Genomic DNA, 57,671 nt, shown 5'->3' on the forward strand with positions numbered 1-57,671 from the left:
CAATAAAATTGACTAATTATTTAATATAATTATTTAATATAAACTAAATACAAATAAAATTTAGAGATTGATAATATGCAAAAATTACCTATAGGTATCCAAACATTTTCCAAAATTCGCGAAAAAAACTATTTATATGTAGATAAAACAGAAGATATATCTAATTTAATAGAAAATGGAGAAATTTACTTTCTTTCTAGACCAAGAAGATTTGGAAAATCACTTCTAGTCAGCACATTAAAAGAACTGTTCTCTGGAAACAAAGACTTATTTGAAGGTTTATATATTTACAACAAATGGAATTGGGATAAAAAATACCCAGTTATTATATTGGACTTTGGAAAACTAAGTTATAAAAATCCAGAACTTCTTGAATCTTCTCTAAATAAATTTATCGACCGTCTAGCTCGAAAATACTCAATTTCTTTAATAAGTACAGAATTACCAGATAAATTCGGCGAACTAATTGAAGAAATCTATGAATCACTTAAACAAGAAATTGTAATTTTAATTGATGAATATGATAAACCCATAATCGACAATATAACAAATTTAGAAATAGCAGAAGACAATCGTAAAATTTTAAATAGATTTTACCAAGTATTAAAAGCTAGCGATGAATTTTTAAAATTTGTTTTCATAACAGGAATATCAAAATTCTCATCAACATCAATATTTTCAGGACTAAACAACCCCATAGACCTTACTTTAAATAATAATTATAGTACTATTTGTGGTTATAGTCACACAGAATTAGAGTTATACTTTAAAGAGCATATTAAAAGATTAGGAGAAAAAGAATCCCTTAACTACAAAGAAACATTAAATAAAATTGAGCTATGGTATGATGGATATAGTTGGGATGGAAAAAACAAAGTATACAACCCATTTTCAACATTACAATTATTTTTTAAAAGAGAGTTCTCCAACTACTGGTTTAAAAGTGGAACACCAACATTTCTAATGGAACTACTTAAAAAAGAAAACAACCTAAAACCAATAATTGAACCAATACTTGCAACAGAAAATGATTTAGACACATTTGAAATTGAAAACATAGACCCCACAACATTACTATTTCAAACAGGATACTTGACAATAAAAGAAAAAAACTTAAAATATGGAGATATTGAATATATATTAGATATCCCCAATTATGAAGTTAGAGATTCATTAATCAGTAGAATTGTAATGGCTTACACAAATTTAAGTGATGGTCATTTAAAAAAACTTAAAAATAAAATATATATAAGTATTTTAAATAAAGACTCTAAAGGATTTCTAGAAGTCCTAGAAAACATATACCACAGACTATCATATCCAATTAAAGGAGATGATGAAAAATATTATCATGGTATTTTTTTAGTAGCATTATACTTATTAGGTATTGACTCACAAGGAGAAGTAACAACATATTCAGGAAGAGCAGACACAATCTTTAAAATAAAAGACAAAACAATAATCACAGAAATCAAATACTCCTCAACAAAATCCACAAAAACAATAATAAAAGAAGCCTTTAAACAAATTAAAGAAAAAAAATATTATACAAGATACAAAGATGAAAACCCAACTTATTTAGCACTAGCTTTCTCAAAGGATGATATTGATTGTGAATTTAAAGAAAGATTAGAATAATATAAAATAAACAATCAGAAATAGAGTAAAACAGCTTTTCTCAAAGGTTTAAAGTTTGTAGAAATTTAACCAAAAAAATCAAAGAGTTTCAAACATGCTATTACATATAAACATTAAATTAAATAAATATCATTAAATCCTATAAATTCTTTATTTCTTGTCCATCCTAAGGCAATATTAGGTATTCCTCCTTCACTTTCTTTGTTTTCATAGCCATCAAGTGATGGTGTTAAACCAACTAAAAGTAGAACATCTTGTGCTCTTGAAAATGCTACAAAATACAGTCTGGTTAAATCATCAAATATTCTATCAATAGCATTTCTATCACTTATTCCTAAGGGTGAAAACTCCCTTAAACTGTCTTCTAAAATGGAAGATCTGTCTTTTTTTCGTGGAAATCTTAAATGAGCAGTATTTATATTGTTTTTTTTGAATTTAGATCCAATATCTACCATGACAAATGGAAATTCTAAACCTTTTGATTGGTGGATAGACATTATATTAAATCTCTCCTCAGGTAAATTAGATAAAAGATTTTCATCAATTTGGACTCCACCTGTAGCTATTGGTAAGAATATATTCCAAATAGCTTCTTCAATTGATTTTGTTTCTAAAACTTTATTATCAAAGTGTATCTTAGCTTTATATTCATTTAAAAAGCCATTTTGTTTTATTGTTTGTGTAATGGCTTCAAGATAAATTAATGATTCAGGGTCTTCTTGAAAATCTTTTATCCAATAAATAAGTTTGTATGTTAAATCTAAAATTTCAACGCTTTCACTCCATTTGTCTCTATTTTTAGGCGATCTTAGTTGCCAATGATTCATAAACTCTTCTAAAGATAATGGCTGAACTGGTGATGGATTAGTTTGAATATAACTTAAAGCTATTTTTCTCCATTTTTTCATATTTTGATTGGCTAATATTGGTAAATTTTCAATTTTCTTTTGAATATTAGCATTTGGATCAATGGCTTCTAGTATTAATCCACATAATATCTGGACAATTTCAATTGATTGAATGTCTTGACCCCGTGGATTGAAAACTTTTATAGGGTTTTTTAATTCAGATAATCTTTTTCTTAAAAAGAAAGGTAATAATCTATTGCCTCCACTTGTCACTTCCTTTGGAGAATAAGTTAAATATGCAATATCTTTTAATGAGCCATTTTTTTCATCTAATTTTAAGGTAATATATTGACTTTCATTATTTTTATTAAATTCATTGTTTTCATTAAAATTATTATTTTCACTATCATTATTTTCACTATCATTATTTTCATTACCATTATTTTTATTATCCTTATTTCTTTCATCAATCTCTGTTTTCTTTAAAATTTTTTTTACTTTGATTTTATGCTCTTTTTTTTCATTTAAATTTTTAATTAGAATTGTTAAATCTTTGGATAATGTTTTTTCATCATTTCTAAACATTCCAAGTATTGGAATATTTCCCCCTCGCCCATAAGCTTTAATTTCATCTTTATTACTAACTCTGACATTTTGATAGTCTTCATCTAGGTTAACAAAATGATTGCATAAATTTATTATATTATCATTTGACCTGTAGTTTATTGAAAGATTTATTTTAATAACCTCTTGATTCAATTTTTCATGAATTCTTTTCTTAAAATCTGTAAAAAGATTTACTGTTGCTCCTCTAAATCTATAAAGAGATTGATCATCATCACCTACAACATTAATATTTCCACCATTTTTAATAGCTATTTCAGCTAATTTAAAGTAGATATTTTCTTGTAGAAGATTTGTGTCTTGATATTCATCTACTAAAATTATTTTAATTTTTTTCATAAATTCTTTCAATTTGCCTTTTTCTAAGCTTTCTAAGAATAATCTTTCTAAGGTAGAAAAATCCATTACATTGTTATTTTTAAGTGTTTCTTGATAGTTTAAAATTGATTCAATGGCTAAGTTATGTCCAATATCTCCTGTTTTTTTTGATCTATTGTAAATATCTTCTATATTTACTCTGTCAAATGCAAATCTATCTTTCATTTCTAATAATACATCACTCATTTTTGAGGGATTGGAAATTATTGGGGCTTTATCTGGTTCATTTCTATTTTCAATACCAGCTAAACTGGCTAAGTATTCTTGTAATGCTTTATTTCTAAATCTATTATTTTTTAATAATGAAGCATTTAACATCGTGGTTTGGCATACAAAATTTTCAATTAATACTCCTAAACTACTTCCAGCTTCACTGTATATCTGTAGTAATTCATAAGCCATTCCATCTAATGTTCCTGTGTTTAGTAAGCTAAAATCAATTTTAACAATTTGTCTTAAATCATTACTGGATATATAGTCTTTTTTATCCTTAGCACTTTTTATTATTTCCTCTTTTATTAATGTTCCCCATTCTAATATTCTGCTGTTTAATTCATTTGAAGCTTTTACTGTAAATGTTGTTGCTATAATTTCATCTGGCCATAAGCCATCCACAAATATGTATTTTAAAATCTTCAAAACCATGACGGTAGTTTTTCCAGAACCTGGACCTGCAACAATAAACATTGCTTGATTTAATTCTCCTTTAATTGCTAAATCTTGATTTTCATTTGATTTAATGTCTTTGCCTAATATTTTAACAACTAGTTTTTTAAATTCCTCGTAGTTTATCATTTTTATCAATTTTTATCATTATTTTTTTATTGTTTATTTCTATTTAATTTTTTATGTATTTAATTTAGTATTTAATTAAATTTTATGCTATATCAGATTCATTTATATAAATCTTAATAAGTTTTATCTAAAATTTATCTAAATTTTATCTAAATTTTAAATAAATTAATATAAGCTTTAATTAATTTTTATTATGTTTTTATTATTTATTATAGTTTTTGTATTGTTTTTCTTAAAAGTTATTATTTACATATATTATTAATTAAAAATCTTTATAAACTAAAAAAAACATAATTATACTAAATATATTATTTAATACTTCATAAATTATTAAATATTTAATATATATTACTCCTAAGTATATTGTTAATAATTTTATTTATTTATTATGTTTATTTATTTATAATACTCTATTAAACAAATTATAATTTATATAATAAAAAAATAATCTAATAAGAATACTAATTACTAATGCTAATAATAATTTTTAAAAAATATTCTTATTTTTTAATAATATATAAAATAATATAAAATAATAATATAAAATAAAATTTTATACATAAAATAAAATCCTAAAATAAGCAAACTACCTTTAATGATAATATGGAAGATTTAGCTATTGATAAGTTTAAAAATGATATTCGATTTAAAAAAAAGATCGTTCATGTAGAAACTATTCCTCCAAGAAAAGCTAAATATAAAAATATAGATTTAAAAAGTGAGAAAATTAAAAACTACCTTAAAAATAAGAATATTAAATTGTATAAACATCAAGCTATTTCTTATAAGAAAATTAAAAATAAAGAAAACATTATTATAACCACTCCAACGGCTTCAGGAAAAACTTTAGCATTTAACATCCCAATAATTGAAGATTTAATTGAAGATGAAACAGCCACAGCACTGTATATTTATCCATCAAAGGCATTAAGTAATGATCAATTAAATGTTTTAAAAAAGATGGAAGAAGATTTAGAAGCTGATTTAAAACCAGAACGTTATGATGGAGACACTCCTAAAAATTTAAGACATGAAATCCGTTCAATTTCACGATTGGTTATAACGAACCCTTATCAAATTCACCATATTCTTTCATGGCATCATCAATGGGAACGATTTTATTCTAATTTAAAATATATTGTTATTGATGAATCTCATCAATATAGAGGTATTTATGGTTCTAATGTTGCATTGCTTATTCGTAGATTAAAAAGGATATTCAAACATTACAATTCTAATCCTCAATTTATTTTATCTTCTGCAACATTAGCAAACCCAATAGAGCTTGCTAATAAACTAACTGGAGAAGAATTTTCCATTGTTTGTGATGAAGATGATGGTTCACCTTCAGGTGAAAAAGATTTTATTTTATATAATCCATATCACGAAGCAAATAATTTTAAAAATATTGATTCTCAAGACTTTGATTCTCAAAATAAAAGTTATATTAATGACTCTGAAAATAACAGGTATATTGAGAACCCTAAAAATAATAATCTAACTAATGATTCTAAAAATAATAACTCTGTTAATAATCCTAAAGAGAATTATTTAGACAAATATTTAAAAAATAAACCTAGAAATAACAACAAAGTAATATCTGTCAATAGAGAAACTGAAAGAATATTTAATTATCTTATAATGAAAAATATTCAGACATTATGCTTTACAACTAGTAGAAAAAATGCTGAATTAATAGCTCGTTGGTCAAAAAATGACATTGTAAACTATAAAAGAAAATTAAAAGACATGATTACCCCATATAGATCAGGATATTTAGCTAAAGAACGACAGGAAATTGAATTAGGATTAAAAAACCGTGAGTATTTAGGAGTAACTTCTACCAATGCTTTAGAGCTGGGAGTAGACATTGGTTCCCTTGATGCTGTTTTAATATCTGGTTTTCCAGGCACAATAATTTCTACTTGGCAACAAGCAGGTAGGGCTGGAAGAGAAAAACAAAAGGCATTGGTTATTTTAATAGCTTACTCCAATCAACTTGATCAATATTACATGATGAACCCAAAGTTTTTTTTTGACAAAGCTCATGAAAATGCTATAATAGACTTAAACAATGAAATACTAAATATTGCTCATAGTATATGTGCTGCATATGAGCTTCCATTAGAAAATGAAGAATTAGAATATTTTAACATAAAAGAAGATTTAATTGAAACAATTAAAATAAATCAAGAGAATAATAAAAAATACCTAAGATCTAGTAAAAATAGAGATGCTGATACAATTATAAAGAAAGAAGATCAGTACTTCTACAACTTAGAGGATAATCCAAGTTTTAAATTTGGACTTCATCAAATAACTTCAGATATTTTTTCCATTGTAATAAAAAATATGAAATCAAGAGTTTTAGAAACATTAGAACGCTCTCAAGCATATAGGGAAGCCCATGAAGGTGCAGTTGTTTTAAATAAAGGTGAAACATATATAGTTGAAAAGTTTAATATTAAAACAAAAACTATTGAAGTTGTAAAAAAAAATGTGAAATTTTACACTCACCCATTAAAATTAACAAATATTAAGATTATTAAAACATTGAAAACAAACAAAATAGGAAAATTCAAAATACACTTTGCAGAGTTAGAAGTAACTGAGAAGTATTATAAATATAAAAAAATAGCTTTAGGTGAAGTTATTGGGACATATATAATTGATTTACCTCCTATAATATTTAAAACAAAAGGAATTTACTTTACTTTTGAAGATGGAATCCAAGATAAAATATTAGATTTTATTAAAACCACAAAAATAGAACCAAAATATGAAAATCAACTAAAAGAACAAATAAAAATCCACCTAAAAAATCATTTAAAATCTGGCGAAAATTTAGAAAATGAGAATAAATTTGAATTTGAAGAAAAATTAGAAAAAGATAATAAATTAAATGAAATTTTTAAAAATTTATTAGAGAAGGAAATAAATAAAAAATTAGGAAAACATCTAATAAAATCTGGGATAAAAGATGGTGAAGATGTTTTTAATGATGAAGACATTTTAAGTGGAAGTATTCATGGATTGGAACATAGTTTAATATCTTTATACCCAATTCACTTAATGTGTGATAGGAATGATATTGGAGGACTTTCAACCAACTATCATAAAGACACAGAAAAAGCAACAGTTTTTATTTATGATGGTTATGAAGGAGGAATTGGAATAAATGAAAAAGCCATTAATATTTTTGATAATATAATATCTTCAACAAAGTCTTTAATTGAAAATTGTAGTTGTTATATAGGTTGTCCTTCATGTATTTACTCACCTAAATGTGGAAATGATAACAAGCCATTAAATAAAGATGGGACTCTGTTTTTACTTGAATTTTTAGAAAATTTAATGAAATAGGATTATTTAAAATAATAATTTAAACAAAATTAACAGATTAAAATAAATTAACATGTTCAAGTAAATTAATAGATTTAAGATATATTCAAAACATTAATATGCTCTTAAATTAGTTACTAAAAAGGATATTTAAATGTAATTTTAACGAAAATACTAATTTCCGAAGGTTATGGGCAAATTAAAGAAATCATGCACTTTACAAATTTTAAATAATTCAGACACCTGTTATTTAATTAAATGGTTTATCAATTTTATTAAGTTAGGTTTAATGTAATTAGTTAGGATAACTATATAAAGTAAGAAATATATATTGTACTTTGGTGATTTAATGCTTAACAACATAGCTACAACAAAGATTTATGATAAATTTCAAACTGTTATTCCTATTGAAGTAAGAAGAAAATATGATATTAAAGGAAAAGATTACTTTATTGAATGGAATATCAATGAAAAAGGGAAAATTGAATTAGAATTTGTTAAAAAATTAAATTTTGAAGATATGATTGGAAGATACAAAGCTAAAAAACCTATAAACAGCTTAAAATTAAAAGAAAAAATAAAAAAGGGAGAACTTTAATGATTTTTTTAGATGCAAGTTTTTTAGTAGCTTTATTTGTTGAAAATGATGATTATCATGAAATGGCAGTAAAATATGTCCCAGAAATAATAAATGAAGAAAAAGTTATTTCTAAATTAACCATCGCTGAGACAATAACCATGTTGTCTACATCTCTTGAAACTAAAGAAATAAGAGAAATATACAATAATTTGTATGAAAATTTCACTGTAATAGAAGATACTGATTATTTCAATGATGCAATGAAAGTTTTTGTTAGATATGATGCTACATTATCTTTTTTTGATTCAATGTATATGTATATAATGTTAATGAGAGATATTTATAAAATTGCTTCATTTGACAGCCATTTTGAAAACAAAGATAAAATTATAAGAGTTCCTAACTTACCTAAAAACATGAAATTAAGAAAAAGATAAGAAATCATTATTAATATCTTAAAAATAATTATTATAAAAAGTAAAATAGTTTATTTATATTTTAATCGAAAAGTTTAAAAGTAATGTTGATTATTTGAATATGCAGTTTTACCAGTGCTAAACTAATTTTCTTGTAATCCATTTATTTTTTAAAAATGAATAGCTAATTTTTTTATCTTTGTTTTTTAAGCTTCTTTTTTGAATCGAGTTTATGATAATTTTTTTGAATTTTTTCTTGCATCTTTGAATTTTATTTTTTATTTTTACCTTTTATTTTTCAATTAAATAATTTTATATTTCTTTTTTTAAATTTTAGATCATTAAATATTTATATTAGAATAATTAAAGATCTATTAATAATTAAATAGTAAAATAGGATCTAATTTTCTCATTATTAGAGAATTTTTTAAAAGAGTTTTTTTAAAAGAATAGCTTAAAAAAACTTTTTTATTTTTAAAGGAACAATTTTTATGCAAGTAGATTTATATGGAAAAGAAGCAAAAGATGCTAAACCATTTCTTAAGTGGGCAGGTGGTAAAAGACAACTTATTGAGAAAATTGAAAATATATTACCCTCTAATATAAGAAAATCAAAAAAGATAGATCAATACTTTGAACCCTTCCTGGGGGGGGGGGCGATTTTTTTTCACCTCTCTACAAATTATAAAATCAAAGAATCATTTATTTATGATATTAATAAAGAACTAATTTTAGTTTACAACACAATTAAAAATGACTCTGATGAGTTAATTAATGAATTATCATACATTGAAGAAAACTTTTCTAAATTAAATGATGAAAAAAGGAAAGAATTTTATTTAAACACTCGAAAATCATTTAATCATGATTTAATTGATTTTGACTTTAATACTTTTTCTAAAAAACACATTAAAAGAGCATCACAGACAATATTTTTAAATAAAACTGGATTTAATGGACTTTTTCGTCTTAATAAAAAAGGTGAGTTTAATGTTCCAATGGGAAGATATAAAAATCCAAAAATATGTGATTTTAAAAATATATCTAATGTCTCAAAGATTTTGAAAAATGTTAAAATATTTAATAAAAGTTTTTTAGATTCTGAAAGATTTATAAGTGAAAAATCTCTTGTTTACTTAGACCCACCTTACAGACCTTTAAATAAAACATCAAGTTTTACAAGTTACAGCCAAAATGAATTCAATGATAAAGAACAGCGAGAGCTAGCTGATTATTTCAAGAGGATAAGTAAGAAAGGAGCTTATGCTATTTTAAGTAATTCTGATCCTAAAAATGAAGACCCTAATGATGAATTTTTTGATGATATTTATAAGGAATTTAATATTACAAGGGTTAAAGCTAAACGATTCATTAACCGTAACCCTAAAAAAAGAGGAGATATTAATGAAATCATTGTAACAAATTATCCAAAAAAAGGTGTTAACAATGGTTAATTATAAAAAATTAGGATATGGGAATATAGATGAGTATAACCTTGATTTTTTAGACACATTACTAAAAACTAATCGTACTTATGATTTTTTCGTAGATTGGAATAAAATTTTTGATAAGTTAGAAAAAAATGTTGTAGAAATAAATATTTTGAATAGCTTAAGTAAAATATCACCAAATAATATAGAAGACAAATTTAGAGAAATATTAACAAAATATCCTGAATGTGTTCCATTGTTACCCTTAATTTTAGCTATTAGAGATAAAAATATTGAAGTTTTTGATGCTGAAAAAAAGACAAGTAAAAATATTAACTTTTCTATAGGAAGATTTGAAATAGATGAAGTTATAACTTTTTCTAAAAATACAGGATTATTAAATCTTTTTACAGAAATAGACGATTTATATTCTTATTTAACAGGAACAGAAGTAGGTTTAGATACAAATGCCAGGAAAAACAGAAGTGGACATATTTTTGAAGGTATTGTTAAAGAATTTTTAGAAGAAACAATTAAATCCAAACCAGATTATATTTTAAAAGTTGAAGATAGCTCTATTAGCCTTGGAAGAGTTAAACGATTTGATTTTGTATTGTACAAAGATAAAAAACCAAAGTTCTTATTTGAATGCAATTTTTACAATTCAACTGGAAGCAAGCCAATTGAAACGGCCAATGCATACATAGATTTACAACACAAAATAGAAACCACAGACATGACTTTTATTTGGATCACTGATGGTATAGGGTGGAAGAAGATGTTTTCCACATTGAAATCAGCATCAAAAAGTATTGAATATGTATTAAATTTTAATATGCTGAAAAATAAGATTGATTCAATTTTATAATACTTTTATTGAAAAAATTCGGACTTCTTTCTCTAAATTTTCTAAGAGGAACAGAGTTTTGTTTTTCCTCTAATTCATTGAATTTACTTATTTTCCAAAAAAACCCACAATTTTTTACACTCTCCTTTAATAGAAAGTTATAAATATTATCAAAAAGATATTATGAAACTTATCAGTAACAGATGAAATGAGAACTTTGGCAAATAGATGTATGGCAGAAAAAATTGCGACACCTAAACATTATGCTGACGCATTACATATAGCTATTGTTATGGTTATAGGTGTAGATGTGCTTGTTAGTTGGAATTTCAAGCATATTATTAATTTTAGTAAGATAAAACTTTTTAGTGCTGTGAATATTCGAGAAGGATATAATATATTAAAATTGAGAATATCACAGGAGCTGATTAATAATGATTAATACAAATCAACATAATATCAAAAAATCAAGCAATGAAAAAACTTTCGATTGTATAGAATTTAAAAGACAATTACAAGAAAATGTCTTAAAAGCTAGTAAAGCTAAAAATTCTAAAGAATTCATTGATTTTATAAATAAAGTAGGTATAAAATCTTCATTATATAAAAAAAACAATTTTAATCTTATTTACTCAAACAATGTTACTTACAGGCGAATCATACACTTCCGAGTGGAATAACCTCAAAAAAAACATAGAAAACTTAAAAATATCCAAAAAATCTTTGATTCAATATGATATATGAATATGCATTTTTATGGGTAAAACTAAATTATAATTACTTAACATTTTATTTTTAAACTTTCCAATATAAACGATAATTTCAAATTTTTAAATTTTTACCTATTTTTTCAATGAAAATAGTGATTGCTGATAAGTGTTTTATACTAATTAAATCATGAAAAATAGATATATTTTTTAGAGATGAAAATAAAAAAGAGATAAATATATACTATTCAAAAATAATATATTAATAGGTGATACAATGACAACTACAAAAATATATAAAAATAATCAAACTGTAATTCCTTCAGAAATAAGACAAAAATTCAACATTAAAAAAAATGATTTAATGGATTGGAAAATAACTAAAGATAACAAAATAGAAATAGAAATCATAAAACCATTATCATTAAAAGATATGGTAGGTAGATATACTACTGATGAATCTTTTGATGCTGTAAAAGATATTAGGCGAATGAGAATAGGAGATTATAAATGATATTAGTAGATAGTAATTATATAATATCCTTATTCATTGATTCTGAAAAGAACCACAAAAGAGCAAAAAAACTATTTGAAAGATTATCGGATAATAAATTAGTAATTACTAATACAATACTAATCGAAACTATGAATCTTGTAATTGATAGGTTAAACCATAATATTAAAGCATTAACTGAAATATACAATATTATAAAAAGGGATTTTAAAATTATTTATGAAGATAAAAATCTAATTGAAAAATCAATGAAAACAGTTATTAAATATAATGGTACAATTGGATTAGCTGATGCCATATCTATTGAAGTAATGAAAGAGTTAAATATATATGAAATTTTCAGCTTTGATAAACACTTCGATAATAAAGAAAAAATAGTAAGAATACATTAAAATGGTTATAAATAATGACAAGGGATTAAATCAAAAATAAATAATAATCAAAGATATTATAGCATTATACTTATTTTTTAACACATTTTTTTCTTAAAGCAGTAGGGATAACTATTAAAAACACATTAGATAAAAATTCTATTTCTCATATTAAATTTTTTAAAATGAATTAATTAATTTATAATATAAATTAGTTGATTAAAAACATTTTACCAAAAATTGGATAGATAAATATATGCTAAAAAATAGGTATCTAATTATATATTGTTTTTCTATTATAGTGTTAGACAAAATTTTTATAAGTAATAAGTTTTATATATTTATATAATATATGGAGCTGTTTTTTTATGGTTAATATGGTTCAAAAGAAAGTTGCGGATTTTTTGTCTGATGATGAGTTAGAAGAAATTATAAAGAATAATAAAAAGAATTGTAAATTGTTTCAAAAGCTAATTTTTATTAGAGCTGTTAAGAAAGGTTATAAGGTTTCTGATGCTTGTGATTTTTTACAAATAAGTGAACCTACAGGACATAGATGGTTAGATAACTACAATGAAAAAGGTTTAGCTGGATTAAGTCCTAATTATGAAAAGGTCGGTAGACCTTCCAAGATGTCAGAGGAAGATAAAGAAGAATTTTTTAAAATAATTGAAAATGAGGATAATTTAACACCTCAAAGAGCTCATTCAATCATTAAAAATAGATACAACATCGATTACTCCATAAGACATGTTTGTAGGATTGTTGAAAGCGGAGGATATAACTATGGTAAAGCTTATCAAATATTTTCACAAAAGCCTGATAATGCTGATAAAGAGCTAAAAAAAACTTAGAAGACATAGATTCTGAAAAAGACATATTAGGTTACTTAGATGAAGTAGGATATTCAAATAAATGCTATTCAAGGAAAACATACTATAAAAAAAGGAACAAAAAATATTACTATAAGAAATGGTGAATATCTCCCATTAAATGGCTTTGGATTTCAAACTAAAATCGGAAACTCCATAATAAAATTCAAATCCACTTCAAAAACATTTGATATAATAACATTCCTTTGTGAAATCCGCATTTATAATATGGAAAAAAAAGAAACAGCTGCCCAATTACAACTTTTAGTAAACTATCATGAAGAAATTCTTAAAAATATTAGAAATAAAAAAATTAGAAAACAAGATATTAAAAAAGCAGATGTTAAAAAACAAATAATAGAACAAAAAAGACAAACATTAAACCACACAATCAATAACTTAGCTAACGAAGAAATCACTAATTTATTTGAAGAATACGAAAAAGCAGGAAAACTCGATGAATTAATAGATTTAAACAACACAGAAAAAGAAATTGATGACAGAAAACTACTTAAATATCAAAAAAATGAAAGAAAAAAAGAAACAGAGCGAAAAATCTAATTTACATAACTTTGTTTCTAACTTAACAAAAGAAGACTGGGTTAAAAATTTCAAAGAAGAAAAAAGAATAGTGATAGTTTTAGACAATGCAAAAATTCATAGAGCCATTCTCACTAAAAAAGTTGCAAAAATACTAAACATTAAATTAGTATTTTTAGAAAAATACTCTTCAGATATAAACCCCATAGAAAGAGTATGGTACTCTGTAAAGCATAAATTATCCACAAAATATATCGAAAATGATACTTACTTAAAAGAACTATTTAGACATTATTTCCACATTTACACGACAAAAAACTCGTAAAATTAAAAATACAAATATAAATCACATTATTTAAAAAATTTTTGTCTTTCACTATAATTTTTTCAAAATTAATTCATTATTTTAAATTACAATAATTTGGATCTCTTTTTACAAAATATTTCTTAAACAAGATCAGTTTTTTATTTAAAACATATACTTTTTTTAATTTTTTTAGATCTAAATAAATATTCTTTAAATAGTAAAAAAACACTTAAAATAGCTATTTAATTAACTTAGATATTTTTTTTATAATAAACATTTAAATAAACATTTAAATAGAATATTAAGCATATATATTTATTATAAAGAGAAAATAACTTATTTATATGATTTTAAAAAACTTTTCTTACAAATGATCAGAGGATAATATGACTTTAAAAGATCTTAATTTAAAAATTAAATATGACTCGTCATATGATAATATGATCAAAGATTTTTACATTCCCACTCTTTCAAATTCAACTAAATACTATCGTTTATCAGGTTTTTTCTCTTCATCAGTTTTAAAAGCTGTAGCAAGAGGAATGGAAGAATTCATTAAAAATAATGGAAAAATGCAGTTGATTTGTTCTGTCAAACTTCAAAAAGAAGATATTAAAAAAATAGAAGAATTTAATGAAGATCCAGAACAAATTTTAGAAAGCTATTTAATAGATTCTTTAGATGATATTGAAGATAAATTTACTAAAGACCATGTAGGTGCCTTAGGTTGGATGCTAGTTAAAGGAAACCTTGAAATAAAATTAGCTATTGTTGATAGCAAAGCAGGAATGTTTCATCAAAAAACTGGAATATTAGAAGATAATGATGGAAATGGAATAGCTTTCTCAGGATCTAATAATGAAACTGAAACTGGATTAATCCACAATGTTGAAGAATTCAAAGTTTTTAAAAACTGGGATAATGGCAAAGATTGGTTTCAACAAGATAAAAATGATTTTTTAGATTACTGGAACAATGAAAATAAAAAAACTAAGGTAATAAATCTTCCAAAAGCTATTAAAAATAAAATAATAGAAATAGCTCCAAAAAATTTTGAAGGATTTAATTTACCAGGATCAGATGAGGATATGGGATATGAAGAAATAGGTACATTAATTGAAAGACCAAAAGAACCAGAAATTAAATTACGTGACTATCAGGAAGAAGCTATTGAAAAATGGTTTGAAAATGGTAAAAGAGGCATATTTGAAATGGCTACTGGAACTGGTAAAACTATAACTGCTTTAAGTTGTTTTAAAAAAGTCTATGATGAAGAAGATGATTTGCTTACTATAATAGCTGTTCCACAATTACATTTATCTGATCAATGGATTAAAGATTTAAATAAATTTTATCATGGAAAAATAATAGTTGCTTCAAGTAAAAATCATAAATGGAAAAAGGAAATTAAAAATACCTTAAGTAACTTTATTTTAGGGATTGAAAAAAAATTAGTTATAGTAACTTCCCATGACTCATTATCATTAGATACATTTATTGATTCAATTTTAAAATTCAAAGCTAAAAAACTCTTAATTGTTGATGAAGTTCATGGAATTGGTTCACAATCAAGATTGAAATCTCTTTTAGAAGATTATGATTATAGATTAGGTTTAAGTGCTACACCTGAAAGATGGTTTGATGATGAAGGCACCAATGCTTTAATGAATTATTTTAGTGGTGTTGTTTTCACATTTGACATTGGTGATGCGTTAAACATAATCAATCCTGATACTGGTGAGTTTTATTTAACTCCTTATGTTTATCATCCTGTTGTTGTTGATTTAAATCAAGAAGAACTGGAATCATATAATTATTATAGTGCAAAAATAGCTAATCTTCTTAATTCAAAGAAGAAAAAAGACAAAGATAAATTAACTACACTTTGTATGAAAAGAAAAAATATTATAAATAATGCAGAAGCTAAATATGATAAATTAATTGAAATTTTAGATGAAAATCCAGATATTAAAGATTTAATTGTCTTTTCATCCCCACAGCAGCTTGAAACTGTTCAAAAAATACTAAATGATAAAAATATTTCACAGCATAAATTTACATTTATGGAAAAAGTTACTAAGCAAGAAAAATATGGAGGACTAACTGAAAGAGAATATTTAATTAAAAACTTTGAAAATGGAAATTATAGAGCTCTTGTAGCTATGAAATGTTTAGATGAAGGAGTAGACATTCCTTCAGCAAGGACAGCTATTATAATGTCAAGTACTTCTAACCCAAGAGAACATGTCCAAAGAAGAGGAAGAATCCTAAGACATTTTCCAGGAAAAAAAGAAGCAAATATCTATGACATGTTAGTTTTTCCTAATAATTACAACGAATCTACTAAAAAAAGAGTAGAAAGAGAAGCACGAAGATACAGAGAATTTGCTGTAAATGCAAAGAATTCTATGGAGTGTTTAAATACATTAAAAAGATATATGGGTGATTAGATGGTTTTAAAATTAAACCCTGAACTAATAGGATACATAAGAAATAGCGATTTTGATGAAGATTTAAAACAGTATTTAATTGCTTGTGTGATTTTAGAAGCACAAAGATATAAAACTAAATATCCTTTTTTTATTAAAGATTATGATAATATTATAGAAAGGTTTGTTAAGTGATTTGAGTGAAATTAAAAACAGTAAAAATATATAATTTTCGACAATATAGGGATGTAGAAATCGATTTTGCTAGAGAAAAAGATCGAAGTTTCACTGTAATAAGGGGAAATAATGGAACTGGAAAGACTACTCTTCTCAATGCATTAAGTTGGTGTTTATATGGTAATGAGATTCATGATTATGGAGATAAATCTACACTAAATATTTGTAATAATAAATCGGCTTTTTTAGCTGAAAATAATCAAACAATCACAGTATCGGTTGAGATGGAGTTTGATGATGATAATAAAATTTTAATATTCAAACGAAGTCAAAACTTCCATAAATATCAAGGAGAATTAAGAAAAGATTCGGGCTTAGAATTCGAAGTTTTTGAACAAGATGAAAATGATGTAAAAATAAGTGCTCAAGATGCATATATTATAGAAAGAAAAATTCCAAAAGAAATTGAAGAATATTTCTTTTTTGATGGAGCATTATTAACCAAATATTTTTCAGATAGTTCTTCTAAAAAAATTAAAGATTCTATTTTTGAGCTTTCACAACTTAATTTAATTTTAGAAATGGGTAATCATTTGGATAAATTAATAGCACACTATAACAAAACTTTAAAAAAAATTGCTCCGACTTTAGGTGAAGCAAGCACAAAATTATCTGAGAAGCAAAAGTTAAAAAATAATAAATTAATTGAATTAGAAGAAGCTAATCGAACTGTAAGTGAAGTAGATAAAAGGCTTAAAAAAATTGACAATGAGTTATTGGATATAAATTCGGGTAAAGTTTTAAATTTAGTTAAAGAAGATTTAAATTTACAAGAAGATATAGAAAAGTTGGGTAAAGAAATTAATGAATTAGAATCTGAAAGAAAAAAGCTTATACTTGAAACTTATCCTCTTTTGTTTTCTTATGACTTATTACAAAATTTTTTAGAAATATCTAAAGATGCAAATACAAAAAAATTTATTCCTGCAAAGTATAAAAAGAGTTTTTTAGAAGATTTACTAACTGATGGAAAATGTATTTGTGGAGTGGATTTGGAAAAACATCAAAACCTTAAAGAAAATTTAGAAATATTATATAATAAAACACCTAGATATACAAATGAATCAGAAAAGTTAGCTATAGCTACAAATGAAATTAAAAATTTGATTTTAGAAGTTAAAAAATTTAAACCTAAAATAAAAAAGATTAAAATGGAGGTTAATGAGAAAAATGAAACTTTAGATAAAAAACTTAAAAGAAGTCAGAATATTCAATCCAAATTGAAATCTAATCCAATTGAAAAAATCCAAAAACTTCAAGAAGAAAAAGAATCATTATACAATATCCGAAAAAATAACAATATAAAAATTGGTTCTGTAGATAAAGAAATAGAAAGGATTAATGAAGATATAAAATTTTGGAATCAAAAGAAAAATCAGGAAGCTAAAGATAGAATTGAAGTCCAAAAGCTTGATGAGAAAATTAATTTCGTTGAAAATTCTAAAAATGCAGTTAATAATATACATAACCAATTATCCGAACATATTCATAATAAAGTTGAATCCTTCACTAAAGAAAAATTCATCAAAATTCAATGGAAAAAAGATGAATTTATTGATATTAAAATAGATGATAATTATAATGTGTCAATTATTAATAAAATTGGAGAAATAGAAAACCCTTCTGATCTATCTGATGGAGAAAAATTATGTTTGGGTTTATGTTTTATGTCAGCACTTCATAATATTGCTGGTTTTGATTTGCCTATTATTATGGATACACCATTAGGAACTCTTGATAAGGACATAAGACAAAATATTGCTAAATTTTTACCTGAATTTGTCCAAAACAACCAAACTGTTCTATTAGTTACAGGAACTGAATATACTGACGATTTTAGGGATATTTTATATGATCATGTTGGAAAGGAATATATTATAGAATGGAATAATTCTGAAGAAGGTAAAGAATCTAAGGTGATTCAATATGGCGGAAAGTAGAAGAATAATGTATGATGATGAAGATAATGAAATTTATAATAAGTTAAAGACTCAAAAAGTTTTTGATAAAAATAAACAGAATATTGATTTATTTTCTTTATCTGTAATTTATGGTAAAAAAAATAATATTCAAGGAAATTTTGGACAAGGCAATGTTGGAAGAATAAGAGAATCTACAATAAATTCTAAACCCCTAAAATATATAATGATGGCGATTGCAGTTGAAGATACTGGATCAATGGAGATTTTAGTTGATGAAAATGAGTATTTTCCAATTTCAGAAAAATATGCTAAAGGTGGGCTAGGAATTTTACAATCTGAAATTATCTCTAAAGGGAATGATATTTTAGAGGATATGGAAATAGAAATGATTGAATATTATGATTCTAAAAAACTTGATGAATAAATGCAAAGTTAAAAAAGCTCTTCTTGTAGAACCTAACTTTCCAATTGCTAATAAAAGCAGGAACCATCAGGACTTTTTACCCATAGGTTTACTAAAAATAGCTTCCTATTTAAAAACTTTAGATATTGAAGTAAAGTTGATTCGTTACGATGAAGATTTAATTACCGAAACTCAAAATTTCAAACCAGATATTACTTTTGTAACTTCATTATTCACTTATTGGTCAAGTTTTGTTAAAGAAACTGTTGAATATTGCAAACATAATTTTGATGTTCCTATAGTTGTAGGAGGAATTTATGCTTCTTTAATGCCTGAAGATTGTAAGCAAAATACTGGATGTGATTATGTTCAATGTGGAGTTATTGATGAAGCTGAAAAATTAATTCCAGACTACGATTTAGTTAATGTAGATTATCAAATCATCCACACTACTCGAGGTTGTATTCGTAGATGTGAGGCTTGTGGAGTTTACGAAATAGAGCCTAAGTTTACTTCTAAAAAATCAATAAAAGATGAAATAATAAAAAAGAAGATAATATTCTATGATAATAATTTATTAGCTAATAGATATATTAAAAATGTGTTAAATGAATTAATAGAGCTTAAAAAGTCACGAACTATTAGCTATTGTGAATCCCAATCAGGTTTTGACGGTAGAATTCTTGAAAAAAAACCATTTTTAGGAAAATTACTTAAAGAAGCAGGATTTAAAAACCCAAAAATAGCTTGGGATGGCCCATTGTCTGATAAGAATGAAATAAAAAAACAGTTAGATATTTTAGTAGCATCAGGATATAAAGAAAGTGAAATTTCTGTCTTTGTTTTATATAATTTTGATATTAATTATGAAGAAATGGAGAAAAAGAGAGTCGAGGCATGGAAGTTCGGAGTTCAAATTTCTGATTGCAGATATCGTCCTTTAGATAGTATTTTAGATAACTATAATTCTCATAAAAGAAAAAGTCAGTCCAATAAGGATTATTATATTCACCCTAAATGGAGTGATGAAGAAATAAGATTGTATAGAAGAAATATCCGCTCACATAATATTTGTATTCGATTAGGTACAAAATATTACTCAAGAAAATCAGAAAATAAAAAGATTCCTTTGGATATAGCTAAAAAATATAGATCCAGTGATTATGAATCTGCAAAAAAGTATATTAAAGATGCATGGAATCCTGCTGAATTTCATAAAATCATCAAAACTGTTTAAGTTAGGCGTTTTAATGAATGAAAAAGAAAATATTGAAAATTTAACAATTTTGGTGAAAAATGTCGGATAAAGAGGATTGTGAAAAATTAATCGAATTAATGAAACTTTCTGATGATTCTAAAGAGTATGAATGTGTTTTTGAAAATGGTCATTATTTTATTCGAGAACTTTCATTTTCTGAAGTTCAATCTAAAATTAAGGAAAAAGAACCTAAAATCGATCTTTCGTTAAAAACTAAATTTTGTATTTGGTATGAAAAAATAGCACCTTTAAATCATAAAAATTGGTTTAAAAATGATGCTGAATTTAAGATTACTGAAGTAAATAACAAATACAAATCTTCTTTTTATCATGACCTTTTTGAATTTGATTTAAATAATATAAACAACGAAATAGACATTATAAATCAAAATTTACGAAACAGAATAGCTACTATAGATAAATCTTTCTTGAATTATACTAGAATGACAGGAGGAATAGCTAAAGAAATAATTATTTATTATTTGGATTTCTTAAAAAATAAAAAATATGAAGAACTAGATGAAATTAACAATACATCTGATGATGAAATAGCTAATATAGATAAAAAAGATGAAGAAAAGTATTATTCCATTAATGATCACAATAAAATTCAAATCAATATCAACTCTGAAATTTCTCAAATCAAAAAGGCTTTTTATAATAACAAATCATTAAATGAGCCATTTTATATTTTTTTAGAAGAATTTTTTGATTCTATAACAATAATTCATGACGAAAACTCTATTCCTCAGGCAAACGATTTTGATAAAATTGTTAAACTTTGTGAAAATATAAAAGAAAGATCAATGACTGACGAAACAATTAAAGAAGCTTTTTCTTTTGGTTTTAGACAAGTAAAATATTATGTGGGTGCAGCTATTTATTTAAATTTGATTAAAATTTCAAATAATTATTTATCTAAAAGTGAAAAATATGTATTGAGTGAAAACGGAAAGGAAATTTTTAATTTAGAAAAAAATATCCGTGATTTATATTTATCAAAATTAATTTTACAACACCCTATTTTTAATAAAACAATGGAATACTATGTCAAACATAATACTATTCCTAAAAATTATATTATTATGAATTTTATGAAAGAATTGAATATAATATTGTCTGAAATTACATTATTAAGACGATCATCTACTGTTTCTCAATGGATAAATTGGATTTTAGAAACTAATAAATTAAATTATTCTTTTGACGAAAAAGAAGATATACAAAATGATGCTCAAATAATATTAACTGATTTTGATAAAGATGTTGATAAGATTGAACCAAAAGAAAATGATATTAACTTACACTTACACTTAAAAACTAAAGAAAACAGTCTCTATGGTTGGAAAAAGACAATTTTTAGAAAAATTAATGAATTAAATCAAGAAACATTCACTTTAAATGATTTATATGAAAGTAAATCAGACTTCCAAAATAAATATCCAAATAATTCAAAAATAGAACCAAAAATAAGACAAACTCTACAACAACTTAGAGATTTAGGACTAATTGAGTTCATTGGTAATGGCAACTATAAATTAACTTTTTATGAAAACAATATCTTAGAAAAAGAAGAATCTATAGAAAAGGATTTAAATAAAACATTAATAGAAGAAAAGAATTATAATCAATTGAATTTAACTAAAATCAAAAATAGATTTAATTATATTGAACTCTCTGATAAAATAGCTTTTAAGATATATAATTTAAAAAAAGAAAATATATTAACTCCAGCAAGAGTAAGAAGTATAAAAACATTTTTATCAGAATTAAAGGAAATTTCTCAAAATTTAAATTTAAAAACAGAATACAATGACTTAATTTTATCTTTTTATTTAGAATTAATTGAATTAGAATCAACAAGGGGAAGAAGTATTCAAGAAATTTTAATTGCTTTAATAAATATAGTAAATAAATTAAATTCAGACCCTGTTTATTTAAATGAATTATCTGATGTCTCTCAAATTGATAAAAATTTAATTTCAAAAACATCAAAAGAATTAGCTAAAATTTTAAATATAAACATACCATTAACTAAAAGCACAGATTACTTGCCAAGAATAATTAAAAAATTAGAATTATCAGAAGAAATAAAAATTAAAACTGAAAATCTTATTAATAGTTTAGATAAAAATGAAATTTCAGGTAAAAATCCATATGTTTTGGCTATGGTTTGTTTATTTTATGCATTAAAAGAATCTAATATTAATATAACTCAAGAAGAATTTTCTAAATTAGTAAATATTAGTGTAATTACTATAAGAAAAAATTATAATGACTTAAAGATTAGACTTAATCAATTATCGGATTTTTATTCTAACAATGAAGTTTATGATAATAATTTTAGAGAAAGTGATAATGAATTACTTCAAAATAAAAATATTGAATCAATTAATAAGGATACAGATTTAAAAGAAAATCATAACTATAATGTAGATAAAAAAATCCAAAAAGTTGATGATTCGCTAATAGAAGATAAAAAATTATCTAAAATACCTACAGATAATCTTATAACTGGTGAAAAAGAAGAAAAAATAGCTAAAACATATAAATTTATTGAAGAAAAACATACTGTTTCTAAATCTAATAAAATAGTTTCATTTAAATTTTTAGATGAAGAATATAATACTAGTCATTCAAAAAAATTACTAACTATTTTATTAGCTATTTTATATGAAAAACATAGTGTTGATTTTTATAAAATATCTAATTTACATGGAAGAAATAAACCTTATTTTAGCAGAAGTCCTCAGGAATTAATAGCTGGGAAGTTAATTCTTGGAACGGATATTTATGTAGAAACAAACAGAGGAACTAATGATATTATTAGATTTTCATATAAAATAATAAATTTATTTGGATATTCTAAAGAGGATTTAGAAATTTTTCAAGAAGATGATATAAACTTAGTACAAAATGAAAATATTTCTATAGAAACTAATAACAACTCTATAAATTCTAATAATGAAAGAACAGATAACTTAAAAAATGAAGAAAAATTAAACAAAAACCATGAAGATTTTAATGTTATAAGAAAACCTAAAGAATCTGTTTATGGATTTAAATTTTTAAATGATATATATAAAACAAGGTTTTCTAGAGATTTATTTATTAAACTGTCAACTATTCTATATGAAAAACATGAACCTGAATTCAATAAAGTATTAGAATTTCATGGTAGATCAAATCCATATTTTTCTAAAGACCCTGAGCCATTAAGAAGCCCAAAGTTAATTTCAGGAACAGATATTTACCTTGATTCACATGGTTCAACAAAATATCTAATTAACAAATCTTATAAGCTTTTAGATTTATTTGGTTATTCTAAAAATGATTTAGAAATCTATAGAGAAAGTGATAAAGATTTATTTGAAGAGGATTTAAATAATAAGGGAAATTCATTAAAAATAAATAATGAAAAACATTTAAATGATTTTGAAGATGATTTTAATTTATTCCAAATCAATAGAGAGAATATAGGTGAAATTTCAGATGAAGAAATTCTAAGAAAAATAGCTGAAAATCATGTGGAAGTACTTATTCGCATTTTAGCTCTTGAAAAAATATCTAATCAAACATTCTTAAAAGAAATTGCAGAAAATAATAACAATAATATTCTTGGTTTAATGGCTAAAAGAAAACTTATAAATTAATGCTCATGCACATTAGATAGCTCTTTTATATTTACATATTTAGTTTTTTCTTTCCCAAGATTTTATTTTACATTTTACATCTGTTATTGTTCCATTTTTAATTGGTCTATCTTTAAATGCTAGGGCAATTAATGAAACATTGCTGTCTTCAAAGGGTAAATAATATTCTTTATCATATATTTGTTTGAAACTCTCATTAATTAAAGAATCTAATGATTTATTTTCATTTTCTGTGTATTTAATTTCAATTATGGCTACATGATCATCATTTTCTACTAAAACCCCATCAATTATTCCATGGCTTATAGTTTTTTCTCCATTCATTTCCATGCCCATTTCATCTAACCATGCTAAGAAAATTGCAGAATATAATTTCCACTTTTCAGGATTCTGTTCACTTAATTTAAGGTTAAGAGGTAATCGTGCAAATTTTATTCTTAATTTTTTAGCTAGTTTGTCACATTCTTTGTTTTTAATCCAATCCCACATATCTTTTTCAAGGATATTAAATTCCTCTTTAAGTTCATCTATATACATATTTGTAAGATTATCTTTGTAAGCTTGTTCTACCTCAAAGTTAGGTATTTTAAGAGAAAAATAAACAAGATCATTTTTAATAAATTCTTTATCTATTGTTAAATAACCAGTTTGAAAAAGTAAAGCTGTTTCTTTAATGTTTAATAAATCAATAGCATCTAAATCTGTTGCTTTTAAAGATGTTTTTGAGGTATAATCTGTTGAAATTTTTTTATGTTTAAATATTTCAGCTAAAAATGATGGTGTTCCAGTGCCATACCAAAAACTTGAAAATTCCTTTTGAGATAAAGCCCTAAGAGTGGAATAAGGATTAAAAAGTCTATTTATCCCGTCCCAACTATAACCATCATAGAAATGATTAACTTTATCTAATACATTTTCATATGATTCATTATTTTCATTTGAAATGGCTTGAATATGGTTATGATAATAAGTTTCTAATTCTTGATGAGTTATACCACAAATAGTTGAATAATCATTATCTAAAGTAAGTTCTGTTAGGTTATTTATTGTTGAAAATATTGAGGTTTTTGTAAACTTAGTAATACCTGTGAAAAAAACAAATTCTAAATATTTTTCACTTATCTTTAAAACATTATAAAATTCTTGAAGTATTTCCCTATTTTTATCAGCTATTTTTAAACTACTAATATTTTTAATTATAGGTGCATCATATTCATCAATTAAAACAACAACCTTGTTTTTATTCTTTTTAGATAATTTTTCAATTAATTGGGAGAATTTAAGCACATAAGAAGCATCTTCAATTAAATCTAAATTGTTATCTGCACCAATCTTTTCAATCAACCTTAAAAGATCCTTTTTGAAGTCATCGGGACTTTCATTTGACACTTGTTTCATGGATATTCTTATAACTGGATATTTCTTCCACTCCCAAGTATTAAATTTATTATAAATATAAGTATCTTTAAATAATTCTTTCTTTCCTTTAAAAAAATTTTCTAATGTTGAAACAAATAATGTTTTACCAAATCGTCTTGGGCGAGAAAGAAAATAATAAGTCTCACCATAATCTATCATCTTTGCTATAAACTTTGTTTTATCAACATAAATCTTATTTTTTTCTATTAAGGTATCGAATTCAGCTATTCCTAAAGAGAGTCTTCCCCTAATATCTTCCACCAAATCACCTCCTAAAAATTATAAGACTATAATGTTTAAATTGCTTTTGATCAAACTTTTTTTAAAAGTTTGTATTTATTATAACTATGCCATTTATATTATAATTATGATATTTATACTATATATAAATTACTAATTAAATTAAATTTTTTTAAAAAATCTTTGAATGCAAAGATATTTAAAGTCTTTTTGAGCTTTCAAAAGAGCACACTTTTATATAATCAGTAGTTCGTAAAGTATTTTTGCATTTAAATGGTTTTTTGTTTTTATTCTTTTTTTTATCAATTAATTTTTTCATGTTCTGTTTGAATTTGTTTTAATTTAGTGTAACTTTAAAAGAAATTTCATGAGCTTTTTATTATACTCTATAATTATTTTATTCATATTTTCCTCATAATATTTATATTTTGGTATTTTCTTATTATGTTTCTATTTTTCATGCTTCAAATGAGGATTAATTTTGTAAAAATCATTATAAATTTTATGATAATGTCAAGAATTTTACTGTTTTATAATGCCCTATTTTCTTTAAAAAATTGAGTTCTTGAATTTTTTCCAGCAAGTATGGTAAATTTTTGGACTTAATAAAAAAAATTTTATTTTGATATAAAATTTAAAATCATTTAAACTTTCCATTTTAAATTTTGAAAGTTTTGAAAATAAATTTAATTTATTCATATATCTTATCAAATCATCATAAGGATAATTTATAAAAAATAGATACATAAGATTACCAAAAATACTTTTAGGAATCCTAGATGTAATTATTAAATTAGAAAGTTCTTCTAAATTAAGAAGAGAATAGTAATCAGATACTTTTTCTAAAATATTAACAAAATTAAATCGTTCAATAGAAAGATTTGAGGTGGTTGAGGTGGTTGATTGTGTGTAAAAATAGCTAAATTCATCAACTAAAGCGAAATTTCCATGAACAGATGCTTTCAAGAAAAATTCTGTGTCTTCTCCATAAACTTCATTTTCATTAAATATTATCTCATTATTTTTTAAAATCTCGTGATTATACATTATTTGAGAAAAACTAAAAGGAATTTTCATTAAAAGTTCTAATTTAAGAAATTCACAAGAAGACATTTGTGAAATACCTAATATATTTTTGTATTCATTACCTTTCATTAAATAATTACCTTTCTCATCTACTTTCATCATTTTTGTAAAAGAGAAATCAGAATTAGTATGAATAATAGAATCATGGAGTTTTTTAAGATGATTTTCAGAAATGTAATCGTCAGCGTCCACAAAACATATATATTTGCCTTTAGCTATTTTTAATCCATTATTTCTAGCAGAGCTAACACCTAAATTTTTTTGATTAATTATTTCATGCTTAATTTTTGAAAAAGTAAGTAGCTTATTGGCTATTTTAAGAGTATTATCTGTAGATCCATCATTGATAAAAATTATCTCAAATGATGAGAAATTTTGATCGATAATAGAACTTAAACACCTTTCAATAGAATTTTCATTATTGTATGAAGGCACAATAACACTTACTTCAATGTCTTCCAAGCTTATCATCTCATTTTAATCTAAATCAAATCGTTTGTATTAAGACCATAATTATTATTAATTACTATAATTATTATTAAGATCATTAGTTTATTATTAATATTATTATTTTATATTAAGGTTATTATTTTATCATTATATTTTCCTATATACTAATAATTTCTTATTCTTACTTATTATATATTCCATGATAGGATTGTTTTACCAAAACTAGAATGGTAATCTTCCTCAAAAGCATGATTTAAATCTTCAAGAGCATTAATATCTATTTTTAATGATATGATATTTTCTAAGTAAGAAATAATTTTAGGGTATTTCTTTAAAATAGCTATTGTATTTTTAAAGTCATCATATTCACTTCGACTAATCCCATATAAAACTAATCCTTTTTCTAAAACTTTTCTTGTTTCAATATTAATAGAATACTCTGAAACTCCCAATAAAGCTAAGCTACCTTCAGGATTTGTATAGTTGATAATTTGTGATATGGCAGATTGAGATTTTTCTCCACCAACACACTCAAACCCATGATCCACCTTTAAATTTTTAGGGATTTCGTGAATTAAATAAAATTTGTCAATAAAAGAAAAAAAACTAGATTTTTCTTTATCTTTTCCAAAGACATAAATAGAAGAATCTGGGAAGGAGAATCTTAAAAACAATGAAACAATATACCCCATATTTCCATCACCCCATACTCCAATCGATTCTTTTTTTGTTTTTGAAAATTGCTTAAATTTAGAAATTGCATGGACAGCAACACTTAAAAGTTCTATAAAAGATGAAACCTCTAAATTAAATGTTTTAGGAATTTTTAATATTCTATTTTCATTTAAAACTACATATTCTTTTAAAAACCCATCTGTATCACTAGACATGAATTTACTAGAATATAAATAATTGCCTGCAATTATATTGTCCTCTTCATATAAAATGTTAGGAATCATGACTACAATATCACCATTTTTAAAATCATTACTTTTAGAATAGATAACTTCTCCAATACCTTCATGTACAAGAGCCAAAGGTAGTTTTTCATTTAAAATAGCATTTTCCCGTTCCCCCCTATAATATCTTTGATCCGCTTTACAAATAGAAAGGTAATAAGGTCTAATTAAAACTTCATTCTTAGAGACATTTATTTCTTCAAAACTTTCCTCAAATATTTTAGGTGATTTGAGGCGATAAATAGTATTTATCACAGTAAATCCTCTTTTAATATCGCATTTGCTAGTTTTAAATCATGTGTATAAGTAATTTTAATATTTAAAGGCTCTCCATTAATTAAAAATACTTTTTCTCCCTTTTTAATAAATATATTGGCAGCATCAGTCAAAGTTTCCTTTTCATCATCTGAAAGTTCATTATATAACTTTTTTAGTTTTTTCAATGAAAAAGATTGAGGAGTTTGACCTTGGAATAACTTGTTTCTATTAGGAATTGAATCAATAAATTCGCCATTTGAGCTATTTACAATAGTGTCTGTTGCAGGAATTACAGTGTCACAGGCATCATGTATTTTACTATATTTAATATTTTCTTCTAAAATCCTATGACTTATAAAAGGACGAACCGCATCATGAGTTATAATCTTGTTATTATCATCAATACTGTAGTTAGTTTCTAGATAATCAACTGCTCGCATAATAGATTCATTTCGAGTATTTCCTCCTTTAATTACTACAATTTTTTCAGTTTCTCCAATATACTGTCTTATTAAATCATTGGTATGATTTACCCAATTATTACTACAAGGAACTACAATTTTTTCAATTTTGTTATTTACAAAAAATTTTTCAATGGTATGGATAATAATTGGTTTTTCACCTAGGAGTAAATATTGTTTTGGTTTTTTAGTATTACCCATTCTATTACCAATTCCTCCTGCTAAAATAGCTGCAAAAATCACTACATCTCCTCCATACAGATTGTTAATGAATATATGATTTATTATAAAAATTAGATTTTTATTGATTAATAAGTATTTATTAATGTTTAATTTGATATTCTATTTATAATATATCTACTAATGAATTTAATATTAATTAAATACTAAATTTACTAATGAATTTAATATCATTTTAATATTATATTTAATAATGTATTTAATTCAGATCCCTAATTTATGTAAATTTTTAATGGCTAGCTCTAAATCATTTTTTGTATCTATTTCATAAGCATCAACAATATGACACTTTAAGGGCAAATATTTTTTCAATGCTTCAAAAATATATCCATCATTTTCAGAAATTAAAATGTCTTTAAGGTATAAAATTCCTCCAAACTCATAATTTGATTTAATATTTCTTTGAAAATCTTGAACCATATTTTTAGACTCATCTATCGTTGCAAAAATAGTATCTTCCGTTTTAGCTTTTGTCACTCCAATAAGAGATTCATTATTGCATTTTTCAATGAATTTCTCAAAATCATTTTTATTGAAAATAATATCTCCAAGAATTAATAAATAAGGTTCTTTAAGATCTTTAACAGCTAAATATACGCTATATGCTGTAGAAGTAGTTCTAAAATCAGGATTTCTTATAAATGTTATATCCTCTCTAACTTTTTTCACATGTTCTATTACTTTTTCTTCTTGAAATCCAACTACTATTCTAATGTCTTGAATGTCTTTTAAACGATCTAAATGATAATCAATTATTCTTTTATCGCCTACTTTTACTAATCCTTTTGTAGTATTAAATCCTAGTCTTGACCCAACGCCTGCCATGATTATAACTGCATGTTTAATACTTTGCATGAATTTTCCTCATAAATTATAATATTCACTTAAATTATATTTATTTATCCACTTAAATTCAATATTAGATTAAGTATCTAGTTAAATATATATAAATTTTTCTAAATTTGAACATTATGTAAAGTTAAAAATTTTTATAATAATGATTTTTATAAAAATCATGAAATAATCTTTTGTATTCTGTATATCAATAAACTTTTTTCAATACAAAATTTATACTTTTTCTTAATTTGACACTAATTATTAATAAATATTTATAAATAATATTTATAAATAATATTATGAATAAGAAATAATAAATTATAATCTATAATATAATCTATAATATAATAAGTTATACTATACTATAATAAATATAATAAATTTATAATAAAGAATGATAAAAAAATGAAAATATTTGGAGTTATATTGTGAAGATTAAATATGAATACGATAAATTATTAGGAATTGGATTATCAATTATTAGTATAATAGCTTTTATATCAGTATTTTTTTATCTTAATAAAACAATGGGAATGGATTCGCATTTTACACTATATAAAGTTGTTACATTACCATTTAATCAAATGATAAATCAGATTGTTATTGATGTTCATCCTCCATTGTACTATTTTATAGTTTATTCAATATTTCAGGTTTTAACTTTTCTTAAAATTTCTTTTGATCCAATAATTGTAGGAAAAATATCTTCAATGATTCCTATTGGATTATTAGTAATATTTAGTTTAACTAAATTAAAAAAAGAATTTGGATGGTTATTTGCAGGTATTTTTTCAATATGTATGGCAACCTTACCTAATTTCATGTTTTATGGAACAGAAATTAGAATGTACACATGGGGACTCTTATTTATAACATTATCATTCTTTTATGCTTACAAGATTACAAAAAATTCAAATTGGAAAAATTGGGCTTTACTAATAATATTTTCAAGCTTAAGTCTTTATACACAATATACTACTGTAGAAATATTATTTGCTATATTTTTAGTACTGTTAATTTGGTTAAGCATTTATAATAGAAAAGGAATTAAAAAATGGTTTTTATCTTTAATTATCATAGCTGCTAGCTTTATACCATGGATTCCTACTTTAATATTCCAAATACAACATGGTGCTGCAAGTTGGATTGATCCCCCTTCATTACACTATTTAAAATATACACTAGCATTTATTTTTTCATCTAGTCATGAATTTTCTAAATCATCAATTTTACTGATAATTGCTTTTCTAGTTTTAATAGTGTACTACATTTACACTACAAATAAGAATAATGAAACTAAAAAGTCCAAGACAAAAAAATTTTCAATAAAAAATTTAATAAAAAAAGAAGATTTTCTCGCTATGGGGATCTTAGTTTTCATTTTATTCTTGATTATTGGAATTGTAGTTTCATATCTTATTGTTCCAAACTTTTTAGCAAGATACACTTTTTTATGTTTTGGTGTATTATGGTTATCTTTCACATATCTTTTAAGCAAAACATATAGCAAAAAAATAATTTTTATCCCAATAATAGTAATTTTACTCTTATCCTCTGCTTGTGCTACAACATATTACATAGATAACCAAAAAAATAACCTAATTGCTTCAGAGGATTATGATTCATTTATTAAATCTATAGACCACAATAATACTATAATAATTACAACTGTTAAAGATAGACAAAAAATCATCAATAGATATGGACCAGAACACCTAAGAGGAAATGCATACTTATATCTTACAGAAAAATCGAAAGGGGCAAGTGAAAAAGCTATTTTAAGTAAGCAAATGCTACTGAAAAAAATTGGAGATGGATTAGATAATGATAAAACTATTTTTCTACTTACTACTAAAAAATATTCCAAAAAAGTTAGAAAAATATTGGAAAAGAATGGTTATAAACTAGTAAAATTTAAAAATATTCATAAAACTGGAGATATACAGAAAAAATACCCTAAGATCATTTATAAAGTTGAAAAAAATAGTTGATTTTCCATTACAACTATTTTTTTATGTTAATTTTCTAAATTCAACTTTTAAATTCAACTGAATAAACTAATACATATGTTTATTAATTATTACTTATAATAATATTTTTATGGTTAATTATAATAAAAGAGAATGGTGGATAGATTATTCTAAGTTTATTGCTATTTTTCTTATAGTGGTTATTCATTTAATATATACATTTACAACTTTTGGAATAAAAACAGGATATGAAACACAGATGATATTAAAATTTGGATATTTATTCCATGTCCCTATATTTTACTTTGTTTCAGGATATCTTTATAAAGACATTCTTCCTAAAATAGCTATAAAAAAATATTTCAAACGATTAATTGTTCCTTTTTTCTTTTTTGGCTTAATTGGGATTATTTTAACATTATTAACTTATATTAATTATCTTAATAATAAAAATATTATTTTTTATTTCTTTAAACTCTTATTCACATTGATCTTACAAAAATCTTCTATATACAATCCTAATGGAACAATATGGTTTTTATTGGCATTGTTTGAAGTCATAATTTTCTTTTCTTTAATTAATTCTAAGATTAAAAATAGCTACTCTGTAAAATTAAAAGAATTTTTTTCAATAAAAATTAAAAAAGAAATTTTAATTATTTTCATTATAATTCTTTTAAATTTGATTCTATTTATCCTAAATTATTTTCATATAACCATATTTTTTTGTGTTGATGCAGCAATAATTGGATTGAGTTTTTTTTATACTGGTTACCTATTTAAAGCTAAAGGAATGATTGACTATTTTAAAAATAAAAAGAAAAATGTTTTATTCTTAGTGCTGTTTTTAATCATTGCTCTTTTATCTTATGCATCACATTCATCTATTAAGTTTTATGCTGGGAAATGGACAGGAAATCTAATTTTTGCATATATTGGGTCATTTTCTGGTATTTTTCTGGTAGTTGCTTTTACAAATATTATCTCTAACATAAATAATAAGTTGATTTATCTTATTTCTATTAATACCTTGACAATAATGGGTTTAGAGAAATTTCTAAGGAGAGGAGTTACTTTTGCTTTAAATGGTATTTTTATAAAAATCCATCCACTTATTGGCTTATGTGTTATTACTTTCCTTATTTTACTAATATCTGTATTTGTTGCAACTTTAATTAATAAATTTTATCCCAATTTAATTGGAAATCCACCCAATAAATAATAAAAACATTGAACTGTATATTTGTTTTATATTTGCTTATATTTATTTCATATTTGTTTATATTGTTTTATATTTGTTTTATTTAAACTCTGAATTAGTGAATATTATGATTAATCATGTGATTTAAATGTTCTGGACAATAAGAAAAGAAAAAGGGAAGCTTAAAAATATTTATAAAATATATAAAGCAAGAAAAAAAATAAAAATCCTCAAGCTATTTGATGAAAGATACTATTTAAAAAAGTACCCCCACATAAAGAAATCAAGATTAGATCCATTGACACATTATTTATACTATGGATATAAAGAAGGTAAACATCCTAACATGTACTTTGATGAAAAATATTACTTAAAAAAGTATCCTGCAGTTAAAAAAGCTAAAATGAATCCTTTAATACATTATGCATTATATGGAAAAGAAGAAATGAAATATCCTAATGAAAAAATAGAAAATATTAAATTTGACGAAAATTATTATCTAAAAAAGTATCCAGATGCTAAAAAATCAAAAGTAAATCCAGTAGAACACTACTTAGAATTTGGAGAAAAAGGAGGTAGATATCCCAATAGAGAAATAGAAATTTTAAATAATATTAATCCTAAAAAACCAAAATTAAAAAAAGACTTTAAAATATCCATAAAAATACCTGTTCCAAAAAAATATTTCAAAGGTTGGGGAGATTACTACTTTTCATTATCATTAAAAAAAGAATTTGAAAAAAGAAATATTAAAACCGAAATTCATTTTATAGAAGAGTGGTATAAATCGAATTATGCAGATCTTGTTATAGTATTAAGAGGAATAACTCCATATATAACAAATAAAAATCAATATAACATAATGTGGAACATATCACATCCTGACATGGTAAGTAACAATGAGTATGAAGACTATGATTTAGTTTTCACTTGTTCTGAAACTTATACCAATGAATTAAAAGATAAAGTCAATGTTCCAGTTGAAACACTTTTACAATGCAGTGATGAGGAAATTTTCTTCCCAGAAAAGTCAAGTAAATACCAATCTGAACTATTATTTATTGCTAACACAAGAAAAGTATTTAGAAAAATAATTAAAGATTTAGATTTAGATAAGAATTTAAATAAGAACTTAAATAAGGATTTAGATTATTTTAAATATAATATAAAAATCTATGGAAAAGGATGGGAAAATTTTATAGATAAAAAATACATATATGGTAAAAATATAGCTCACTCGGAATTAAATAAATATTACTCTTCATCAAAGATTCTTTTAAATGATCATTGGGAAGACATGGCAAAAAAAGGATTTGTATCCAATAGAATTTTTGATGGATTTGCTTCAGGAGCATTTATAATTTCAGATAAAGTTAAAGACATGGATAAAATCTTTGGAGAGTCTATTGTAACTTATTCTAAAAAGGAAGAGCTTAATAAACTTATAGAATACTATTTAAATAATAAAAAAGAGAGAGAAAAGAATATTAAAAAAAATAGAGAAATTATTTTAAATAACCACTTGTTCAAACATAGAGTTGAATCAATTTTAGATTTTGTTCTAAAGAATTGGGTTTAAACAAAAACAGCATGATTAATAATTCTCCTTTAGTTTCTGTAGTAATATATTACCTAAAATTTATAACATATATAGTTTATATTGGAAAGTTTAAAAACAAATTATAAAATAATTATAATTTAGTTTTATACTGTTAAAATTGCATATTCTCACATATCTGCAATTAGTAAATCATTATTTTTATCAAAAATAAATTTACCAATCCATTTTTTTGTAAATGATTTTTTATCTACATTTTCATAAAATAATCTTTCGAAATTTTCTATTAAAAATTCTTCATTCACAATAAATTCTGTAGATAGTTCTTTTTTTATAGTTCTCCATACTTGTTAAATTGGATTAAGTTTAGGAGAGTATTTAGGTAAGTGTATAAGAGTTATGTTAAGATATTTACAAGTTTCTTTTAGTGTTATTGCATGGTGAACAGGATAGTTATCTAGTACGACCACGGTTTCTATTTCTTGTTTAATTTGGCTTTCTAAAGGTTTTAAAAGTTCTTTATAGGCTATTTCTAATATTTCTTCAAGTTTCTTTTTATTTGCTTTTTCATATTTTTTTGACATTTTAGGTTTTTCTATGTATTTTTTTAAGTCTTTTATGATTATTTTTTTAGTTTTTTCAGGAAAAATGTGATTTAATACGATATTCATTAATTCTGAGTTATCAAATTCATTTTTTTCTAATTCTTCTATGATTTGAATAATTTTTAGTTGTTCATACTGTAATATTTCTGATAATCTGTTGATTAAGAAGTTATTTTTTGAATTTATAGTCTATTACTAAACTTTTTGCATATTGAATCCACTTTGTTTATATATAAATTATTAATTTAATGAAATTTATTAAGTAATTGACTATATTTGTAATAATTCTATAAAAAACTTTATCATTTCTTTTTTTTTCGAGAGTTAGGTGGGAAACTTATGTATGACTTTCCATTTATGGATTGTACTCCTATTCCTGTTCTTGAAAATCTCATAGGGTTTTTCTTAAGTGTATTTTTTTCAGATATTTTGCAAATTGTTGTAGGTGAGTTAGAAAGGTTTTGGCAGGCTACTTGATCTAAAACAAATAGTTTACAGTTTTTTAGATTATAAAATCTTAGTTTTTTTTTAATATGATTTCTGCATCGTTAGGCATTTTAAAATATAAGATATAACCTTTTTTATAGGAATATCCTAGTTTTTTCACTATTACAGGTATTCTGCTCGTTGAATAATCAATGTTGAATTCTTTTTTTATAATTTCATGAATTTTACGAGTGTTTAGAAAACTTTCGTTGATCATTATTTCCTCTAGTTTTTTGAATTGTTCTTCAGTTAATTTAGCTTTACGCCCACCATTTTTGTATTTTAGGGTATAAATTTTCATATCCGCCTTCGTTCCATTCATCTAACCATCTATGTCCAGTAGATAATGCAATTTCCATTAATTCCACAGCTTCATCAACCGTTTTCCCGTTATACAAAAACCTGATAAAAAACAATTTTTTTAAAACATCAGCTTTCTGTTGATGTCTATTGATAAGTTTATTCAAACGAATTTTCTTAATACACTTTTTAGCTTTCTTTTGTATTTTATTTGCCACAAATATAATATGTTAAACATTGCTTTTAAGCTTTCCGATTTAAACAATACTTAAAAATAAATAACTAAACTTTAACACAAAAAATGTAAATAAACTTAAAAGTTTTTAGAGTGTTTCAATAGTTAATAATTCAAAAATAAAAATAAATTAATATTTAATATTAAATTTAAAATTTCTATAAACAATAATATAATTTTAATAATTACTGATAAAATGAGAAAATTTAAGCTAAAATCAAACTATAATCCATTAGGTGACCAACCAAAAGCTATTAATTCATTAGTTAATGGAATAAACAAGGGATTACATGAACAAACATTACTTGGTGTGACAGGTTCAGGTAAAACATTTACAATGGCTAATATTATAGAAAATGTTCAAAAGCCAACTTTAGTAATATCTCACAATAAAACTTTGGCTGCTCAACTTTATGAAGAATTTAAAGTGTTTTTTCCAGATAATGCAGTTGAATACTTTGTTAGTTATTATGATTACTATCAACCTGAGGCATATGTCCCTAGAACAGATACATTTATAGATAAAGAAGCATCAATCAATGAAGAAATTGATATGATGAGACATTCTGCAACACAGTCTCTTCTTTCTCGTGATGATGTTATTGTAGTTAGTAGTGTGTCCTGTATTTATGGTATTGGCTCTCCTGATGACTATGGGGAATTTAAGCTATTTATTTCAAGAGGAGACATTATTTCTCGTGATGAAATACTTTCAAGATTAGTACATATGCAGTATGAGAGAAATGATATTCAATTTGCTCCAGGCCAATTTAGAGTTCGCGGAGATGTTGTTGAAATCCATCCAGTTCATGGTGAGGATCCAATAAGAATAGAGCTATTTGGGGATGAAGTTGATTCAATAGCTTATGTAAATAGAGTTACAAATAAAAAAATTGAAGACTTAGAAAAAATAATGATTTATCCAGCAAAACACTTTGTTGTACCAGAAGAACGAATGAACCAAGCTCTTAAAGAGATTGGATTAGAATTAGACTCAAGATTAAAAGAATTAAATTCACAAAACAAACTTGTTGAAGCTCAAAGGTTGGAACAAAGAACAAAGTTTGATATAGAAATGTTAGGTGAAATGGGATATTGTCCAGGTGTTGAAAATTACTCACTTCATCTATCAGAAAGACAATGGGGAGAAATGCCATATACTTTACTTAAATATTTCCCAAAAGAATTTTTAACAATAATTGATGAATCTCATGTTACAGTTCCTCAAGTTAGGGGCATGTTTAATGGGGACAGATCAAGAAAGGAAACATTAGTTGAACATGGTTTTAGATTGCCTTCTGCTAAAGAAAATCGACCATTTATGTTTCATGAATTTGAAAAATCTGTTGATCAAGTATTGTATGTCTCAGCCACACCTGGTGAATACGAGTTAAGTAGAAGCTCAAATATTGTAGAGCAAATTATAAGACCAACTGGTTTAGTTGATCCTAAGATTATTATTCGCCCAGTTAAAGGTCAAGTTGAAGATTTATTGTCTGAAGTTAGAATTAGAGCAGAAAAAAACCAAAGAGTTTTGGTCACAGCTCTTACAAAGCGAATGTCTGAAGATTTAACTGATTACTATGCTAAAATAGGTGTTAAGGTTAGATATCTTCATTCAGAAATCGATACTTTAGAGAGAATTGAGATTATTGATGATTTAAGAAGAGGAGAATTTGATTGTTTAGTTGGTGTAAATCTCCTTAGAGAAGGATTAGATTTGCCTGAGGTTTCACTTGTAGCTATTTTAGATGCAGATAAAGAAGGGTTTTTAAGAAGTGAAACATCTCTTATTCAGACAATTGGTAGAGCTGCAAGAAATGTTGATGGTCATGTTATAATGTATGTAGATGATATGACTGATTCTGTAAAAAAAGCCATTGATATAACAAATAAACGAAGACAACTTCAGTTAGAATATAATAAAAAACACAATATAACTCCTAAATCTACAAAAAGAACTTTAAAACCAAAAGAAGAAAACAATGAATCAAAAATAGCTAAAGGATTTGATATTAAGAAATTGAAAAAAGATGAATTAGAAATTCTTGCTATGGATTTAGAATCGGATATGAAAGAAGCTGCTCAAGAATTAGACTTTGAAAAAGCAGCTAAAATCCGTGATCAATTAATAATAATTAAAGGGATAATGAAATAAAGGTTAATTATTTATTGTTCTGATAATGCTACTTTAATGATTATTTAATAGCTGTTGTAATAATCATGTACATTGTTTTCATTATAACATTAATGTTAATTTTATATGGTGTTTTGAAGTCCATGAAATTTTGACTTTAATACAATATTTTTTTATAGTTTTTATGGGATATAATTTGTGAAAATTAAAAATACAATTTAATAATTATTTTGAATGAATTTAAAGACATTACAAACCTATATTTAATAACAAAAGATGTAATGTATTCCAATAATAATAACATTTTTAAACCTACTTATTTAATCAATTATGTTGATAATTTGCATTTTTTTAATTTCTCAAAATAATAGAAAGTTATATAAGATATAAAACCATAATTTACTTTTATATGTATAATTAATTTATATAAATATCTAACTCATAAACTAACTAATTTATGTAGTGTAATCTTATATTATTTTGAGGTGAAAAAATTAGATTAAATGGGAAAATATTATTACTTGCATTGATTTGTATATTTTTTATTAGTGTGAGTGCAAGTTTTGCAAGTGAAACAAATACAAATAACGTGGAAAATAATACAAATACTAGTAGTAGTGTAAGTGATGATAGTAAAAATAGTATAGTAAATGCTGTCACATCTACGAATAAGGTTAAAGCTGCTGGTGAAGCTGTTTCATTAAGTCAAAATCAAATACTCCTTGCATCAAAAGCAGTGAACAGTTATATTAACAAATACAAAAAACTACCAAACTATGTAACTATATCTGAATCTAAGTTCTCCATGTCTGAATATTTAAATCTCTTGTCTATGACCATATACAATAAGTATAATAAAAAAACATCAGCAATAACTATAAAGTATAATATTAAAAATCCAACAAAAGCAAGCGGAGTAAATATAAAAGGAAAACTTACAAAAGCCCAATATTATAGCTATTCAAAAAATATAATAACATACATTAAAAAGTATAATAAAAGTCCAAATTATATTTCAACTAAACTTGGCAAAATGCAGTATCAAACAGGGATATATACACTTAACAAAGTAGCATACTATACAGCAACTCATAGTGGAAAATTACCATCTACACTTAATTTAAATATTGCAAAAACACATAAACTAAATAAAAACCTTCCTAAATATCAAAGAACCCAAATTAGTGCTTCTAATAGTAATAGTAATAATAATAATAATAATAATAATAATACTCAGAAGGGTTTAAATACTAAATTATTAGGCTCAAATGACAAAGGAAAAGTTGAATTAATTGATGTATTGGGTAATGTTGGCTCAAAAAGGAAAATAGCATATGTTATTGGATTGCATCCTCTTGAATCATATGTTCATAGTTCTTTATATAATACAATTGTTTCAAAAAGTACTAATTTAAAATATTCTTATTATATTTATAAGATAAATGTTACAAAAGATGCTTCAGATTATGATAAAGGAAGAATGAATGGACAATTGCTTGCCCAAGAATTTGTTTTGCCTCATATACTTACTCAAAATTACAATATAGTTATTGATATACATTCCAATAGAGGAACTCTAAATGGAGGATCTTATAACAAAACAAATTTTATTTTTGCCCCTTTAAACCATAGTGCATCTAAAAAAATTGCAGAAGACATTATAAAACAGATTCCAAAATTAGTGTATTATTATCCAAGTTCTCAAACAAGTACTCCTTACCTCACTAATACTTTAGTAAATGGGGGGATAAATACAATAATATATGAAACTTATATGTATGAAGATTCTGCAACTACAAACCGATTGATAAATGAATTAACAAATAAAATAGATGCATATTCCTTTAGTAATTCTAATTCTACATCTACTAATCTTGCTTTAAATGACATTATTGATGCTGCATCCAGAATAAAAGCTTACACTGAATCTAATGGAAAATTACCTAGCTATGTGCTTATAAATGGTAAAGAATGGGGAATGCCAGACTTTTTGTATTTACTTTCTAATGCTATTGTGAATATTAACAAAGGAACTTATTCTAATATTCCAGCTATAAGTGTTGGTTCCCCACCTAGTCCTAGTGGTGCTAAAATTACAGCTAATTTGTTAAAAGCAAATTATGTTGATTTAGCTTATAGAGTTTCAGTTTTTATAAAAACCAATAAAAAAGCTCCAAATTATGCAAGTTCAGACTTTGGGAATATACACTATTACTCATTGGTTTACGAGCTTTCAAAAGTTCTCAACTACCATAAAAACAATGGAGCATTACCTAATTCCTTATCTATAAATACTAGTGGTCTTACAAGTATTGATAATGGAATTTCTGGCTCAATAACACCTAATGAAGAGTTATCACAATATTTAGGGGCTACTATGCGTTGTCAAGTGAATGATAGTTCTATACAATCATTAGCGAAGAAATTAACTAGTGGATTATCTACAGATTTATCAAAAGCAACAGCGATATTTAATTATGTGAGAGACAGTATAAAGTACAAGTTTTATTTTGATTCTTTTGATAGTACTGGAGCAAAAGGAGCTATAACTAAAGGTTGGGGAAATTGTGTTGATAAAACACATTTATTAGTTGCTCTTTTAAGAGTAAATGGAATAGCTGCAAGATATGTCCATGGCGAATGTGCTTTTACAAGTGGTGTATTGGGGCATGTTTGGGCAGAAATATACCTTGATGGTAAATGGGTTATTGCAGATACAACTCATTCAAGAAATAAGATAGGGGTTGTAACTAATTGGAATATAAAAACATATAAGCTTAAAACAGGTCGAGTAGCAGAAATTACTTTTTAAATTTTTACTTTTTATTTAGTTTAGTCCTATTACTCAAAAAGTGTGACATACAATTCATTTTTTTTTTTTTTTTTTTTTTTTTTTAATTTTTATAAAAAATATGATAGAAATTGATTTAAGATGAATTTAAAGATTTTTTCAATAATATTTTTGAACATTTAAATTCACTAATATCTTACAAAACTTTGGCAATATTAATGCTTGATAGGAATCTAATTTTATTCAAAAGAAAAGTTAGAAAAAAAGGGTTTAAAATCGGTTGTTCAACACCAAAAGGATTACATTGATGGAAAATTAACAATAACAATGGATTATGGTACCTGTAAATCACTAACCATGTTAGTCCATCAAAATGCTGGCAATGACACCAGAGTATTTCCTGAAAATACTTAAATGCCAAAGAAGAAAAATATTGAAAAATAAATGTATACTACTTGTCAATAAAAGTTATTTCAGCTATGAAAGCTATTATATTGGTCTAATGGAATATAAAATCATTCATTTAATCAGAAGCAAGAAAAAACATCTAAAAAAATTTATCAAAATTTAGTCTACAAATTTAGCAACTTATAGGACAAATGGGCGAATTAAAACCAATTAGGAGTAAAATAGAATATTTTAATAAATTCTTCAAAAATAGTGTTGGTTATGAACAAGTACTGTCTTATACATACAAATTTCTACTTAAAACCACTTTTTTAAGTGTATTTTTAGAAGGACTAGTTGTTTCTAAGCTAAAACATGATAACAAACTACTACAACATCCAGTGGAAATACAAAAATTTAACAAACTATAAGTGTATTAAATAGTTTTGTATTACTAAAATGATATAAAATAATATAAATTTGTAAATAATTTAATTTTAATCAATAAATTTAAATACTAAGCAGTTTAAAATAATAAAAAAAGTAAATTAGTTTTATATGATTTTTGTTTGATATATAAATCATATTTGTTTTAAATTTAATTATTAATTTTATATTTACTTTATATTACTTTATATTTATTTTGTATTTATTTTATATTACTTTTATATTATTTTATATTTTCTTTATATCTACTTTATATTCACTTTATATTTACTTTATATTACTTTATATTTATTTTATCTTTAGCAAATGTTCATTATATCAAATAATGAAGATTGTAATGGTGTTATCGTGGTATTTTCAGAAGAAACTGTAGGTAAATTTTTAGAAAATCAATTAGATAAAATAGGAAATAGAGATTACATAGTATATCCAGAAAAAAACTTTAGAGTAACATTTAAAGAGTTCCATGAAAAAACTGATAAATTAGCAAAAGGGTTGCTATCTATTGGAATAAAAAAAGGGGATCATGTAGGGTTATGGGCTAAAAACATTCCAGAATGGGGATTTTATATGATGGCCTTAGCAAAAATTGGGGCGGTTTTAGTCACTTTAAATACTGCATACACTACTAAAGAACTAGATTATACAATTAAACAATCAGATATGAAAGCATTAATTTTGGAAAAGGGATTTAAAGATAACAACTATGTTAAAATGATGTATGGTCTGATTCCAGATTTAAAAAAATCTGTAAAAAACGATTTAAAATTAGAAAAATACCCTTTATTAAAAAACATAATTTTTATGGGTGAATATCACCACAGAGGTATGTACAACACATATGAACTTATAAATGAAGGAAAGTCAATTTCAGATAAAAAGTTAAAAGAAGTAAAAGATTCTGTTTTAAATTCAGATATTATGAATATTCAATACACTTCAGGCACAACAGGTTTTCCAAAAGGAGTTATGTTAACCCATAGAAATTGCATAAATAATGCATATAATATTGGTTTTTATTCTGGTCTGACAAGTAATGATAGATTATTTAATCCCCTTCCACTCTCTCACTCATATGGTTTAAGTTTAATATTGGGATGTTTATGCTTTGGAAGAGCCATTGTAATGACTGATGTTTTCAATCCTAGTTTAATTTTATCTTCAATTCAAAACGAAAAATGTGAAGTAATTTGTGGGGTTCCAACAATATTTTTGGCTTTAATAAATCATCCAATGTTTGAAATGTATGATGTTAGTTCATTAAAACAGCTTGTTAAAGGAGGTTCATACTGTCCTCCAGAAATCTTAAATGAGATTATAACTAAATTAAACATAGAAACTGTTATTTCAGGTTATGGGTTAACAGAAGCAAGTTCTACAGTAACTTCAACAGATTTTGGAGATGGTTTTGATAGAATTTTAAACACAATTGGAAAAGCATTGTTCGATGTGGAAGTAAAAATTGTGGATAGAAAGACAGGAGAAAAATTAGAACCTGGTGAAATTGGTGAAATTTGCTGTAGTGGGGTTATTGTAATGAAAGGATATTATAAAATGCCAGATAAAACACATGAAACTATTGATGAAGATGGTTGGTTACATACAGGAGATTTAGGAAAAATGGATAAATATGGATATGTTTCAATTGTTGGGCGAATTAAGGACATGATTAATAGAGGGGGAGAAAATATTTATCCAACAGAGATAGAAAATCTTTTAATTTCATATCCTGGAGTAGAAGCTATTGAGGTTGTAGGTGTTCCAGATAAATATTACGGAGAAGTAGTAGTTGCTTTTGTTATTAAATCTCCTGATGCGGATTTAGAAGAAGGAGACATACGTGATTATGTAGATGACAATTTAGCTCACTACAAAGTTCCTAAATATGTGTTTTTCATTGATGAATTTCCATTAAATGTAAGTGGTAAAATACTTAAAAACAAACTAAGTGACTTAGCCCAAGATTTAATTGTTAAAAATAAAAAAATGGGATTTTTTAAAAAGTTTAATAAAAATATTTAATATTCAAAATCTTTAAATTTTATATAAATATCTGTATTGTTTTATTTTTTTAAAAATAATATTTATAAAATATATAATTTAAATTTAAAATAATATAAATTCTTTAAAATTGAATTAAATAATATAATTACTTTATTATAGTTATTAACACATATTTTATCGATTATTTAATATTTTAAACGATTCATATGGAAATTAATTTCATGAAAATTCTAAAAAAGCGATTATGATACACTTCCTTAAGTTTTATTTTATATTAATATTTTTTATTTTTATTGCTTTTTATTAGATTGAAACATATATGTTGGAAATAATATGTCAAAAGAAGATATTAAAATCAAAGAAAAAAAGTTATTGGCAATGGTTGAAAGTATTACTCAAGAACATCTTAATAATGAGTATAAAGAACTTTCTATTAGTCTTATAAAAAAACTAGGAAGAAAGCATGATGTTCCATTTAAAAGAGGGAAACTTGAGATTTGGGCTACTGCTGTTGTATATGCAATTGGTCAAATAAACTTTCTGTTTGATGAGTCATTTGAACCTTATCTAAGTCCTGAGGAGTTATGTGGGCATTTTAACACTAAGAAATCCACAGTTTCAGATAAAGCTAGAAAAATTAGAGACATGTTTAATATGAGACATTATGATGAGGAATTTTCTACTAGATATATGACTGAGGAAAATCCATTTAAAGATATGGTTGTTACAGATAATGGCCTTATTGTACCTAAGTCGGAATTACATGAGTATATAGAAGAACCTCAGACAACTCTATTAACTTTACTTGCAGAAAAAACAGGTTTGGATGAAGAAACTTTAAAAGAAGCATTAAAAAATGATTTAATGGGAGAAAAAGGAGATAAAACTAATGATGAAGAAATAGAACTATTCTTAGATATGATTTCAAATCCTATTCCTGATGATATGGGGGATGGTTTGCTTGACTCTTTGACAGGTAATGATTTTAGTGAAGATTCTTCTCATTTTGGGGAAGATGATATTGAACTATTTGATGATTATGTTATTGATGAAAGCAATCCTTTAGAAACAATTGAGGACTATCAAAGAGCTATTGATTTATTCCGTAATACTAAAGGTGAAGAATACTTTGAAGAATACAAAGGTCATTTTTGGCTAATGGTTGAAACTAGACCTTTTATGATGCATTTAATGGAACAAGCTGAGCTATTATGGGACGATGGACAAAAAGAAAAGGCAGTTAATCAATTACAATATATATTGGAACTTAATCCTGGTGATAATCAGGGTATAAGATATATCTTAATTAATAAATTACTTGAATTAAATAGATTAGAGGAAGCAGAAGAATTATTTAATATTTATGATGAGGAATACAGTGCTACTTGGGCATTTTCAAAACTACTATTGTCCATAAAAATGAAACAAGAGAATAAAATAATCAAAAAATTATATGATGATGCAATTGGGATAAATGAACATGTTGTCCCACTGATAATAGGTAAAAAGAAAATGCCTGAAGATTTACCAGGATTTTATGGCATTGGAGATAAAAATGAAGCCATATTTTATGTATATAATAGTTTTAACCCATGGAATAATGATAAAATAGCTATTAAAACTTTAAAAAAGCTTTCTTAAGTTTAAGTGTTCCAAGGAAAAAATCAGCTATTTAAATTAAATGGACAAGATTTTAAAAAGAAAAAATTTATAGTAGTTAAAATAAAATTAATATTAAATGATTATTTTATTAATTATGAGATTTAAATGAAAATTTTGGGCATAAAAAGGAATTATCATTAGATATAGCTATTTTAGTGATATTATTAAGGATAATAGGAAAATGTTGATAATATCATTACACAATTAAATAAAATACACACTTTTTAGTTTGACAGAAGATATTTTGGGTATGTTTTCATTTTTTTTTTTTTTTTTTTTATTTTTTAATTTTTAATTTAGTTTAATATTCCTTACTTTTTTTTTAATTTTTTAATTTTTATAGAAATGATAAACAAAAACACAATTTTGTCAAAAAATATAAATATTTTAAAATATATATTAATATAAGGATAATTAATTATTAATAAAGCAATTGATTAATAAATTAGTTGATAATTGAAAGTCATTAATAAGTTATTCGAGCTATTTTTAATTATCTCAAAGGGGGAAATAATGACTACAAATGATTTTAAAAATAACATAATTCTTAAAGGAGCAAGGGAAAATAACCTTCAAAATTTAGATTTAACCATACCAAGAGACAAATTTATAGTGATAACTGGATTAAGTGGTTCTGGCAAATCATCACTTGCATTTGATACTATTTATGCTGAAGGACAGCGTCGTTATGTGGAATCATTATCTGCTTATGCAAGACAGTTTTTAGGGCAAATGAAAAAACCTGAAATTGACTACATTGAAGGATTGTCTCCTGCTATTTCTATTGATCAAAAATCAACTAAAATGAATCCACGTTCAACTGTAGGGACTATAACAGAAATATACGATTATTTAAGACTTTTATTTGCAAGAGTTGGGACTGTCTTTTGTTATAATTGTGGTCAAGAGATTTCTCAACAGACTGCAGGTCAAATTGCAGAAAACATAATATCTGAAGGAGAATCAATTAAAATTCAGATTTTAAGTCCTGTAGTTAAAGACAAAAAAGGAGAACATAAGAAGGTTTTTGAAGATTTACAATCAAAAGGTTTTGTAAGAGTAAGAGTTGATGGTGAAATAAGAAGTCTTGATGAAGATTTTAATTTAAAAAAGACATTTAAGCACTCAATTGATGTTGTAGTTGATAGACTAGTCATAAGACAAGACATGGAATTTCAAAGAAGATTGGTTGACTCTCTAGAAACTGCTTTGAAGTTATCTGATGGGTTAGTCAGTATTTTATACAATAAAGATGACCAAGAGTATGAAAAAAAATATTCAGAGCATTTTGCCTGTGTAGATTGTGGAATAAGTTTTGATGAATTGACACCACGTTTATTTTCATTTAATGCACCTCAAGGTGCATGTCCTGAGTGTAATGGACTTGGTGCTACAATGGAAATGGATGAAAACCTTGTTGTACCTAACAAAGAATTATCACTTAGTGATGGGGCAATTTTACCTTGGAGTAGATCAAAAGGTAAGGAAAATTATTACACTGAAATGTTAAAAGGAGTTTCTACACATTTTGGGTTTTCAATGGACACTCCATTTAAAGATTTAAGCCGTATGGATCAAGAAATTATTCTTTATGGAACAAATGAAAAGATTCAATTTAATTTTAAACGTAGAAACAAATCATACAAAGTAAATAGAAAATTTGAAGGAGTAATTAAAAGGATGGAGAGACATTACTTTGAAACAAAATCCAATTATTCTCGTAACTATTTGTCCCGTTTTATGAGTAATCGTCCATGTACTGTTTGTGGTGGAAAAAGGTTAAAAAAAGAGGCATTAGCTGTTAAAGTGGCAGGATCTAATCTTCATGATATTGTTTCTTTATCAATTAAGGATTCTTATAAATTTTTCAAAGGTTTAAAACTAGATGAAAGAAAAATTTACATTGCAAAAGAAATTTTAAAAGAAATCAATGAAAGATTAAAATTCTTAGTGGATGTAGGATTGGACTATTTGTCTTTAGAACGCTCTTCAGGGACATTATCTGGTGGTGAAGCGCAAAGAATTCGCCTTGCAACTCAAATAGGTTCTGGTTTAGTTGGTGTTTTATATATATTAGATGAACCAAGTATTGGCTTACACCAAAGAGACAATCAAAAGTTAATTGATACATTAAAACATCTTCGTAACATTGGAAATACTTTAATTGTAGTTGAACACGATGAGGAGACCATTCTTTCAGCAGATTTTGTTGTAGATATTGGACCTGGTGCAGGAGAGCATGGAGGTAAAGTAATTGCTTCAGGAAGCCCTAAAAATATTATGGATTCAAATAATTCTATTACAGGTAAATATCTATCAAGAAAAGAGACAATTCCAATTCTTAAAAATAGAAGAAAGGGTAATGGTAAATTTATTTCAATTAAAGGTGCAACAGCTAACAATCTAAAAAATATTGATGTTAAGATTCCTTTAGGAGTTTTTACTTGTATTACTGGAGTATCAGGTAGTGGAAAAAGCAGTTTAATAAATGAAGTTTTACATAAAGGACTTAATGGAATTTTTTCCCATAAGCATGGTTTTGCGGGTTCACACAAAGCCATTGAAGGTGCTAAAAATATTGATAAAATGATAGTTATTGATCAAAGTCCAATAGGAAGAACTCCACGCTCTAATTCTGCTACATACACAGGTTTATTTACATATATACGTGAATTATTTGCAGAAACTTCAGAAGCCAAAAAAAGAGGATATAAACCTGGAAGATTTAGTTTTAATGTTAAAGGTGGAAGATGTGAGGCATGTTCTGGAGATGGAATTATTAAAATAGAGATGCATTTTTTAGCTGATGTATATGTTCCATGTGAAGTTTGTAAAGGTAAAAGATACAACGATGAAACCTTAGATATTAGGTTTAAAGGAAAAAATATCTATGATGTTTTAGAGATGACTGTAGAAGAGGCATTGGAGTTTTTTGAAAATATTCCACGAATTAGAAAAAAACTTGAAACATTAAACGACGTTGGATTAGGTTACATAAAATTAGGTCAAGCATCAACAACTTTATCTGGAGGAGAAGCTCAAAGAATCAAGTTGGCTAAAGAACTTTCAAAGCAAAGTACTGGTCAAACATTATATATTCTTGATGAACCAACAACAGGACTGCATTTTGAGGATATTAATAGACTTTTAAATGTTTTATCAAGATTAACAGATTCTGGAAATTCTATTGTTGTTATAGAACATAATTTAGATGTTATAAAAACAGCAGACTATATTATTGATTTAGGTCCAGAAGGTGGGGATGGTGGAGGAATGGTAGTGGCCGAAGGGAGCCCTGAAGAAGTAGCTAAATCATCATCATACACAGGTAAATTCTTAAAAGAAATTTTAGCTGAAAATATAACTCCTCTTGCAAAGGAGTTGGTTAAGGAGAAGATGAGTAAATAATTGGAGTGATTTGAATCAATTTAAGTGACATGATTGAATGAGAGAATAGCTTGAACTAATTTTTAAATTATATAATTTAAGGAGAAAAATAATATGAATGTAATTAAAGAAGAAATTCTTGAAAAAATCAACGATAGTTTAAAAGAATATCCTGCTTCGATAGACGGAATAACAATGATTTCTTTTTCTGAAAAAAAGTCTTACATTGGTAATATAAAGTTTTTAGATATGGAAAAAGTAGAAGAAGCAAAAAAAATACTATCAAAGGTGTTTAAATGCTATGGGCATTATTCTATCCATAGCCAAGAAGTTGTTTCTTGTTGTGCACCTAAATACATGACAATTGGATTTAAAATTGATGTTGAGGAAAATTAAGGATAAAATGGCTAAGAAAAATGATAACAAAAATGATCAAGAATTAAATGATCAAGAAGAAAAAAATCAAGAAGAAAAAGATTTATTAAAACTAATTCTTTCAAAATCAATAACATCAGAAAACCCAGCTGAAGACTGCAACATTAATTCTTATAATTCAAATGACTTTTTTTCAAATTTTAAAAAAAAATTGTTACATGATTATGAAGGTAAAGAATTCTTAGATTTAGCTGGAAGCGAAATAATTGAAACAAAGTATGGAGAAACATTAAAAATCACTCAAAAAGAAAAAATAGATTTTAAAATATTAAAAAGTAATTTAAAAGATAGATTGTTATTTGATTTAAAATTAATTCCTGGAATTGGTCCAAAAAAAGAAAAAAAACTAAAAGAAGAAGGATATGAAGATTTATACTCCTTAAAATCACTTCCTAAATACTCCAAAAATGTAAATTTAGCCATTGAAAATATCAACTCATCATTTACAGATTTCTTTGATTACCTAAAACAAAATTCATATTCTCATAATGAAACAATTAAAGCATGTCAATTTGCAGATGAAAAAGATTTTAAATTTATGGACATTGAAACATTAGGTCTTAACAATGTTCCTATTATTTTAATTGGAATAGCTGAAATTAAAGGAAATTACATTGAAACGAACCAATACTTTTTAAGAGAAGAATCAGAAGAACCAGCTATTTTGCATGAATATTTCAATCATTTAAATGATGATTCTATTTTAGTCACATATAATGGTGCAAGTTTTGATGTTCCATTTATAAAAGACAGATTTAGCCATCATGGACTGGATTACAACAAAAATTTAATAAATTATGATTTATTACATTATGTTAGGAAATTATGGCGTCATAGATTGCCTAATTGTCAATTACAAACTGTTGAAAGTGAAATTTTTAACATAAAAAGAGAAAATGATGTTCCAGGATCTGAAATTCCAGGATACTATAAATCATACTTAAATGAAAACAACATAGGTCCAGTAGTCCCAATAATTGAACACAACAGAATAGATGTTGTTTCTTTGGCTAGTTTCCTTATGAAATTGGCAAATGAGTAATTAATCTATATTGTTGATTTTCAATTGAAAAAAGATTTAAAAAAATAAAAAAACATAAATAAAAGGAGAATAGATAAAAGGAATATAAATAAAAGGAATATAAATAAAAGAATATAAATAGAAATAGCTAAAAAGTAAAAATTAATAAAAAGTAAATTATTAAATTGTATAAAAAAAAGAAAAAATAAAAGTTTATACTTTGTAAACTTTTATTGAAACAATATTTAATGAATACTTTGATGAATAATCTCCAGACAAACCAGACACAATGTCAAAATCAACATCATTTAACTTACTTTTTGGGTTGTAATAATATAACATTCCTTCAACTGGAGAAAAACATTTTATATAATTATTTACAGAGGCTTGTTCATAAAATAATTTTCCCCATTCTCCATTAAAATAATTCTTTAAATGAACTGTGTATCTTTGATACTTATATCCTGATTTACGTGGTAAAACACCGTAAACATAAATATCTGTTGAATTCATTTTTACAGATTTAGGGCTCCACTTTGTATTGATTTTAACCATTTCTTTTAATGGTTCCACAGATTTTTCATTTTTGGCTTTTGAACTGCTGTTGGTTTTATTAGTCACTATCTTATTGTTATTTTCATTATTATTTTCATTATTGTCTGCTAGTTTATTATTATTTGTATTATTTACATTATTTTTTGTTTTTAATGTGTTGTATAATGGGATTTTAACAACTTCACCAGTTATGTCTCCATCATTACTGTTTGTGGGTTTAATAATCGCATAGTCCGTGGGTGCAGCATTTACTTGTGATGCTCCAATAGCTAAGATAATAATTATTATAATTATCTTAAATAATAGACTAATTTTTTTAAATATAATATCTCCTCCATTAAAATGAATTTAATATTATTAATTTAAATATAAATTAAAATTAGCTAAATCAAAGTTAGATAAACTAAAATCAGATAAATTAAGCATGTCAATTTAATAAATTAAATTAACAAAACACATATAGTTATAAAAATAAATTTGTTAATTATATTTAAATTAATTTTCATTTAGATCTTGAATTAGATATTATAAAATAGGTTTTGCTAAGTATTTTTAATAAATTAAATATCCTGCTTTGGAATTGAGGTTTCAACATTCATTTATTAGTTTATTTAACTTAACAAAAACCTGACATAGTCTCATCTCCCAGATTAATTGTTTAAGTAAATTTTTATTAAAATATTTTTTATTGTTTAAAATATTTTCCAATAATTACTCAATAAATTAAATAATTAATCGAATAAATTAAATAATTAATTAATAATCCAATACTGATAAAATTAAATATAAATATCTTAATTATTTATTAATTTAATAATATCAATAATATCAATTAATAATATCATTGTTTAAATAAAAATTTTATTAGAATATATCATTATATTTTTTATTATTTATAAAACATTTCTTTTTATTTTCATTAAACACTATTATTTACATGATGTTTTCAATTTATTCAATTGATAAACTTTTTATAAAATAGAAATTCTGTTATTTTCTTGCTTTTGAACTTTAAAATCAGATAAATCATGCCAGGTTTGTAAAATCAATATTTTTAACACAATAATTTTGTCACTATTAGGTCTACCGCATTTTTCAAACTGATTATCCTACAAAACATTAATAATATATCTAAAAATTTCCCAATTAATAAGTAGATCAACATAAACCAAACGATCACCTAAATATTCAACTTTACCATACTATCTATTTATAAAATAATTGTTCAAGTTATATATTGTCATAAATGTCTATATTATATTATATAAACCTTTTTATATTAATTTAAAGAATATATAAATAAAGAAAATTCCAAAAAACATCAAATTATAAACAATAAAATCAAAAAAAATTTACTGAAGTTTATCAAAATTCTCTATCATTAATTTCCATTTTATCTTAAAAATAATAGCTAAAATCATGAAAGAATAATTAGTTTATTTAACTCGATTTTTAATAAAAACTATTTTAAAAGACACTTATAAAGTTTATTTGATTGTAACTTATTTTTTTAAAAATTAAGAAAATTTAAAAAGTTTTTTTTTTTAAATGAAAAAAACTAAAGAAAATGAAAAATTTTATTAAAAAATTTCATTAAAATATAAAAATTGAAAAATAACTAATAAAAAAAAGAATAAAATATAATTGGAAAAGTATAAATTATAATAATTTAAATATAATTATAATATAAACATATTTTGAAATAAGAGAGATATTTAATAATAAATATGCTAGTAAATATACTAATAATTAATAAAATAACTATTATGAAGTCTATTATATAGTAACCATAGCAATAATTATATATAATTTTTTCATAATATTATAATAATATTATAAATATTTTTTTATTTAATTTAATTTTACTTAATTTTACTTTATTTAAGCTTGTTTATTTTTTTATTTAATTAAAATATGATATTATTATAATGCTCATTAATCAGGTGATATTATGGCAGATAAAAAAGCAGCAATGGTAGGAACTCCATGTCAGATTTTAGCAGCTACAAAAATCAATGAATATAAAGACAAAACTGGTGGTTCACCAATATGTATTAAAATTGGCTTATTTTGTATGGAAAACTTCTCATATCATTATTTAAAAGAATTCTTAGAAAATGATGGAATTAAACTTAAAGATGTTAAAGAATTTAGAATAGAAAATAATAGGTTTAAAGTTTTTCTAAATAGTGGAGATTTAAAAGATTATTCAATTCCACAAACTGAAAGCTTTAAACGAAAGAACTGTGATGTATGTATAGATTTTGCATCAGATTTTTCTGATATTTCTGTTGGATCGGTTGGTTCTAAAAAAGGTTATTCTACTTTGATTGTTAGATCTGAAAAAGGAGAAAAAATAATTGAAGGGTTAGAAAAAGCAGGCTACATTGAAACAACAGAGGTTGATGAGAAATTATTAAATCTTCTTGAAAAAATAGCTGGTGGGAAAAAATCTAAAAACTTAAAAAACATAGAATTTAAGGAAAAAATAGCTAGACAAGTTTTATACAATCGCATAATTTCTGAAAAAGAATTTGAAGAAGATACTGATGGAGCAGACTTTGATTTGCTTGAAAGTGATGTAATCAAGGTAGGTAACTGTGTTTTATGTGGAGCATGTGAATATGTTTGTCCTGAAAATATTGTTGAAATAAACAGCAGAAAACCAGTAAAAAAGGGTAAATGTAGAGAAAATTGTAATTTATGTTATATATCTTGTCCTCGTACTTTTACTTCCTCTAAAATAATCTCAAATGATTTGAAAGCAAAACCTGAATCTTATCCATTAGGGAAATACATAAAAATTTTAAATGCAAAATCAACTAAAAATAAAGGTCAAGATGGTGGTGTAGTAACAGCTATTCTCTTATACTTGTTAGATGAAAAATTGGTTGATGATGTGTTTGTAGTAGGAGAAGACCCTAATAATCCTTGGAAACCAATACCTAAGTTAACTAGTGATAAAAATGAAGTTTTAGCTGCTGCAGGAACAAAATACAGTACAGTTCCAATAGCTTTTAAAGCTTTAAAGACAAAATAATTTTTTCATATTTTTCATTTTTATATTTTACTTTTTATTTTTTTATATTTTATTTTTTTATCTGATACTTGATATATCAATTAAATAAAAAAAAGAAAAAAATAATATTTATTGTTTTTATGATAATTTTTAGAATAAATAAATATTATTATTTAAAAAATTGAATATTTTTAATCAAAGTTTTTTCTTAGTTTTTTTTTAAATCTTTAAAATTTTTAAAGCTTGAAAAACATATTTAGGACTTTTTAAACTTTTTAAATGCTTTAAATATTTAACTAAAGATTTATAAGTAATTTTACTTATTTTTATAAGCTTGGATTTATTATAAAATTTTACTGTTTTAAGTTTTTTGTTTAATTTACCATATTTAATTATGTATGCATCTTTTTTATTTGCTTTAGTTTTATAAATATTTATAATATTTTTACCAGTTTTTGTAATTAATTTATAGTAAACAGCTATTTTTTTAATTTCTTGCTTATTTTTATTAGAATTATTTGCTTTTGGTTTGATTTTTTCAAAATTTAAGTTTAATGTAGTATTTGAAGATGAATAATTGTCATTTCCATTAAAAATGGCTAAAATTTCGTATTTTCCAGTGTTTATTGGGTTGTAATAAAGTTTAGCTATTCCATCTTTATTTGTGGTGTTTTTTCCAATAGATTTGTTATTTAAATAAAATTCAACTTCTAAATTTTTAATACTTTGATTGTTTCTATCATTTAACTGAGCTGTAATTGGAATTATTTTAGATGAGTTAAATAAAATATCTGAGCCATTTAATGTAGAATAAGAATAAATCATTTTAACAAGAACAAATTCATTGTCACTAAATGCTCTAACTGTGTATTCTTTGTTAAAAATATTTATTGGTAATCCCCATGGTGTCCCTGATCCCCATGTAAGTGAAAATCCTCTAATGTCTCTGTCAAATGTATTGTTAAATGGACAAATAACGGTTATATTAAACTTAGGTAATTTTGTAACATTGTCTTCACATGGGATGTTAGTTGTAAACTGATATTTTAAATTTAAGCTTTCCTCTTGGGAATAAAATCTTGTGTCATTTTCATGGAATTTTTCAAAGTTTGATTGGGTGTCGTTTAAAACGATTTCAATGTTATACCAATAATCAATTTTTAAATTTTCACCATAGTTAGCTATTTCTGTTGGAGTATTAACTCCCCACCAATTTAAATTGGCATCTGTATTATTACCATAATTTTCAAGGTTATATCCATTTTTAGTGTTATTTAAAATTCTGTTGTAGTTTACAATGGATCCATTTGAATTTTCATCAATAACTATCCCTTTTACATTATTTAGTATGTTTGAAGAGGTGATTGTAGAATTTTTTCCATTAATATAGATTGCATCACTGTTATTTATAAATTCTGATGAGCTAAGAGTTGTATTTCCTATAGAATAAACTCCCCCACCTTTGATAGCTTGATTTGAAATAAAACTTGAGTTTTGAGCTGTTAAATATCCAAAATTAGCTATTGCTCCTCCAAATACTCCTTGATTATTTTTAAATGAACAATTTATAAATTCCACAGACCCATAATTAGAAATAGCTCCTCCATTAATGTTAAGCCCATTAATAAAGCTTATGTTTTCAAACACTACATTAGAGTTTTCACCAAGCTTAAATAGATATCCATTATTTTTTCCATCTATAATTACATTTTCCTTAGAGATAGCAATTATTTTTAAACTTCCATTAAGTGAAATATCATTATTAATGTCATTGTTTTTGTTATAAATTCCATCTAAAAGAATAATTTGATTATACGTATCATTTAAATTGTTAATTGATAATATTGCATCATTTATGTTGTTATAATCTTCATCCATACCACTATTTGGAGAAACTACATAATCAGCAGCTGAAATACTACTTGGAATTAAAATTAATCCCAAAATACATAAAAAAATACTAAAAAGAATAATATTTTTTAAAAAGCTGTTATTTAATAAGCTATTTTTTAATAAGCTATTATTTAGTAAGCTATTATTTAAGAAGCTATTATTTAAACTATTTTTATTTAAGCTATTATTTAATTTTTTTTCATTATTTAAGTAAAAATTCATTTAATCACCATTGATTAGATTAAGATCATATTTATAAGATCTTATTTGTCGCATAAGTATATATCATTTATTAAGTGTATTATTTGATTATAGGTGTATATTATTTAATTATAAGTTCATACTATTCTTATTTATATGTGTATTTTTAAATTATAACGAATGTAATATTGTAGTTATAACTGTTGTAATAATTATTAATTATTTTCATTTATTATATTTAGTGTTTTCGATATATAATATTTTATAATTAAATTTTTGTTTTGTTTTTCTTATATTTTATGATAATAAACAATATTTGGGGTGTCCATATAATTAAAATCAAATCGAAAATTATAAATATACATATCGATATAAAGCTTATTTGGTAAATAAAATATTTTTGTAATATAGTTATATAATATTTTGTAATATAGTTTAATATTTTTGTAATATATTTATATACAAACAACAATTTTTTAAATCTCTTAATTATAAAAATATTTATTTACAAAAAATTTTAAAAAAATTAAAATTTCTTATAGAATTCTTTTTATAGAATTTTTTTAATAATGGAGGATATATTAAATGTTTAAATCAAAAAAATCACTATTTATGTTGGTGTTATTGATTTCTATATTTGTTTTAGCAAGCTCAACAGCATTTGCTGCTAATCATACAGTGTCAAATACCAACACAGTAGCTGAAATCCAATCAGTCATTGATTCTGCTACATTAGGTGATACAGTAAATTTCAACCCAGGCAATTATGCTAACTTAGTGTTAAATGTTAATAAATCAATTACCTTAAATGGTAATGGTGCAAATATTAATACTAATAATGGAACAAAAACTGTTTTCACTGCAAGTGGAACAGAACCAACCACTTACAAAGACATAACCATTAAAAACTTTGTAATTAATGAGGCTGATATTAGTAGTGGAAATATAATTAGTTTTACTGGTGGTGTTGATAATTTGGTTTTAGATCAAATTACAATTACTGGTGATAATCTTAATTTTGGAACTGGAATAAATTTACGTGGAGCTACAAACGTTGTAATCTCTAATTCTGATATTTCAGGTGTAAGAGATGCTATTGGAGTAGGTGGAGGAAGTAAATATACCATAGTTGGTAATAATTTCCATGACACTGGAAGAAACTCCATGAGCTTTTTCCAAGATGCTAACACTTTTGTTGTTGCTAACAACACATTATCCAATGCACAATTCGGTATTTTCTATGGTGGCGGAGTTAAATATGTTGATATTGTCAATAATACCATAACTGGATTTAATTTAGGATTAGGCTTTGTTAA

Annotated in this window: 44 protein-coding genes (1 of these 44 running past the window's edge); 33 read left to right on the forward strand and 11 right to left on the reverse strand. The window is 24.4% G+C overall.

All coding sequences use genetic code 11. From position 1 onward, the window contains the following. Positions 1-75: 75 nt before the first annotated feature. On the forward strand, positions 76-1,638 hold the full coding sequence (locus MBCUR_RS04305) for an ATP-binding protein (protein ID WP_067090643.1): 1,563 nt from the start codon (positions 76-78) through the stop codon (positions 1,636-1,638). Positions 1,639-1,751: 113 nt separating this feature from the next. Here MBCUR_RS04305 and MBCUR_RS04310 read toward each other — a convergent pair whose 3' ends face one another. Continuing rightward, the gene (locus MBCUR_RS04310; RefSeq protein ID WP_067090646.1) at positions 1,752-4,283 is read right to left on the reverse strand and encodes a DEAD/DEAH box helicase; all 2,532 of its coding nucleotides are present in this window, start codon (positions 4,281-4,283) and stop codon (positions 1,752-1,754) included. Between the two features lie 603 nt (positions 4,284-4,886). Between MBCUR_RS04310 and MBCUR_RS04315 the strand changes: the two genes are divergently transcribed. The 18 genes from MBCUR_RS04315 (at position 4,887) to MBCUR_RS04395 (ending at position 24,111) form a co-directional block, all read left to right on the forward strand. Continuing rightward, entirely contained in the window at positions 4,887-7,646 is a 2,760-nt protein-coding gene (locus tag MBCUR_RS04315) for a DEAD/DEAH box helicase (RefSeq protein ID WP_067090649.1), read from the forward strand. A 328-nt stretch (positions 7,647-7,974) separates the two neighbouring features. Further along, a complete protein-coding gene (locus MBCUR_RS04320; protein ID WP_067090651.1) occupies positions 7,975-8,223 on the forward strand; it encodes an AbrB/MazE/SpoVT family DNA-binding domain-containing protein in 249 nt (82 codons plus the stop codon). After that, positions 8,223-8,642, forward strand: a complete 420-nt coding sequence (locus MBCUR_RS04325) for a type II toxin-antitoxin system VapC family toxin (protein WP_067090654.1) — start codon at positions 8,223-8,225, stop codon at positions 8,640-8,642. The genes MBCUR_RS04320 and MBCUR_RS04325 overlap by 1 nt, the downstream gene beginning before the upstream one ends. Before the next feature lie 470 nt (positions 8,643-9,112). Continuing rightward, on the forward strand, positions 9,113-10,075 hold the full coding sequence (locus MBCUR_RS04330) for a DNA adenine methylase (RefSeq protein ID WP_067090656.1): 963 nt from the start codon (positions 9,113-9,115) through the stop codon (positions 10,073-10,075). Then, positions 10,068-10,919: a type II restriction endonuclease gene (locus MBCUR_RS04335; protein ID WP_084269486.1), complete on the forward strand. Its 852-nt coding sequence runs from the start codon at positions 10,068-10,070 to the stop codon at positions 10,917-10,919. Before MBCUR_RS04330 ends, MBCUR_RS04335 begins: the two co-directional genes overlap by 8 nt. A 187-nt stretch (positions 10,920-11,106) precedes the next feature. After that, positions 11,107-11,340 carry a PIN domain-containing protein gene (locus tag MBCUR_RS04340; protein WP_157077671.1) on the forward strand — a complete coding sequence of 78 codons (234 nt, stop codon included), beginning with the start codon at positions 11,107-11,109 and terminating at the stop codon, positions 11,338-11,340. Further along, complete coding sequence (locus MBCUR_RS04345) at positions 11,333-11,578, forward strand: hypothetical protein (RefSeq protein ID WP_067090661.1); 246 nt, start codon at positions 11,333-11,335, stop codon at positions 11,576-11,578. The genes MBCUR_RS04340 and MBCUR_RS04345 overlap by 8 nt, the downstream gene beginning before the upstream one ends. A gap of 304 nt (positions 11,579-11,882) precedes the next feature. Beyond that, the gene (locus MBCUR_RS04350; protein WP_067090665.1) at positions 11,883-12,119 is read left to right on the forward strand and encodes an AbrB/MazE/SpoVT family DNA-binding domain-containing protein; all 237 of its coding nucleotides are present in this window, start codon (positions 11,883-11,885) and stop codon (positions 12,117-12,119) included. Beyond that, on the forward strand, positions 12,116-12,511 hold the full coding sequence (locus MBCUR_RS04355; RefSeq protein ID WP_067090668.1) for a type II toxin-antitoxin system VapC family toxin: 396 nt from the start codon (positions 12,116-12,118) through the stop codon (positions 12,509-12,511). The genes MBCUR_RS04350 and MBCUR_RS04355 overlap by 4 nt, the downstream gene beginning before the upstream one ends. Positions 12,512-12,858: 347 nt before the next feature. Beyond that, on the forward strand, positions 12,859-13,344 hold the full coding sequence (locus tag MBCUR_RS04360) for a helix-turn-helix domain-containing protein (RefSeq protein WP_067090671.1): 486 nt from the start codon (positions 12,859-12,861) through the stop codon (positions 13,342-13,344). Between the two features lie 246 nt (positions 13,345-13,590). Then, entirely contained in the window at positions 13,591-13,923 is a 333-nt protein-coding gene (locus MBCUR_RS04365; RefSeq protein WP_067090674.1) for a hypothetical protein, read from the forward strand. After that, entirely contained in the window at positions 13,859-14,227 is a 369-nt protein-coding gene (locus MBCUR_RS04370; RefSeq protein ID WP_084269488.1) for a transposase, read from the forward strand. The genes MBCUR_RS04365 and MBCUR_RS04370 overlap by 65 nt, the downstream gene beginning before the upstream one ends. Before the next feature lie 368 nt (positions 14,228-14,595). Continuing rightward, positions 14,596-16,659 carry a DEAD/DEAH box helicase family protein gene (locus MBCUR_RS04375; protein ID WP_067090681.1) on the forward strand — a complete coding sequence of 688 codons (2,064 nt, stop codon included), beginning with the start codon at positions 14,596-14,598 and terminating at the stop codon, positions 16,657-16,659. Beyond that, entirely contained in the window at positions 16,660-16,833 is a 174-nt protein-coding gene (locus MBCUR_RS10325; RefSeq protein WP_157077672.1) for a hypothetical protein, read from the forward strand. It begins immediately after the preceding gene. Positions 16,834-16,838: 5 nt separating this feature from the next. Further along, on the forward strand, positions 16,839-18,815 hold the full coding sequence (locus MBCUR_RS04380) for an AAA family ATPase (RefSeq protein WP_067090683.1): 1,977 nt from the start codon (positions 16,839-16,841) through the stop codon (positions 18,813-18,815). Further along, the gene (locus tag MBCUR_RS04385; protein ID WP_067090685.1) at positions 18,802-19,221 is read left to right on the forward strand and encodes a hypothetical protein; all 420 of its coding nucleotides are present in this window, start codon (positions 18,802-18,804) and stop codon (positions 19,219-19,221) included. The genes MBCUR_RS04380 and MBCUR_RS04385 overlap by 14 nt, the downstream gene beginning before the upstream one ends. Beyond that, positions 19,214-20,437 carry a cobalamin-dependent protein gene (locus tag MBCUR_RS04390; protein ID WP_245637287.1) on the forward strand — a complete coding sequence of 408 codons (1,224 nt, stop codon included), beginning with the start codon at positions 19,214-19,216 and terminating at the stop codon, positions 20,435-20,437. The genes MBCUR_RS04385 and MBCUR_RS04390 overlap by 8 nt, the downstream gene beginning before the upstream one ends. Positions 20,438-20,496: 59 nt before the next feature. Next, a complete protein-coding gene (locus MBCUR_RS04395; RefSeq protein WP_067090691.1) occupies positions 20,497-24,111 on the forward strand; it encodes a DUF7226 domain-containing protein in 3,615 nt (1,204 codons plus the stop codon). 39 nt (positions 24,112-24,150) lie between these two features. Here the strand turns inward: MBCUR_RS04395 and MBCUR_RS04400 are convergent, their stop codons facing one another. The 5 genes from MBCUR_RS04400 to MBCUR_RS04420 all read right to left on the reverse strand — a co-directional run bounded on the left by MBCUR_RS04400 (position 24,151) and on the right by MBCUR_RS04420 (position 30,079). Then, on the reverse strand, positions 24,151-25,791 hold the full coding sequence (locus tag MBCUR_RS04400; protein WP_067090693.1) for an ATP-binding protein: 1,641 nt from the start codon (positions 25,789-25,791) through the stop codon (positions 24,151-24,153). 528 nt (positions 25,792-26,319) lie between these two features. Next, positions 26,320-27,318: a glycosyltransferase family 2 protein gene (locus MBCUR_RS04405; RefSeq protein ID WP_067090696.1), complete on the reverse strand. Its 999-nt coding sequence runs from the start codon at positions 27,316-27,318 to the stop codon at positions 26,320-26,322. 176 nt (positions 27,319-27,494) lie between these two features. Then, positions 27,495-28,520 carry an alcohol dehydrogenase catalytic domain-containing protein gene (locus tag MBCUR_RS04410; protein ID WP_067090697.1) on the reverse strand — a complete coding sequence of 342 codons (1,026 nt, stop codon included), beginning with the start codon at positions 28,518-28,520 and terminating at the stop codon, positions 27,495-27,497. Then, positions 28,517-29,227 carry an IspD/TarI family cytidylyltransferase gene (locus MBCUR_RS04415; protein ID WP_067090700.1) on the reverse strand — a complete coding sequence of 237 codons (711 nt, stop codon included), beginning with the start codon at positions 29,225-29,227 and terminating at the stop codon, positions 28,517-28,519. The genes MBCUR_RS04410 and MBCUR_RS04415 overlap by 4 nt, the downstream gene beginning before the upstream one ends. 201 nt (positions 29,228-29,428) lie before the next feature. Beyond that, positions 29,429-30,079: an NTP transferase domain-containing protein gene (locus MBCUR_RS04420; RefSeq protein ID WP_067090702.1), complete on the reverse strand. Its 651-nt coding sequence runs from the start codon at positions 30,077-30,079 to the stop codon at positions 29,429-29,431. Between the two features lie 410 nt (positions 30,080-30,489). On the opposite strand from MBCUR_RS04420, the gene MBCUR_RS04425 reads away from it, so the two are divergent. From MBCUR_RS04425 to MBCUR_RS04435, 3 genes are all read left to right on the forward strand, one after another. Beyond that, positions 30,490-32,052, forward strand: a complete 1,563-nt coding sequence (locus MBCUR_RS04425; RefSeq protein WP_067090705.1) for a glycosyltransferase family 39 protein — start codon at positions 30,490-30,492, stop codon at positions 32,050-32,052. Between the two features lie 109 nt (positions 32,053-32,161). Next, complete coding sequence (locus tag MBCUR_RS04430; RefSeq protein ID WP_067090708.1) at positions 32,162-33,253, forward strand: acyltransferase family protein; 1,092 nt, start codon at positions 32,162-32,164, stop codon at positions 33,251-33,253. 127 nt (positions 33,254-33,380) lie between these two features. Continuing rightward, positions 33,381-34,811, forward strand: a complete 1,431-nt coding sequence (locus MBCUR_RS04435) for a CgeB family protein (protein WP_067090710.1) — start codon at positions 33,381-33,383, stop codon at positions 34,809-34,811. A gap of 329 nt (positions 34,812-35,140) precedes the next feature. Here the strand turns inward: MBCUR_RS04435 and MBCUR_RS04440 are convergent, their stop codons facing one another. After that, a complete protein-coding gene (locus MBCUR_RS04440; RefSeq protein WP_067090713.1) occupies positions 35,141-35,461 on the reverse strand; it encodes a transposase in 321 nt (106 codons plus the stop codon). Positions 35,462-35,734: 273 nt separating this feature from the next. Here MBCUR_RS04440 and MBCUR_RS10330 point away from each other — a divergent pair, with 273 nt between their 5' ends. Beyond that, positions 35,735-35,872, forward strand: a complete 138-nt coding sequence (locus MBCUR_RS10330; RefSeq protein WP_157077673.1) for a hypothetical protein — start codon at positions 35,735-35,737, stop codon at positions 35,870-35,872. 40 nt (positions 35,873-35,912) lie between these two features. On the opposite strand, the gene MBCUR_RS04445 is transcribed toward MBCUR_RS10330, so the two are convergent. Both MBCUR_RS04445 and MBCUR_RS10575 read right to left on the reverse strand, forming a co-directional pair. Beyond that, positions 35,913-36,203 (reverse strand): winged helix-turn-helix domain-containing protein, encoded by a 291-nt coding sequence (locus MBCUR_RS04445; RefSeq protein WP_157077674.1) that lies wholly within the window; start codon positions 36,201-36,203, stop codon positions 35,913-35,915. Then, the gene (locus MBCUR_RS10575; protein WP_169805793.1) at positions 36,142-36,279 is read right to left on the reverse strand and encodes a helix-turn-helix domain-containing protein; all 138 of its coding nucleotides are present in this window, start codon (positions 36,277-36,279) and stop codon (positions 36,142-36,144) included. Before MBCUR_RS10575 ends, MBCUR_RS04445 begins: the two co-directional genes overlap by 62 nt. A 333-nt stretch (positions 36,280-36,612) precedes the next feature. On the opposite strand from MBCUR_RS10575, the gene uvrB reads away from it, so the two are divergent. The 8 genes from uvrB (at position 36,613) to MBCUR_RS04490 (ending at position 50,708) form a co-directional block, all read left to right on the forward strand. After that, on the forward strand, positions 36,613-38,574 hold the full coding sequence (gene uvrB, locus MBCUR_RS04455; RefSeq protein ID WP_067090721.1) for an excinuclease ABC subunit UvrB: 1,962 nt from the start codon (positions 36,613-36,615) through the stop codon (positions 38,572-38,574). A 529-nt stretch (positions 38,575-39,103) separates the two neighbouring features. Continuing rightward, a complete protein-coding gene (locus MBCUR_RS04460) occupies positions 39,104-41,365 on the forward strand; it encodes a pseudomurein-binding repeat-containing protein (protein WP_157077675.1) in 2,262 nt (753 codons plus the stop codon). 578 nt (positions 41,366-41,943) lie between these two features. Next, the gene (locus tag MBCUR_RS04465) at positions 41,944-42,162 is read left to right on the forward strand and encodes a hypothetical protein (RefSeq protein ID WP_067090726.1); all 219 of its coding nucleotides are present in this window, start codon (positions 41,944-41,946) and stop codon (positions 42,160-42,162) included. Between the two features lie 364 nt (positions 42,163-42,526). Further along, positions 42,527-44,200 carry an AMP-binding protein gene (locus MBCUR_RS04470; protein ID WP_067090727.1) on the forward strand — a complete coding sequence of 558 codons (1,674 nt, stop codon included), beginning with the start codon at positions 42,527-42,529 and terminating at the stop codon, positions 44,198-44,200. 315 nt (positions 44,201-44,515) lie between these two features. After that, positions 44,516-45,823 carry a DUF6398 domain-containing protein gene (locus MBCUR_RS04475; RefSeq protein WP_067090730.1) on the forward strand — a complete coding sequence of 436 codons (1,308 nt, stop codon included), beginning with the start codon at positions 44,516-44,518 and terminating at the stop codon, positions 45,821-45,823. Between the two features lie 534 nt (positions 45,824-46,357). After that, on the forward strand, positions 46,358-49,252 hold the full coding sequence (uvrA, locus tag MBCUR_RS04480; RefSeq protein WP_067090732.1) for an excinuclease ABC subunit UvrA: 2,895 nt from the start codon (positions 46,358-46,360) through the stop codon (positions 49,250-49,252). Between the two features lie 93 nt (positions 49,253-49,345). Next, the gene (locus MBCUR_RS04485) at positions 49,346-49,627 is read left to right on the forward strand and encodes a hypothetical protein (RefSeq protein WP_067090735.1); all 282 of its coding nucleotides are present in this window, start codon (positions 49,346-49,348) and stop codon (positions 49,625-49,627) included. A 7-nt stretch (positions 49,628-49,634) separates the two neighbouring features. Beyond that, complete coding sequence (locus tag MBCUR_RS04490) at positions 49,635-50,708, forward strand: ribonuclease H-like domain-containing protein (protein ID WP_067090754.1); 1,074 nt, start codon at positions 49,635-49,637, stop codon at positions 50,706-50,708. Between the two features lie 192 nt (positions 50,709-50,900). On the opposite strand, the gene MBCUR_RS04495 is transcribed toward MBCUR_RS04490, so the two are convergent. After that, positions 50,901-51,308, reverse strand: a complete 408-nt coding sequence (locus MBCUR_RS04495; protein ID WP_067090738.1) for a hypothetical protein — start codon at positions 51,306-51,308, stop codon at positions 50,901-50,903. A 1,885-nt stretch (positions 51,309-53,193) separates the two neighbouring features. On the opposite strand from MBCUR_RS04495, the gene MBCUR_RS04500 reads away from it, so the two are divergent. Continuing rightward, on the forward strand, positions 53,194-54,282 hold the full coding sequence (locus MBCUR_RS04500) for a Coenzyme F420 hydrogenase/dehydrogenase, beta subunit C-terminal domain (RefSeq protein WP_067090741.1): 1,089 nt from the start codon (positions 53,194-53,196) through the stop codon (positions 54,280-54,282). Positions 54,283-54,480: 198 nt separating this feature from the next. Here MBCUR_RS04500 and MBCUR_RS04505 read toward each other — a convergent pair whose 3' ends face one another. Next, positions 54,481-56,376: an Ig-like domain-containing protein gene (locus tag MBCUR_RS04505; protein ID WP_067090743.1), complete on the reverse strand. Its 1,896-nt coding sequence runs from the start codon at positions 56,374-56,376 to the stop codon at positions 54,481-54,483. Between the two features lie 564 nt (positions 56,377-56,940). On the opposite strand from MBCUR_RS04505, the gene MBCUR_RS04510 reads away from it, so the two are divergent. Further along, on the forward strand, positions 56,941-57,671 hold the start of the coding sequence (locus MBCUR_RS04510) for a right-handed parallel beta-helix repeat-containing protein (protein ID WP_067090746.1). 976 nt of this gene lie beyond the right edge of the window; the window shows 731 of its 1,707 coding nt (coding positions 1-731); the start codon lies at positions 56,941-56,943; its stop codon lies off the right edge, out of view.

This window comes from Methanobrevibacter curvatus (assembly GCF_001639295.1).
Taxonomy (GTDB): Archaea; Methanobacteriota; Methanobacteria; order Methanobacteriales; family Methanobacteriaceae; genus Methanoflexus; species Methanoflexus curvatus.

Excerpts from the sequence above, each read along its gene's own strand:
- MBCUR_RS04305 (WP_067090643.1), top strand. The coding sequence starts at position 76 with ATGCAAAAATTACCTATAGGTATCCAAACATTTTCCAAAATTCGCGAA.
- MBCUR_RS04310 (WP_067090646.1), bottom strand. The coding sequence starts at position 4,283 with ATGATAAACTACGAGGAATTTAAAAAACTAGTTGTTAAAATATTAGGC.
- MBCUR_RS04315 (WP_067090649.1), top strand. The coding sequence starts at position 4,887 with ATGGAAGATTTAGCTATTGATAAGTTTAAAAATGATATTCGATTTAAA.
- MBCUR_RS04320 (WP_067090651.1), top strand. The coding sequence starts at position 7,975 with ATGCTTAACAACATAGCTACAACAAAGATTTATGATAAATTTCAAACT.
- MBCUR_RS04325 (WP_067090654.1), top strand. The coding sequence starts at position 8,223 with ATGATTTTTTTAGATGCAAGTTTTTTAGTAGCTTTATTTGTTGAAAAT.
- MBCUR_RS04330 (WP_067090656.1), top strand. The coding sequence starts at position 9,113 with ATGCAAGTAGATTTATATGGAAAAGAAGCAAAAGATGCTAAACCATTT.
- MBCUR_RS04335 (WP_084269486.1), top strand. The coding sequence starts at position 10,068 with ATGGTTAATTATAAAAAATTAGGATATGGGAATATAGATGAGTATAAC.
- MBCUR_RS04340 (WP_157077671.1), top strand. The coding sequence starts at position 11,107 with ATGAGAACTTTGGCAAATAGATGTATGGCAGAAAAAATTGCGACACCT.
- MBCUR_RS04345 (WP_067090661.1), top strand. The coding sequence starts at position 11,333 with ATGATTAATACAAATCAACATAATATCAAAAAATCAAGCAATGAAAAA.
- MBCUR_RS04350 (WP_067090665.1), top strand. The coding sequence starts at position 11,883 with ATGACAACTACAAAAATATATAAAAATAATCAAACTGTAATTCCTTCA.
- MBCUR_RS04355 (WP_067090668.1), top strand. The coding sequence starts at position 12,116 with ATGATATTAGTAGATAGTAATTATATAATATCCTTATTCATTGATTCT.
- MBCUR_RS04360 (WP_067090671.1), top strand. The coding sequence starts at position 12,859 with ATGGTTAATATGGTTCAAAAGAAAGTTGCGGATTTTTTGTCTGATGAT.
- MBCUR_RS04365 (WP_067090674.1), top strand. The coding sequence starts at position 13,591 with ATGGAAAAAAAAGAAACAGCTGCCCAATTACAACTTTTAGTAAACTAT.
- MBCUR_RS04370 (WP_084269488.1), top strand. The coding sequence starts at position 13,859 with ATGACAGAAAACTACTTAAATATCAAAAAAATGAAAGAAAAAAAGAAA.
- MBCUR_RS04375 (WP_067090681.1), top strand. The coding sequence starts at position 14,596 with ATGACTTTAAAAGATCTTAATTTAAAAATTAAATATGACTCGTCATAT.
- MBCUR_RS10325 (WP_157077672.1), top strand. The coding sequence starts at position 16,660 with ATGGTTTTAAAATTAAACCCTGAACTAATAGGATACATAAGAAATAGC.
- MBCUR_RS04385 (WP_067090685.1), top strand. The coding sequence starts at position 18,802 with ATGGCGGAAAGTAGAAGAATAATGTATGATGATGAAGATAATGAAATT.
- MBCUR_RS04390 (WP_245637287.1), top strand. The coding sequence starts at position 19,214 with ATGAATAAATGCAAAGTTAAAAAAGCTCTTCTTGTAGAACCTAACTTT.
- MBCUR_RS04395 (WP_067090691.1), top strand. The coding sequence starts at position 20,497 with ATGTCGGATAAAGAGGATTGTGAAAAATTAATCGAATTAATGAAACTT.
- MBCUR_RS04420 (WP_067090702.1), bottom strand. The coding sequence starts at position 30,079 with ATGCAAAGTATTAAACATGCAGTTATAATCATGGCAGGCGTTGGGTCA.
- MBCUR_RS04430 (WP_067090708.1), top strand. The coding sequence starts at position 32,162 with ATGGTTAATTATAATAAAAGAGAATGGTGGATAGATTATTCTAAGTTT.
- MBCUR_RS04435 (WP_067090710.1), top strand. The coding sequence starts at position 33,381 with ATGTTCTGGACAATAAGAAAAGAAAAAGGGAAGCTTAAAAATATTTAT.
- MBCUR_RS04440 (WP_067090713.1), bottom strand. The coding sequence starts at position 35,461 with ATGAATATCGTATTAAATCACATTTTTCCTGAAAAAACTAAAAAAATA.
- MBCUR_RS10330 (WP_157077673.1), top strand. The coding sequence starts at position 35,735 with ATGTATGACTTTCCATTTATGGATTGTACTCCTATTCCTGTTCTTGAA.
- MBCUR_RS04445 (WP_157077674.1), bottom strand. The coding sequence starts at position 36,203 with ATGAATGGAACGAAGGCGGATATGAAAATTTATACCCTAAAATACAAA.
- uvrB (WP_067090721.1), top strand. The coding sequence starts at position 36,613 with ATGAGAAAATTTAAGCTAAAATCAAACTATAATCCATTAGGTGACCAA.
- MBCUR_RS04465 (WP_067090726.1), top strand. The coding sequence starts at position 41,944 with ATGGGCGAATTAAAACCAATTAGGAGTAAAATAGAATATTTTAATAAA.
- MBCUR_RS04475 (WP_067090730.1), top strand. The coding sequence starts at position 44,516 with ATGTCAAAAGAAGATATTAAAATCAAAGAAAAAAAGTTATTGGCAATG.
- uvrA (WP_067090732.1), top strand. The coding sequence starts at position 46,358 with ATGACTACAAATGATTTTAAAAATAACATAATTCTTAAAGGAGCAAGG.
- MBCUR_RS04485 (WP_067090735.1), top strand. The coding sequence starts at position 49,346 with ATGAATGTAATTAAAGAAGAAATTCTTGAAAAAATCAACGATAGTTTA.
- MBCUR_RS04490 (WP_067090754.1), top strand. The coding sequence starts at position 49,635 with ATGGCTAAGAAAAATGATAACAAAAATGATCAAGAATTAAATGATCAA.
- MBCUR_RS04500 (WP_067090741.1), top strand. The coding sequence starts at position 53,194 with ATGGCAGATAAAAAAGCAGCAATGGTAGGAACTCCATGTCAGATTTTA.
- MBCUR_RS04505 (WP_067090743.1), bottom strand. The coding sequence starts at position 56,376 with ATGAATTTTTACTTAAATAATGAAAAAAAATTAAATAATAGCTTAAAT.